Raw genomic sequence first — 57,671 nt, forward strand, 5'->3', positions numbered from 1 at the left:
TTTCTCCGATAACCGGAGGAGAGGGAAACATTGAATTCTTGCTTCATTTACAGCTAAATTCAGAGGGTGACGTAGGAGCCTTATTTTTACCAACGGAACCATTAAAGATTGTTGAACAAGCTCATTCTGAGCTGAAAACAAAACGCACAGAGGAATAGGCACTCAGCCTATTCTTTTTTTTGTGAAGTTTTTCTGAAACCTGAACGTAAACGCTTGAGTCCTTGAAAATGAGTAAGTGTTTGCAAAATAAAATTCATTCAAATGGAATTTCTAAAAAGCCTTTCTATATTAGGATGTTTACTGTGCAAACGAAAGATTGTACATTGTCGAAAAATCGGATAACATAAGAAGTAGTTTACCATTATGCATTGTGTATTCTAGAGGTGATAGGATTGAATAAAGGACAACGACATATAAAAATTCGCGAATTAATAGCGAATGACGAAATTGAAACCCAGGACGATCTTGTAGATCGTCTAAAACAAGATGGTTTTAATGTAACTCAGGCAACAGTATCTAGAGATATTAAAGAATTGCATCTTGTAAAAGTACCCTTAATTGACGGGCGATATAAATATAGTTTGCCTGCCGATCAAAGATTTAACCCGCTTCAAAAGCTAAAACGTTCGCTAATGGATGCATTCGTACGCATAGACCATGCAGGACACTTGCTTGTAATGAAGACAATGCCGGGTAATGCTAATGCGATTGGAGCTCTAATCGATAATCTTGATTGGGAAGAAATTCTAGGAACCATCTGTGGGGATGATACGATATTAATTATTTGTCGAACAGAAAGTGATACTGAAATTATTAAAAATCGTTTCCTAGAAATGTTGTAATTGAGGTGACCTCTTTTGCTTAGTGAATTATCAATAAGAAATTTTGCCATAATCGACTCTATTTCCGTTTCCTTTCAAAAAGGATTAACAGTTCTTACAGGGGAAACTGGTGCAGGTAAATCGATTATCATTGATGCAGTTCATCTGCTTGTAGGAGGGCGTGGATCAGCTGAATTCGTCCGTCATGGAGCAGATAAAGCGGAAATAGAGGGTCTCTTTTTTCTTGATTCACCTCAACATCCTTGTTATCAAAAAGCAAGTGATTTTGGGATTGAGATAGAAGATGGAATGGTTCTGCTCCGCAGGGATATCTCTAAGAGCGGTAAAAGCATTTGTCGTGTCAACGGCAAGTTAGTAACAATTGCTATCCTTCGTGAATTTGGTTCAACACTTATCGATATTCATGGACAACATGAACATCAAGAGTTAATGGATGAATCAAAACATATTCATTTATTAGATCAGTTTGGTTATGATGAGATTCAACCTGCGTTACTTGAATATCAGGAACTTTATAAGTCATATGAACAAACATTAAAACGATTAAAGCAACTCAATGAAAATGAGCAACAAATTGCTCATCGTTTGGACCTTATTCAATTTCAATTTGAGGAGATTCAAACCGCACATTTGACAATAAATGAAGATGAAGAACTCACTGAAGAGAGACGGAAGTTAATGAATTTCGAGAAGATCTTCGAAAGTGTGCAATCAAGCTATGCGGCTCTTAAAGGAGACCAAAGAGGCCTCGACTGGATTAGTATGGTAATGGATCATCTTGAAACAGCAGCTGATATTAATCCATCATATAAAGAACTGCACGAATCTGTCGCAAATAGCTTTTATTTATTAGAGGATGCTGCGAGAGTATTAAGAAATGAATTGGATATACTAGAATTTGATCCACAACGTTTAAATGAAATTGAAGACCGACTGACTGAAATCAATCAGTTAAAACGAAAGTACGGCAAAACAATTCCAGAAATTTTAGAGTATAGTGCTAAAATTGAAGAGGAAATAGAAACACTGCAAAATAAAGAAATGCATATTGACCAAATCGAAAAAGAATTAGCATCACTGAAAAAGGATTTACAACTCGAGGCAACAAATTTGACGAAAGCAAGAAAAAAATGGGCTCAAACACTAACTTCCCTTATCCATCAAGAATTAAAAGAACTCTATATGGAAAAAACCGTATTTGAAGTTAGGGTTGAAAAACTTGAGGCTCCTTTCCAAAAAACAGGTACAGATAAAATTGAGTTTTATATTTCAACCAATCCTGGCGAGCCGTTAAAGCCTTTATCAAAAATCGCCTCAGGGGGCGAATTGTCAAGAATCATGCTTGCCTTAAAGAGCATTTTTTCTAAACATCAGGGTGTAACTTCCATTATTTTTGATGAAGTAGACACTGGGGTAAGTGGAAGGGTTGCTCAGGCAATTGCGGAAAAAATTTATAAAGTTGCAAAAAACTCACAAGTTCTTTGTATTTCTCACTTGCCGCAAGTAGCAGCAATGGCAGATACCCATCTATATATTGCAAAAAAGATACAAGAAGGGCGAACCAGAACAGTTGTAACTCCTTTAGGGGAAGTAGATAAAGTGAGAGAAATTGGTAGAATGATTTCTGGGATCGAGATAACGGAGTTAACGAAACAGCATGCGGAAGAGTTATTACAAATGGCACAGGTCATGAAAACCGCGACTTAAAAAAGCTATCAATTATTGGATAGCTTTTTTATTTTCTTCCGGTTATAAATGCAGGTCGTCAAGGCAAAATTAAAAATGTAGCCATAAGAAGATGTGTGTGAACTAGAAGCGAGGAGAGTGAAAAGATTGAAAACAGAATTTCTCAGAAGAGTTATTGGTGGAATTCTCCTTGTTTCATTAATTGCAATCGGTTTATCTAGTCCGATGCAGAAGTACATCTCAATCCCTAAGGAAATTACTTTGTTTGAAGGACAGGAATATGAAGTTGCTCAATTCCTTCCTGTAACAGCTAATGTGCAATCGAACAAAGAAACCATGGAAACAAATCAGAAGGATGACTCTGTTTCAATCAAGGCAGTTGATCATGGAAAAGACGACTTAGTTCTTGAACTAGCAGGGTTACCGATAAAAAAGGTTGATGTAAACGTTCTAAAGGATTTTAGGGTTATGCCGGGAGGACAATCGATTGGGGTTAAACTTAATACAGTAGGTGTTCTCGTAGTAGGCCATCATCAGGTTCAAACAATCGAAGGAAAAGTTTCACCTGGTGAGGAAGCTGGCATAAAGATTGGTGACATCATTACTGAAATTAATGGGAAACCAATTGAAAAAATGGCGGATGTTGGTCCATTTGTGCAAAAGTCGGGAGAAACAGGGAAACCGATGAATATCGTCATTAAAAGAGAAAGTGAAAAAGTTAAAACCAAATTAGAACCAAAAAAGGATCAACATGAAAATTCCTATAAGCTCGGATTGTATATTCGGGATTCGGCAGCGGGGATAGGAACAATGACCTTCTATCATCCCGAAACACGAAAATATGGGGCTTTAGGGCATGTTATTTCAGATATGGACACAAAAAAACCTATTGTCGTTGAAGACGGGCAAATCGTCAGATCTACTGTTACCTCAATTGAAAAAGGGGCCAACGGTGATCCTGGTGAAAAACTGGCACGCTTTTCGTCTGACCGAAAAGTGATTGGGAATATTACAAGAAACAGTCCCTACGGAATTTTTGGGGAGCTCCATAATAATGATTTGAAAAATGGAATCCTTGATAAACCAATGCCAATTGCTTTGTCACATCAGGTTAAAGAAGGTCCGGCTAAAATCTTAACTGTAGTTGAAAACGATGAGGTTAATTTATTTGACATCGAAATCGTTAGTACCATTCCCCAAAAGTTTCCTGCAACAAAAGGTATGGTCATTAAAGTGACGGATCCCAAGCTTTTAGAAAAGACAGGTGGGATTGTTCAAGGTATGAGCGGAAGCCCTATCATCCAAGACGGGAAGGTTATTGGGGCTGTCACACATGTTTTTGTCAATGATCCTTCAAGTGGCTACGGTGTCCATATAGAATGGATGCTGAACGAAGCTGGAATCAACATCTATGAAGAATCTCGTCAAAAAGCGAGTTAAAAAATAAAACAGCTAGTGACTTACAAGCAATAAACATGTAAAATATTGATGGAACAGCGTCTTGTCCGCTTGGACAAGGCGCTTCATTAAAAATGAAAATAAAGATTTTTCGACAAATATCATTTTTTGTTTTGTCAACTTGCGAAATAAGTCGATTAACAGAGAGAATAAGAGGAAAAAAAAGATTTCGTCACTTTTTTAAGAAAAAATAAAAAATAAGAGGATTTCTTGTTGCATTGTCGAATTACTCATTTAGAATAGGAAATAGAGATGACAGACTGTACTTAATGGACAGAGGAGGAACCGTTGAAGTGAATAAAATTAAAGTAGGCGTCGTGGACGATAATCGGGAACTTGTAGGGCTGCTTGAAGAGTATATATCTTCACAGGAAGACATGGAAGTGGTTGGTGTAGCTCATAATGGTCAAGATTGTCTTGAAATGTTAAATGAGGCGAAACCAGATGTATTGTTATTAGATATCATTATGCCACATCTAGATGGCTTAGCTGTTTTAGAAAAGCTACGTGATATGGGGAAACATGATTTGCATGTTATTATGTTAACTGCTTTTGGGCAAGAAGATGTAACGAAAAATGCCGTAGAGCTTGGAGCTTCTTATTTTATCTTGAAGCCTTTCGATATGGAAAACCTTGGTAGTCATATTCGTCAGGTAAGTGGGAAAGCAAAGACCCTGAGCCGTAAATCAGCCGGATCATCAAGTTATAAGCCGGTTGCAGAACAAAAGCCGAAAAACCTAGATGCTAGCATCACTAGTATTATTCATGAGATTGGTGTTCCTGCCCACATTAAGGGATATTTATATTTACGTGAAGCGATTTCGATGGTATTCAATGATATTGAATTGCTGGGATCTATCACAAAAGTTCTTTATCCTGACATTGCTAAAAAATACAATACAACTGCAAGTCGTGTCGAAAGGGCTATTCGCCATGCGATTGAGGTTGCATGGAGCAGAGGAAATATTGAATCGATTTCATCGCTATTTGGCTATACCGTAAGTATGTCGAAGGCAAAGCCTACTAATTCTGAGTTTATCGCAATGGTTGCCGATAAACTTCGTTTGGAGCATAAGGCATCTTGAAAGGATGAAGAATAAATCAAATCCTTTTTTCGTATGATGAATCAAAAAGACATCCTTCCATACAATAGAAGGATGTTTCTTTATGGTTAGGATGTGGTCTTTTGACGCTTATTTTGGCTCACCGCGGTTTTTCCGCAGCATTTCCGGAAAATACAATGAGAGCTTTTGTGGAAGCAGAGTCTAACGGAGCTGACGGTCTTGAATTAGATGTACAAATGACTAAAGATGGAGAATTAGTTGTGATTCATGACGAAAAAGTGGATCGAACAACAGATGGAAAAGGGTTTGTTAAAGACCTTTCTGCGAAAGATATCCGCAAACTGGATGCCAGTATGCAAAAATTAACAACAAAAGAGTCAATTCCTTTTTTAAAAGAAGTATTTGATTGGTTAGCTGGGAACAAATTGGTGTGCAATGTAGAATTGAAAAACGGAAAAGTTCCTTATCCTGAGTTGGAGGAAAAAGTCATTGCTTTGGTTAAAGATTACGGTTTAGAAGAGCGAATTATCCTGTCATCTTTTAATCATTATAGCATCGTTCATGCTACGACTATCGCTCCAGAAATTGAGACTGCGCCATTACTTGCTGAGGGTCTTTACATGCCTTGGGTGTATGCGAAAGCAATCCGGGCAAAAGGGTATCATCCACATTACCTCTCTGCCCGAGACGAACTGGTAAAACAGGCAATCGCAGAAAATATTAAGGTCCGACCTTACACAGTTAATAAACAGAGTGAAATGGTACGATTAATGAATATCGGCTGTCATGCTATTATTACCGATAAGCCAGATCACGCATTGCAGATTCGAATGGATCTTGGATAAAGTTTCTTTGCTCAAACTCGATGTTTCTTATTGAAAGGCTCTTTTCTCAAACTCTGGTGCTTTTTAGCATGAAAAATAATATTTAGCTATGATTTCATCCAAGGTAAGTGATAAGTGGAGAAAAGAGCTTAAATAATAAGCAATAAAACAGGAAAAAGCTTATTTCAAGTTAAAATCGGCTTTAGGATTTTAACAACAATCTATATGAAAAAACGTAAAAAGATCGTGATGATTATTTATTCATCACGATCTTTTTTTGTTTTTGTGTCTGAAGGCAACCGAAATCTTGCTTGAACTTTATTTCTTTTACTGTCACGACGGAGAATAAAACCGGCAATAAAGCCAACACCTGCAATGAAAAGCAGCAAACCTATTAAGAATTGAAGCCATAGAAGTGTAAATGGTGGTTGTATGATGCCAAAGACCATGTCACGCATAAGTTTGACCCCGTATGCCGCAAATACACCAGGGATGACCATTATTATCAGAGCAATGAATCTAATCATAAGGATACCCTTTCTTTTACATGCTGTCCTACAAATCATAAATCAATGGTGCTATTTGTCAAGAGTTTCGTTTTTATCTGGAATGCACCTGCAAAATCATTCATACTAAAGATATCAAAGCTTGAAAATTTTTTCATGGGGGTCTGGTGCATGCAAAAGATTATGATAGTTGGTGGTGGAAAAGGTGGAAATGCAATTCTGGGGATGCTTAAACAAACAGCAGAAATTATTGTAGTTGTTGATAAGAACCCGAATGCTCCAGCAATCCTTCGTGCTAAAGAATTGGGTGTTCAAACGGGGGAGAATTGGCAAGACTTTCTAACAGAGGAACTTGATTTAGTGATTGAGGTAACTGGGAATCCCGAAGTATATAAAAGAATAAATGAAATGCGAAGGAAAAATACAATTGTTGTGCCAGCTAGTGTCGCTTATATGATTTCTACCCTAATGGAAGAGAGAGAGAACCTAATTAATAGGTTAAGACATGAAACCTACAAACACGACCTTATCTTTAATTCTAGTGGAGATGGGATGATTGTTGTTGATAATGAAACGAAAATTACCCTTTTTAATCGAAGTGCTTCAAAAATAATTGGGATAGCAGCTGAGAATGCTGTGGGTAGGCCTATTAAAGAAATTGTTCCAGAAAGCCGACTTCCGTATATTATGGGTTCTAGGAGAACAGAAACAAACCAGGAGTTTATCTTTCGTAATGGTCAGAAAATCATAACAACAAGGATTCCAATGATTGACGAAAAAGACCGTGTAATTGGTGCCTTCGCAGTGTTTAAAGAGATTACTGAAGTAGTTGAATTGGCTGGTGAAATCACTAATTTGAAGGAAATCCAAACGATGTTGGAGGCAATTATCCAATCTAGTGAAGAAGCAATTTCTGTTGTTGATGAGCAAGGAAAAGGAATTATGATCAATCGTGCTTACACGAGAATTACTGGTTTAACGGAAGAGGAGGTAATTGGGAGGCCCGCGACTGCTGATATTTATGAAGGGGAAAGCATGCATATGAAGGTCCTCGAAACAAGAAGACCTGTTCGAGGTGTTGCGATGAGAGTTGGCCCAAAGAAAAGGGAAGTGTTTGTCAATGTTGCTCCTATTATCGTTGACGGTAAATTAAAAGGGAGTGTAGGTGTCATCCATGATATGTCTGAGATTCAAAGTTTGAATAGAGAGTTAACGAGAGCAAGACAAATCATCAGGACGTTGGAAGCGAAGTACACCTTTCAAGATATCATCGGTGAGTCAGAGGAAATGAAAATTGCTATAGAGCAGGCCCGCTTAGGGGCAAAAACACCGGCAACGGTTCTCTTGCGAGGAGAATCAGGTACGGGAAAAGAATTGTTTGCTCATGCCATACATAATGAAAGTGATCGGAAGTTTAATAAGTTTATTCGGGTAAATTGTGCAGCGATTACAGACTCTTTGCTTGAAAGTGAGTTATTTGGTTATGAGGAAGGTGCGTTCTCTGGGGCTAAACGAGGAGGCAAGCGTGGTTTTTTTGAGGAGGCAAACAATGGCAGTATTTTTCTAGATGAAATTGGTGAGCTTCCAGCCAATACACAAGCAAAATTATTGAGGGTATTGCAGGAAAAAGAAATCGTTCGTGTTGGTGGTACAAAAGCAATCCCAATTAATGTACGTGTGATTGCTGCTACAAATATTAATTTAGAAAAAGCCATTGCGAAGGGGAGTTTTCGTGAAGACCTTTATTACAGGTTAAATAGAATGCCGATACACATTCCACCCTTAAGATTACGAAAAGAGGATATCCCAAGCTTATGCGAACGACTCATTTATAAGATTAATCAAGATTATGGTCGAAATGTCGAGAGGGTTTCGGAGCAAGCTTTCAAAAGATTAATGAGTTACAACTGGCCTGGAAATGTACGTGAATTAGAGAACGTTCTTGGCAGAGCGATTATTTTTATGAACTATTATGAAACTGAAATACAAAAGCATCACCTTCCTGAATTAATAGGAAATCAATTTGTTTTCTCTGCTATTGAAGAAACGCAACCAAAAATAGAGGAAACGTTGGCCGAGCAATTAAAGCAGCATGAATCGAAAATCATAAAAGCGACGCTTGTTAAACTGAAAGGAAACAAAACAGCTACTGCGAATGCTTTAGGCATATCAGTAAGAAGTTTGTATTACAAATTAGAAAAGTTAGGTCTTGAATAAAATAGCATGCAATATTTTTCATAATATGAAAAATATTGCAGGGAGGATATTTAAGACTGTTGTTGAGATAGGGTTTAGTTTTTGGCATGGATATTGCATATTAAAGTATGAAATGGTAAATAGAATCGAAAGGATTGAAAGCCTTTACATGAATTTCAACCAACTAGTAGAAAAGGCAGAAAAACGAAATAAACAAACAATTGCAGTAGCTGCTGCAGAAGATATAGAGGTGTTGGAGGCTGTTTTAACTGCATTAAAAATGGGGTTAGCAAAGTTTTTGTTATTCGGGAATAAAACGGAAATCAATAGGTTGATGGCAAAAAATTATCCTGAGTTAAAACAACATCCTGACTTAGAAATTATTCACAGTGATACGAGTCAGGTTGCCGCCTTGAAGGCTGTGCAGGCAGTTCGAAACAAACAAGCAGATGTGTTAATGAAAGGAAATCTTGCAACAAGCATCATTTTAAAAGCGGTATTAAATAAAGAAACAGGGTTAAGATCGGGTAAAGTGCTATCACATTTAGCTGTATTTGAATTCCAAAATTATAAAAAGTGGATATTATTGACAGATGCAGCAATGAATATTGCACCAACAGTGGAGCAAAAAGCGGAGATTATCATCAACGCGGTTACTGTGGCAAACGCACTAGAAATTCGCAAGCCAAAGGTGGTACCTTTGGCTGCTATCGAGACAGTAAACCCAGCAATGAGTGCCACTATGGATGCAGCGATACTGACTCAAATGAATCAACGAGGTCAGATTGCAAATTGTATTGTCGACGGACCACTTGCTCTTGATGTGGCCATTTCACCATTTGCTGCTGAACATAAAAAAATAAACAGTAAAGTTGCTGGGGATGCCGATATTTTAGTTGTTCCATCCATAGAGGTAGGAAATGTGCTTTATAAATCATTTGTTTACTTCGCTAAAGCTCGAGTTGGGGCTGTTGTAACAGGGGCTACTGCACCTATTGTATTAACGTCTAGGTCCGATTCAGCGGAAAGTAAATTGTTATCACTAATACTTGCCGTCTGTACGACAGAGAATAGAGATTTAGGAGGAAATTAAGATGGAAATTTTTACTTATCTTGAGAAATACGATTATGAGCAACTTATATTCTGCCAAGACAAACAATCAGGTTTAAAAGCGATTATCGCAATTCATGATACGACTCTTGGACCTGCTTTAGGTGGGACTAGAATGTGGACTTATACCTCAGAAGAGGCTGCGATTGAAGATGCCCTTCGTTTAGCAAAGGGGATGACTTATAAAAATGCAGCTGCAGGACTAAATTTGGGTGGCGGAAAAACCGTTATTATTGGAGACCCGCGAAAGGATAAAAATGAAGAGATGTTTCGTGCCTTTGGTCGGTATATCCAAGGTTTAAATGGTCGATATATAACGGCAGAGGATGTTGGAACGACGGTAGCGGATATGGACTTGATTCATGAAGAAACAGATTATGTGACAGGAATTTCACCCGCGTTTGGGTCATCAGGGAATCCTTCCCCAGTAACAGCTTTTGGTGTTTATCGAGGCATGAAAGCAGCTGCAAAAGAAGCCTTTGGTACTGATAACCTTGAAGGGAAAGTGATTGCAGTTCAAGGCGTAGGGAATGTAGCGTATAATCTGTGTCGGCATTTGCATCAGGAAGGAGCAAAGCTAATCGTAACAGATATTAATAAAGAAGCAGTCCGACGAGCGGTTGAGGACTTTGGTGCGAAACCTGTGGACCCTGAGGAAATTTATAGTGTTGAATGTGATATTTATGCACCATGTGCTCTTGGAGCCGTCCTTAATGATGACACCATTCCACAATTAAAAGCCAAAGTCATCGCGGGTGCAGCAAATAATCAGTTGAAGGATACGAAACATGGCGATTTAATTCATGATTTAGGAATCGTTTATGCGCCGGATTATGTCATCAACGCTGGTGGGGTAATTAATGTTGCGGATGAGCTATACGGATATAACCAAGAACGAGCTATGAAAAAGGTTGAGCAGATCTATAACAATATAGAAAAAGTGATTGAAATTGCTAAACGAGATCAAATTCCAACATATATGGCAGCAGACAGAATGGCAGAGGAACGTATTGAAAGAATGAGAAATTCACGAAGTCAATTTTTACAAAATGGTCATCATATTTTAAGTCGTCGTGGGTAGCCTCCTGGTAATTAAAGGATGTTTTCGTAAAGATTGTTTTTTCTCATAAAATGTAGCTGTTTTTTGAGAAATTTAGCTTGTTTAGACGTTTTTTTGTTTTAAAAGCTACAAAGGTTGAGAAAAGAGCCTAATTAAAAGATTTTGATGGGTATAGAGGGCTAAATATGGAGGTTAAGAAATTGCAACAGATGGAATATCGCATCCTTGTAATTAATCCGGGTTCGACATCAACAAAGATAGGTGTTTTCACCAATGATATCCCGCTTTTTGAAAAAACAATTCGCCATGACCTTGAATTGATGCAAACTTTTGAGAATATCACAGAACAATATGAATTTCGTAAAAACATCATATTGGAGACGTTAGATATTCAAGGGATAAATGTATCAAAATTAAATGCAGTTTGTGGTCGAGGTGGGCTCCTACGACCAATCCAAGGGGGAACCTTTTCAGTTAATAATCAAATGCTCGAAGATTTGAAAACGGGATATTTTGGTCAACATGCATCTAATTTAGGTGGCATTCTTGCTTCTGAAATTGCAACCGGCTTAAATATACCGGCTTATATCGTGGATCCAGTTGTTGTTGATGAACTTGATGAGATTGCACGAATTTCAGGTTTTCCACTCATAAAAAGGAAAAGTATATTCCATGCGCTAAATCAAAAAGCGGTTGCACGGCGCGTTGCCAGAGAAAAGAACGCAAAATATGAGGAATTGAATTTAATTGTTGCTCATTTAGGTGGCGGCATCACGGTAGGTGTTCACAAAAAAGGGAAGGTTGTAGATGTTAATAATGGACTAAATGGCGATGGTCCATTTAGTCCTGAAAGAGCAGGTACCGTGCCAGCAGGTGATCTTGTGGCAATATGCTTTTCCGGAGAGTATTACCGGGAAGAAGTGATGCGAAAACTGGTTGGCCAAGGTGGATTAGTTGGGTATTTAGGTACAAATGATGCGCTCAAAATAGAAGAAATGATTGCTAAAGGAGATGAAACCGCTAGAATAATCTTTTCTGCTATGGCCTATCAAGTAGCAAAAGAGATCGGTTCGGCCAGTGCTGTATTATATGGCAAGGTAGATGCAATTATCTTAACAGGTGGTCTTGCCTACAGCACAAGGTTTATTCATGATATATCTGAACGTGTCAATTGGATTGCTGATGTGATTGTGCATCCAGGAGAAAATGAGCTCCAAGCCTTGGCTGAAGGAGCATTAAGGGTTCTTATAGGTGAAGAGGAAAGCAAAAACTATCCTAGTTAAGCACTCAAACAAAGCAAGTTAGGAGGGCATTTAATGGCAGAAGAGTACGATTTAGTCGTATTAGGTGGTGGAACCGGGGGATATGTTGCTGCAATACGCGCTTCTCAGCTGGGATTGAAAACAGCCATTGTAGAGAAAGGAAAACTTGGAGGAACATGTCTGCATAAAGGATGTATCCCAAGTAAAGCTCTATTAAGAAGTGCTGAGGTATTTGCTACAGCAAAGCGAAGTGAAGATTTTGGTATCCATACGGGGGAAGTGATAGTTAATTTTCATAAAGTTCAAGAGCGAAAAGACTCCATTGTTCAGCAACTTCATAAAGGAGTTCAGCATTTAATGAAAAAAGGGAAAATCGATGTATACGAAGGGACCGGAAGAATATTGGGGCCATCAATTTTCTCACCTATGCCAGGAACCATATCAGTTGAAATGAATAACGGTCAGGATAATGAAATGTTAGTACCTAAAAATGTGATTATTGCAACCGGCTCAAGACCGAAATCATTACCGGGACTTACGATAGATGGGGAAAGGGTATTATCCTCTGATGAGGCTCTTGATCTTAAAGAACTTCCTGGGTCCCTTCTCATTATTGGTGGAGGAGTCATAGGCATCGAATGGGCATCAATGATGGCTGACTTTGGTGTAAAAGTTACTGTAGTTGAGTATGCGGATCGCATTTTACCGACTGAGGACATAGAGATTTCTCGGGAAATGCAACGTCTAATAAAGAAGAAAGGGATTAAGGTTGTCACCGGTGCTAAGGTGCTACCCGAAACGCTTTCAATTGAAAAGGATGTCGTCATTTCAGCATCCGTTGGTGGCAATCAACATGAATTTCGTGCCGAAAAGCTTCTGGTCTCAGTAGGTCGCCAAGCGAACATCGAGGGAATCGGATTAGAAAATACTGAAATTAAGATTGAAAATGGGTATATTGACACAAATGAGTTTTATCAGACGAAAGAACCCCATATTTATGCAATTGGGGATTGTATTGGTGGATTGCAATTAGCTCATGTTGCATCACACGAGGGATTGGTCGCAGTTGAACATATAGTTGGTCAAAAACCGGAGGTAATTGATTATTCCCTTGTCCCAAAATGTATTTATAGTTCTCCTGAAGCAGCTAGTGTTGGGTTAACGGAAGAAGAGGCCGAGGCGAAGGGATTTAAAGTGAAAACTGGTAAGTTTCTCTTTAGGGCAATTGGGAAAGCGCTAGTATTCGGTGAATCGGACGGGTTTGTGAAAATAGTGGCAGATCAAGAGAGTAATGATATCCTTGGAATTCATATGATTGGTCCGCACGTAACCAATATGATTTCAGAGGCTGGGCTCGCAATGTTGCTTGATGCAACACCATGGGAAATGGCACAAAACATACATCCTCATCCAACTTTATCTGAGGTCATAGGAGAGGCGGCTTTAGCGGTCGATGGAAAGGCGATTCATTCATAAAGCTCGATATATTGGCAGGATAATGGTCTGTATTCATAGTTAGGAGGTTTTAAAATGAGTAAAAACCGTCATCAGGAACTTGGTTTAAGTAATGACCAAGTGTTGGATATGTATGAAACTATGCTATTGGCGCGGAGAATTGATGAGAGAATGTGGCTATTGAATCGGGCTGGAAAAATTCCGTTTGTCATTTCTTGTCAAGGTCAGGAAGCAGCACAAATAGGAGCTGCCTTTGCATTAGACCGAGAAAAGGATTATGTTTTGCCATACTACCGCGACCTTGGAGTAGTTTTAGCGTTTGGTATGACACCTAGGGAAATTATGTTGTCTGGTTTTGCAAAGGCTGAGGATCCCAACTCAGGAGGAAGGCAGATGCCGGGACATTTCGGCCAAAAGCGGAATCGAATTGTCACAGGATCTTCCCCGGTCACAACCCAAGTACCACATGCAGTTGGAGTAGCTCTTGCAGGTAAAATGGAGGGAACGGATCTTGTTGCATATACGAGCTTTGGAGAAGGCTCTTCGAATCAAGGAGATTTTCATGAAGGAGCTAACTTTGCGGGTGTCCATAAATTACCGGTGATTTTTATGTGTGAGAATAATAAATATGCCATCTCCGTCCCAATCGAAAAACAGTTAGCATGTGAACGTGTATCAGATCGAGCTATTGGCTACGGGATGCCAGGATTTACGGTAGATGGGAACGATCCACTCGAGGTCTATAAAGTGGTAAAGGAAGCAGTTGAACGTGGTCGTAGGGGAGAAGGTCCAACATTAATAGAAACGATTTCTTATCGGTTAACACCACACTCCTCCGATGATGATGACCGCAGCTATCGTGCCCCTGATGAGGTTGCCCAAGCAAAAACAAAAGACCCTATCATTACGTTTGCAGCCTATTTGAAAGAGACAGGGGTTCTTTCGGATGAAAAGGAAGCGATAATTAATGATAAGGTAATGAAGTTGGTAAATGAGGCAACGGATTATGCGGAAAATGCACCTTATGCGGATCCGGAGCATGCTTTAAAATATGTTTACGCTGAAAAGTAAGGGGGAACGAAGATGGCGGTTATTTCTTATATTGATGCGGTTACACAGGCGATGCGGGAAGAAATGGAGCGTGATTCCAGCGTTTTTGTACTAGGTGAGGATGTTGGTAAAAAGGGGGGCGTTTTTAAAGCGACCCAAGGATTATATGAAAAATTTGGTGAGCATCGTGTAATTGATACGCCATTAGCTGAATCAGCTATTGCCGGTGTCGGGGTTGGCGCGGCTATGTATGGGATGAGACCCATTGCCGAAATTCAATTTGCAGACTTTATTATGCCAGCGGTCAACCAAATCATTTCTGAGGCAGCGAGAATACGCTATCGATCGAATAATGATTGGAACTGTCCGATGGTTATTCGTGCTCCTTATGGAGGAGGCATACACGGAGCGTTGTACCACTCTCAATCAGTTGAGGCAATCTTTGCGAATCAGCCAGGTCTAAAAATAGTCATGCCTTCAACGCCTTATGATGTGAAAGGCCTATTGAAGGCAGCCATTCGAGATGACGACCCAGTTTTATTTTTTGAACATAAACGTGCTTACCGGTTAATAAAAGGGGAAGTACCTGATGATGATTATGTTCTCCCACTAGGAAAGGCAGATATAAAACGGAAAGGGGAGGACATTACGGTTATCACTTACGGCTTATGTGTTCATTTTGCTCTTCAGGCAGCTGAAAGGTTGGAGAAAGATGGGATTTCTACACACCTACTTGACCTCCGCACCGTTTATCCGCTTGATAAAGAGGCTATTATCGAAGCCGCTTCAAAAACAGGCAAGGTACTCTTGATAACAGAAGATAATAAAGAAGGAAGTATCATGAGCGAAGTTGCTGCGATTATTGCAGAAAACTGCTTGTTCGAACTAGATGCACCTATTAAAAGATTGGCTGGGCCAGACATTCCGGCTATGCCATACGCACCGACAATGGAGAAGTTCTTTATGGTGAATCCTGATAAAGTCGAAAAAGCGATGAGAGAATTAGCAGAATTTTAATTGAAAGGAGGTCTTTTAGTTGTCAGTTGAACAAATTACTATGCCTCAGCTTGGAGAAAGTGTAACCGAAGGAACGATTAGTAAATGGTTAGTCAAGCCAGGTGACACCGTGAATAAATATGACCCTCTGGCAGAGGTATTGACTGATAAGGTTAATGCTGAAATTCCTTCCTCCTTTTCCGGTACAATTAAGGAATTAGTTGCAAAGGAAGGAGATACATTATCTGTTGGTGAAATCATTTTGCGAATTGAAGTGAAAAATGGTGATAGTAATGAAACCGAGGAAGCTGTTGAAAATCCATCAACGATCACACAGCCGACTTCAAAAGATTCACAAAAAATGGATCAGAAAAAGAGATATTCACCTGCTGTTTTGAGGCTTTCACAAGAACACGGGATTGATTTATCACTTGTTGAGGGAACTGGCGCAGGTGGTCGAGTTACGCGAAAGGATTTAATGAAGATTATCGAATCAGGTTCATCTACAGTGAATGTTCTAAAACAAACAAAAACAGAAACTCAGCCTGAGCGGGAAACTACAGAAGCTCCGACTTCTCCTGTTCAGCCGATAGCTTCATCAAATTTTAGAACCGAACCAATTAATGTCGGAGATATAGAAATTCCGGTAACTGGTGTGCGAAAAGCAATTGCGGCCAACATGAAAAGAAGCAAACAAGAGGTACCACATGCTTGGACGATGGTTGAGGTGGATGTGACCAGTTTAGTTGAATACCGTAACAGTTTAAAAGACTCTTTCAGACAAAAAGAAGGTTTCAATTTAACGTTTTTTGCCTTCTTCGTTAAAGCTGTTGCTCAAGCATTGAAGGAGTTTCCAGAAGTCAATTCGATGTGGGCGGAAGATAAAATTATTCAAAAGAAAGACATCAATTTATCAATCGCGGTTGCAACAGATGATGCTTTATTTGTTCCTGTTATAAAGAATGCAGACGAGAAAACAATCAAAGGGATTGCTCGTGAAATCGCCGAACTCGCAGAAAAAGCACGAACTGGAAAGCTTCGAGCTGATGATATACAAGGAGGTACGTTTACTGTCAATAACACTGGTTCATTTGGGTCTGTACAATCAATGGGGATTATCAATTATCCTCAAGCCGCTATTTTGCAGGTTGAATCAATTGTTAAACGGCCGGTTATTGTCAATAATGGCATGATTGCTCCACGGGATATGGTAAACTTATGTTTGTCTCTTGACCACCGGGTACTTGATGGCTTAGTGTGTGGCCGTTTTCTAAAACGAGTGAAAGAGATTTTAGAAAATATATCGAAGGATACAACACCTATTTATTAATAGAGGGGGATGCATTGCAATAACACGGTGAGTAGCTTACCTGTGACATTTGCAATGCTTTTTATTATGTTGCAGTGAGTCTTTCCTCTATTTATTGCCAGTGCCTCGAAGTTATAATAAAATGAAGGAGAATAGTTTGAATTTTTTATCTAATTAAAAATAGAGAGGAGGCGAATGCTGTCCAAAACAAAAAGGACAGTAACTCTATGAAACTTGACCAGATGAAAACAACGTCCTTTCCAATTCAAACATTGGACAATTGGGCTGAAAAGGCAAAAGAGTCTTTAAAAGGTAGGGAAGTATCAAGCCTTTCCAAAGTTACATATGAAAATATTACATTAAAGCCCCTTTATACAAAAGAAGATATTGATGTTAAGAGTATATCGCAATATCCTGGTGCTTCGAACTATAGCCGCGGGATTGCAGCAGGTGGTTATCAAGCAAAGAGTTGGCATATCGCCAATAAACTAGGCTATGAAACTCTTGAGCAGTTGGAGCAAAAAGCAGAGTTAGCATTTTCAGCGGGACAAACAGCTCTTGCCTTCGAGGTGAAAGAGCAGTTGTTTGCGGAGAAGGAAAAGCTCGCAAATTTCATTAAGAAATATTCTGAACTAGGTCCTCTTAATATTTATACAAAAGAACATTTCTCCTCTTTCATACAGGTAATTGCAGAAATCCAAAAAGAAACAGGTAATGTTACTGGGATTATTGGAACGGATTTAATTGCAGATGCGGCCGTGAAAGGAAGCATTACCACCAACGAAGTTGAAGAGTGGTTCGATATGGTAAAACAAATGGACAAAACTCTTCCTAATGTGAAAACGGTTCCTATTAACACTTCTCCTTATCATAACAGTGGGGCCAATGCAGTACAGGAGTTAGGGATTGCATTAGCAACCGGTGTTTATTATATTCAAAGACTTTTAGATAATGGATGGAAAATAGAGGACGCATTAAAGAAAGTCCTTTTTCATTTCTCAATCGGTTCTAATTTCTTTATGGAAACTGCAAAACTTCGAGCAGCTCGTATCATTTGGGATAAAGCAATGGAAGCCTATGGAGCTGAAAAAGATGCAAGAAAAATGGTCACTTCAGCTGAGACTTCAAACTTTACCAAAACAGTATTTGATCCGTATGTTAATCTGTTGAGGGCTGGAAATGAGGCATTTTCTGCTGTATTGGGTGGAGTACAATTTTTAAGTGTTAGTCCCCTTGACGAAGTAACAGGGAAAACAACTTCGTTTTCAGAACGAATCGCACGAAATACACAATTAATCTTAAAAGCAGAGTCCCACTTGGAAAAAGTGACAGATCCTGCTGGAGGTTCATGGTATATCGAGTCTTTAACGAAAGAATTAGCTGAAAAGGCTTGGGAATTTTTCCTCGAAATTGAGGATCAAGGAGGCATGATTGAAGCGTTAAAAGCAAATTGGCTTCAAAATGTACTTTCAGAAGTAAGAACGAAAAAAAACCATGATGTTTTCACCCGTAAACATAGCATTATTGGAACAAATGTTTATGCAAACTTGGCTGAAAAAGTGGTGGTAGGGAATCCAATGCAACCTCTACCAGCTGGCGATACGTTTGAACCTCTCAGTGTGAAAAGGCTTGCTGAGCCGTATGAACAACTTCGTTTTCGAGCGATAGACATCGAACGAAGAAGCGGGGAAAAACCAAAGGTTGGCTTAATTTGTCTCGGAGAATTAAAACAACATAAAGCTCGTGCTGATTTTATGACTAGTTTCTTAGCTTCAGGTGGTATTGAGGTAGTAAATAGTGGGGCCATGAAGGATGTTGAGTCGGCAAAGGAATTTGTAGAGAAATCATCGTTAACACAGTTTTGTATTTGTGGTGCTAATAGTCAGTATGATGAAAACGGGTTGCAGATTATAAAAGAGATTACCGAGTCCTTCCCTAAAGTAAGGCTTGCTCTTGCAGGCGTACCTGATGAGGACATGAAGACGAAGTATTCACAAGCAGGGATCAAACAGTACTATACAATGAAAAGTAACCAATTTGAAACCTTGTCTCAACTTTTAGAAGAACTGGAGGTGGCCCTAAATGACTAAAAAGCCCGATTTTAAAAAAATGTCTCTCTTTGGAGAGGAACAAGCTGTAACTTCGAAAGAGTGGCAGGATAAAGTTAAGTCCGAGATTGGTCAAAACATTGATAACCTACTGTATGAAACCAATGAAGGGATTCAATTAAAGTCCCTTTATACAAAAGAAGATACAGAGGGCTTGTCACATCTTGAAGATCGCCCGGGGCTGCCACCATACACAAGAGGACCATATCCTACAATGTATGTCAATCGCCCTTGGACGGTCAGACAATATGCAGGCTTTTCAACTGCAGAAGAAAGCAATGCGTTTTATCGTAGAAATCTAGCAATGGGACAAAAAGGGTTATCTGTTGCTTTTGACCTAGCTACTCATCGTGGATACGATTCGGATCATCCACGTGTAGTCGGAGATGTTGGGAAAGCAGGGGTTGCCATTGATTCAATTCTTGATATGAAGATTTTGTTTGATGGGATTCCGCTTGACCAAATGTCGGTCTCGATGACGATGAATGGTGCGGTTTTACCGATTATGGCTTTTTATATCGTAACTGCTGAAGAACAGGGCGTAGCACAGGAAAAATTAGCTGGTACAATTCAAAATGATATTTTAAAAGAATACATGGTAAGAAATACGTATATTTATCCACCTGAAATGTCGATGAAAATCATTGCGGATATTTTTGAATATACATCCAAGTTTATGCCTAAATTCAACAGCATTAGTATTTCAGGGTACCATATGCAGGAAGCTGGGGCACCAGCTGATATTGAGCTTGCCTATACACTTGCAGATGGTCTCGAGTATGTCCGTACAGGTCTAAAAGCTGGAATTGATATTGACTCCTTTGCCCCACGATTGTCATTCTTTTGGGCAATCGGTATGAATTATTTCATGGAAGTGGCCAAAATGCGGGCCGCTAGACAAATCTGGGCAAAAATGATGAAGACATTTGAACCGAAAAATCCTAAGTCAATGGCACTCAGAACGCACTCGCAAACTTCTGGATGGAGCTTAACCGAGCAGGACCCTTATAATAACGTCATTCGTACATTGATTGAGGCTCATGCGGCTGCAATGGGGCATACGCAGTCACTTCATACAAATGCTCTTGATGAGGCAATCGCGCTCCCAACAGATTTCTCTGCACGGATTGCTCGTAATACGCAACTATTTTTACAAGAAGAGTCAGGTATTACCAATGTGATTGATCCATGGGGCGGTAGCTATTATGTTGAGACGTTGACCAAGGAATTAGTAGAACGTGCGTGGACACATATAGAAGAAATTGAAAATCTCGGTGGTATGGCGAAAGCAATTGAAACTGGTCTACCTAAAATGAAAATTGAAGAAGCTGCTGCTCGCCGACAAGCACAGATTGACTCTGGAAAGGAAACCATTATTGGTGTTAATCAATATCGGACAGAAGAGGAAGAAGAACCGTTAGAAATTCTTGATATCGATAATACTGCGGTACGTCTAAAACAGATTGAGAGATTAAAACAGTTAAAGGGTTCTCGTGACCAGGATCGAGTGAACGAGGCTTTGGAAGCTTTGACAACTGCAGCAGAAACAGGAAAAGGAAACCTTTTAGAACTGGCGGTTCAAGCTGCACGAGTTCGGGCGACATTAGGTGAAATTTCTGATGCAATTGAAAAGGCTGCCGGTAGACATAAGGCCGTCATTCGTTCGATTACTGGGGTCTATAGCTCTGCTTATTCAAACGAAGAAGAAATGGCCATTGTGAAAAATATGACGGACGAATTCCTTGAAAATGAGGGAAGAAGGCCAAGGATCTTAATTGCAAAAATGGGGCAAGATGGTCATGATCGTGGGGCAAAAGTGATTTCAACCGCTTTTGCTGACCTAGGGTTTGATGTGGATATCGGCCCATTATTTCAAACCCCTGAAGAAACTGCGATGCAAGCTGTGGAAAATGATGTGCATGTGATTGGTATTAGTTCATTAGCTGCTGGTCATAAAACCTTATTACCACAGCTAGCGGAAGAGTTAAAAAAATTAGGGCGAGAAGATATCATTTTAGTAGTCGGCGGTGTTATCCCTGCTAAGGATTATCAGTATCTGTATGAGCATGGCGCAAGCGCGATATTTGGTCCGGGGACTGTGATACCCGTTGCAGCCCAAAAAGTCATCCATAGTATTTATGAGCGGTTAGGTTATGAGGAAGTGGCACCTTGATGGGGAAATTTGTAAAAAAAACAACTAGTAGAGACATAGATGCCATGGCACTTGCCGATGATATTCTTAAAGGAGACAGGATTTCTTTGGCACGTGGAATCACTCTTGTTGAAAGTAATTCGGAGCAGCATTTTTACGATGCGCAACGAATGCTTGAAAAATTGCTTCCCCACACAGGAAAGGCGATTCGGATCGGAATCACAGGTGTTCCGGGCGCAGGAAAGAGTACGTTTATCGAAGCCTTTGGCTCCTATCTTTGCGAACTTGGATTAAAAGTAGCTGTCCTGGCGGTAGACCCGACTTCGAGTCTAACTGGTGGAAGCATCCTTGGAGATAAAACCAGAATGGAGCGGTTAGCGCGAAACAAACAAGCGTTCATCCGCCCTTCTCCTTCTGGAGGGAAACTTGGTGGTGTCCATCGGAAGACTAGAGAGACAATGTTATTATGTGAAGCCGCTGGGTTTGATGTCATCTTAGTTGAAACGGTTGGGGTCGGTCAAAGTGAAGTCATAGTCAGAGATATGGTCGATTTCTTTATGCTTCTCGTTCTCACTGGAGCAGGGGATGAGCTTCAAGGGATGAAGAAAGGGATTATGGAATTGGCAGATGCTGTGATCATTAACAAAGCCGATGGTCCCAATGCCCAGGTTGCTAAAAAAACAAAAGTAGAATATGAACGAATTCTACATTTTTTACAGCCAGCAACAAAAGGGTGGGACACGAAAGCAAAAACCTGTTCTTCCCTTCAGGAAACCGGTATTTCAGAGATTTGGGAAATGATCTTATCTTTCGAAGAAGTCACAAAGCGATCAGGAGTTTTTGAGGATAGAAGGCGGATTCAAATGAAAGAGTGGATTCATTCAATGATTCTTGATCAACTCCAAATGAGTTTTTTTCATCATGAAGGTGTCAAGGGACTGCTTCCTAAAATTGAAAATGAAGTGATTTCTGGCAATCGACCTGTAGCTGCAGCAGTTGATGAACTGTTTAAGGTCTACCGTCAATAAAGGCAAAAAAAGGACAGCGCATCATAGCGCTGTCTTTCATCTAGGGAGTTTAGGGGTATGGATCTAGCTGTATTGTTACTATTCCCGCTTTTCCAAATAATAAACATCTTTTTAAAAAAATGTTTTAGGTTTGAAATAAATCGGTAACTCTTGGTATCATACTAATATGCAATATGCATGAACTTACGATAAGGAGTGAAGTTTTTATGAGCATGGATTTTAATTTTTTCATGAATGATGTTGTTCGACAGGCGCGTGAAGAGATCTCGGCTTCAGGATATACAGAATTAAAAACACCAGAAGAAGTGGAAGAGGTATTATCGAAAAAAGGGACAACTCTTGTCATGGTAAATTCTGTTTGTGGTTGTGCAGGTGGGATTGCACGTCCTGCGGCTGCCCATTCGCTTCACTATGATAAGCGTCCAGATCAACTTGTTACTGTATTCGCCGGTCAAGATAAAGAGGCAACTGAAAAAGCTCGAAGCTATTTCACAGGTTACCCACCATCCTCACCGTCATTTGCCCTCCTTAAAGATGGTGAAATCGTTACAATGATTGAACGCCATGACATTGAAGGGCATGATCCAATGGCTGTTGTTCAAAAGCTTCAGCAAGCGTTCGAACAACATTGTGAAGAAGTATAAATCAATTTCTGTTATGATAAAAGATGACCTTCATGGTCATCTTTTTTGCTTTTAGGCTTTTTCTCAAACTTTGTGGCTTTTGGACAAAATATACGACGAATTAGCTTGGTTGCACAAAAAACTAGCAATTTTAAGAGAAAAGAGCTTGCAAACTAATTAAACATACAAAATGGCTATTATTATGTTGTTAAACCGGCTTTAGGATTTTATCAACAAAATTTGCGAAAGCAGCCTACTTTTATATCAGGGAGCAATGAATGGTGAAATTTAGAATCGGATACCGCACAGTGAAAACAGCACTCGGAACAGCAATTGCGATTATCCTAGCACAATATTTAGGTTTAGAAAACTTTACATCAGCTGGCATTTTAACAATTCTTTGTATTAAAGTGACAAAGAAAAGATCATTACGTGCTTCATGGGATCGAGTTCTTGCTTGTGCTATTGCTATGGGACTGTCGTCATTATTTTTCGAAATGTTTGGTTACCATCCAGTTGTCATCGGATTCATGTTGATGGTTTTTATCCCAGTAGCAGTAATGGCTAGGGCAGCGGATGGAATTGTGTCTAGCAGTGTCATCATGCTACATATTTATTCGGCTGGACAAGTTACATTTAGCTTATTACTAAATGAATTGGGAATCGTTATCGTTGGTATTGGGGTGGCTTTATTGATGAATCTTTACATGCCAAGTGCTGACCAACAGTTGCATAAATACCAAATTCAAATTGAAGAAAACTTCAAAAAAATCTTTTTGGAGATTGTCTCGTTTTTACGGAATGGTGATAGTCGATGGGACGGAAGAGAATTAACGGAAACTGCTGACTTGTTAGAAAAGGCAAAGGCTCTTGCGTCACAAGATGTTGAGAATAATTTGATGCGGAATGAGAACTTATATTATCAATACTTTAAAATACGCGAAAAACAATTTGATCTTATCGAACGAGTCTTACCTGCGGTCACTTCGATTCCTTCTATAGTGGAGCAAGGTGAACTCATCGCTGACTTTATGGAGGAATTATCTGAGGCAGTTAAGCCAGGAAATACCGTATTAGTTTATTTAGAAAAATTGTATCGCATGAAAACAGAATTTGAAACAATGGAACTTCCTAAAACGAGGGAGGAATTCGAAGCGAGGGCATCGCTTTTGCATTTTGTGAATGAAATGGAGAGTTATTTGCTCCTTAAGAGATCGTTTAAAGGAATAAACCATAAGAACAGCATGAATCAAAATGACTCAGAGGTAGCAAACTAAGGGAAAAACAAGGATGGTGAATCAATTGAAAGGTCTTCTTGTTGCCATTCTCTTAGTTGTTTCACCAATATGGCCATTAGGAACGAATCCGCTTCCAGGGGATCCATTTTTAATCATAAATAAAAGTACAAATCAATTAGCATACATTGATGAAAATCAAGTTCTAAACGTTGTCCCGGTTGCTACTGGACAGACCAAAGATTTAACTCCAGAAGGATTATTTACGATTACAGTAAAAGCGAAAAATCCCTATTATCGTAAAAAAGATATCCCGGGTGGTGACCCGAGAAATCCATTAGGTACAAGGTGGATTGGTTTTGATGCTGAAGATACTGATGGGCGAATCTATGGAATACATGGAACAAATAATCCAGATTCAATCGGAAAATACATCTCCCAAGGCTGCATCCGTTTGCACAATCAAGAAGTTGAAGCATTGTTTGAAGATATACCACTGGGGACTAAACTGCTTGTGACGAATTCTGAAAAAAACTTTTATGAGCTTGGGTTAGAATATCATGCGTTAAACTAAAAAGGACTGTTCGAGTGTGAACAGTCCTTTTTTACATTTTATTATAGAAAAGCTGCTAGTCCCGTAAAGAGTGTAGAGGCAAGCATCGCAAAAAGCATAAGATATATGATGATCTTACGGGTTTTCTTTTTCCCCAAATCTCATTCTCCTTTCGAAATCCTCATTCTTACTTACTATAGTACATCTGAATAAGAGTTTGTTCAACTACATAAATTGGCAGGAATTTTGACGATTTATAGCGAATAGAGTGAGTATTGCAACTAATTAATGTAGTGGAGGGTTAGCATGATTAAAAAAATTGATCATATCGGTATAGCGGTTAAATCGCTTGAACAGGCTCTGCCTTTTTATACGGATGTATTAGGATTACCTCTATTAGGAATTGAAGAAGTAGAGAGTGAAAAACTTCGGGTGGCTTTCTTAAAAATAAGCGAATCAAAAATTGAATTGCTAGAGCCGACATCACCTGAAAGCACAGTTGCTAAGTATATTGAAAAGCGGGGCGAAGGAATTCATCACGTGGCCCTAGGGGTGGACTCTATTCAAGACAGGATTAATGAAATGAAAGAAAAAGGAATTCAGATGATTCAGGATGAACCTAAAACTGGTGCGGGGAATGCATTGGTCGCCTTTATGCACCCTAAATCAGCTGGCGGAGTATTGGTAGAACTATGTGAAAAGAAGGGACTGAACCAGTAACATGACGGACATCTATGAAAAGATAAATGAACTTTACGACAGGAGACGAGAAATTGAACTTGGTGGTGGGGATGAGCGAATAGAAAAGCAACATGAAAAGGGAAAATTAACGGCGAGAGAAAGAATTGATTTACTTGTAGACCCGGGGAGTTTTGTTGAGTTAAATCCATTTATCGAACATCGGTCTGTGGATTTTGGTTTGGAAAACCAAAAAGGACCTGGCGATGGGGTTGTTACTGGATACGGAAAAGTTAATGGCCGTCCAATTTATTTATTCTCACAAGATTTTACCGTTTTTGGCGGTGCTCTTGGGGAAATGCATGCCCATAAAATTGCTTCGGTCATGGATTTGGCAGCTAAAAATGGGGCTCCTTTTGTTGGATTAAATGACTCAGGTGGTGCTCGGATTCAGGAAGGGGTTGTTTCCCTAGACGGCTATGGGCAAATCTTCTATCGAAACTCGATTTATTCAGGTGTCATTCCACAAATCTCAGTCATTATGGGGCCATGTGCTGGGGGTGCTGTTTATTCTCCAGCAATAACTGATTTTGTTTTTATGGTTGAAAAAACAAGTCAGATGTTCATAACAGGTCCAAAAGTTATTGAAACTGTTACAGGAGAAAAAATCTCGGCTGAAGATCTTGGTGGGGCTAAAGTACATAATACAGTTAGTGGAAATGCTCATTTTCGAGGGGATTCCGAAGAGGAGACTTTGGAAATGGTTCGCACGCTACTAAGCTACCTACCTCAAAGTTTTGAGGAAAAGCCTCCGAAAATGGATGCAGTTGATGAAGACGATTATCGTCCTGATTTAACCGATTTAATTCCTTTTGATGCAGTTCGACCTTACGATGTGCGTGTCGTTATTGAACAAGTGGTCGATAAAGGTTCTTTTATGGAAATACAAAAGGACTTTGCTCGGAATATTGTCATTGGTCTTGCACGTATTAAAGGAGAAGTCGTTGGTCTCGTCTGTAACCAGCCAAAATTCATGGCAGGAGGCCTCGATATTGATTCGTCGGATAAGGCTTCAAGGTTTATTCGATTCTGTGATTCATTTAATATCCCAATTATTACGTTCGAAGATGTTACCGGTTTCTTTCCTGGAATTAAACAGGAACATGGAGGAATTATTCGCCATGGAGCTAAAATCTTATATGCTTATTCCGAAGCAACTGTTCCGAAACTGACAGTTATTTTGAGGAAAGCTTATGGTGGAGCCTATGTGGCATTAAACAGTAAGTCTATTGGTGCTGATCTCGTGTTTGCTTGGCCAAATGCTGAAATTGCAGTTATGGGCCCTCAAGGTGCGGCAAACATTATCTTCTCTAAAGAAATTCAGAATAGTGCAGATCCTGAAGCGACAAGAGAACAAAAAATCAACGAATATCGTGAAAAATTTGCCAACCCATATGTTGCAGCTAGCAGAGGAATGGTGGACGATGTTATTGATCCGCGGGAAACAAGGATTAAAATTATTCAATCACTAGAAATGTTGAGATCAAAGAAAGAGAACCGACCAAAGAAAAAGCACGGAAATATTCCGTTGTAGTGTATTGGGATAGAAAGTTTGCGAAGGATAAAGTTAGAAATGTATACTGATATAGTATATATAAACTTGGAGGTCCTCTTAAATGATTAACCATGAACGTATGTTGAACGAGTTTTTAGAATTGGTTCAAATCGATTCTGAGACAAAGTATGAAACTGAAATTGCGAAAGTATTAAAACAAAAATTTACCGATTTAGGTGTCGAAGTTTTTGAAGATGACACAACGAAGCAGACAGGACATGGAGCAGGGAATTTAATTTGTACATTGAAAGGGACAAAAGAAGGAGTTGACCCTATCTATTTCACTTCTCATATGGATACGGTCGTTCCGGCCCGGGGAGTTAAACCTTCTATTAAAGACGGGTATGTTGTAACGGATGGTACGACCATCCTTGGGGCAGATGATAAAACCGGACTTGCGGTCATGCTTGAAACTGTCCGCGTTCTAAAAGAGCAAAACATTCCTCATGGAACAATTCAATTTATTATTACGGTTGGAGAGGAATCAGGTTTAGTAGGAGCAAAAGTTCTTGACCCATCTCGCTTGATAGCTAAGTATGGCTATGCTTTAGATAGTGATGGAAAGGTTGGAAATATTGTTGTTGCAGCACCTACCCAAGCGAAAGTTTTCGCGAAAATTTATGGGAAAACGGCTCATGCTGGAGTGGCTCCAGAAAAGGGCGTTTCCGCAATTACGATTGCAGCGAAGGCAGTTGCGAAAATGCCACTTGGCCGTATTGATGAGGAAACAACAGCAAATATCGGTCGTTTCCAAGGTGGAACTCAAACGAATATTGTTTGTGATTATGTTGAGATCCTTGCAGAAGCACGTTCTTTAGTGCCTGAGAAAATGGAAGCACAAGTCGCTAAAATGAAGGAAGCCTTTGAATCCGTGGCTGAACAAATGGGTGGGAAGGCAGAAGTCGAAGTAGATGTCATGTATCCAGGATTTAAATTTGGTGAAGGTGACTTAGTCGTTGAAATCGCTCGAAAAGCAGCTAAGAAAATCGAACGTAGTTGTGAACTTTTAAAAAGTGGTGGCGGTAGTGATGCTAATGTCATCGCTGGTTTCGATATTCCAACCGTTAACCTAGCTGTTGGCTATGAGGATATTCATACCACAAACGAAAAAATGCCAATTGAAGAATTAAACAAGCTTGGTGAAATGGTTATTGCGATTATTCAAGAAGTTGCAGCACAATAAGAACGATTGAAACAGAGCATTCGGTGAATGCTCTGTTTTTTTGTTTATTATATTTTTCATCAGAAAAGGTATATGGTCATAAAATAGGCTTCTGATTTCAAACGTATCGTCCTTCTATTTACAAAAAGACACGATTTATTCTCGTAATGGGTTCCGTTTCCGAAATCACTAACATTAAAAATATAAGTCAAAATGAGTACCAATTTACATAATAAAATTGACAATCATTTTTATATGAAAATTTGTGATGCACCGTAATTTGTAGGGTACAATGGCTGTTTTGCCCCCGCAATTTCATAGATAATTTATCTATCTTAGCGGAGATTTTCCGGTTAACTGCAAAATATAGCTCTTTTCTGGGTATATAACCGGAGATTTTCCGATTAATCAATCCCAAAAGTACACATTTTCACGTTTTTAGAGTCAATAGTAGGAATTCTTTCGTCTATTTCAGCTGTTATCAGCGTTATTTCCTAATTAAGAGGAGTTTCTCCGCTTATTGCTAATTGATCAAATCTAGCTGACTCCCTCATCTTTGTCCGCCGCTCTTTTATAGTTAGCTAGGGACAGAATATTAAGAGGCGTTAATGCAATGAGCAACCAATAATGGTTCAGCATCGTGAACTGAGCATCTATTTTCAATAAAATAGTTCAATTTACACAAAAAACAATCTATTAACACCAAAATCTTACATCTCACATACTTTCCTCAATTAAGTCTGAGCTAATGTCACAAATTGTTCATGATTTTCACTCTTTGTTCAAGCTTACATAAGGAATTTTTCAGTACTATTAAGAGTAAGGTTTCGATTTCATCAATGGAAAGGGATGCTTAAATGTCAAAACTATTATATATTACAGCTAATCCTAAAAAAGAACCTCGTCTCTCTAAGGGCGCTCAAATTGGTGAGGTGTTTCTTGAGACTTTTCAAACAGAACAGCCTGATGTAGAAATTGAGCGTATGCATTTATATGATATGGAAATACCGCGAATCGATATGGACCTTTTATACGCCCGAGCTAAGTTGTCGTTTATGGGATATACATTCGATCAGTTGTCAGATGGAGAAAGAGAAAAATATACAAACATGCATGCTTTAGCAGACTGGTTTATTGCTGCAGATTATTATGTGTTTGTGACTCCAATCTGGAATTTAGGAGCTCCCGGAATTTTAAAAGAATTCATGGATAATATGTTTTTAGTGAATAAAACATTCATTTCAACCGAACAAGGACCGAGAGGATTGTTAACGAACAGAAAGGCCATCCATATTCAAACTCGTGGAGGAATTTATTCAACAGGACCAATGGCAGACTTTGAAATGGGTGACCAATATGTAAGAAAGGCACTTACTTTCTTAGGCATGGATGTCATGGACACCATTGTTGCTGAAGGAATGGATCATTTTCCAAAACAGACTCCTGAAATTATGGCCAAAGCAAAGGAACAAGCTATCGAGGCTGCTAAAGCTATGGCCAAAAGGACCATTACTACTTAAAGAAGGAGAAATGGCTCGCAAACTGCGGGTCTTTTTTTCATTTTTGTGACAGGATGAAAATACGGAATAGTTTAACTAGTCCAAGAAATAATTCAATAATCAAGTCCTTAAGAGCCCCTTCTAATTTAGGATAATCTATGCGAGTCATTTATGCCTGCTACCTTCTGGGCAGAGCGTTTCAGCTTTGGTGGTTGTTAGTGGTAAACTAAAAGGGAACATTATGGAACGTGCGGTGAGTATAAATGTATCCGAAAAACGGAAAAGTTATTTTTCACGTTGATATGAATAGTTTTTATGCTTCGGTTGAGATGGCCCATGACCCAACATTGAAGGGAAAACCTTTGGCGATTGCTGGGAATCCAGAAGAGCGAAGAGGAATTATTGTAACTTGTAGTTATGAAGCGCGGAAATTTGGTGTGAAAACCACGATGCCGCTATGGGAAGCGAAGAAATTATGTCCAACTCTAATTGTCATGACTCCTAATTTTGATCGTTATCGAGCTGCTTCGACTGCCATGTTTGAGCTCTTAAGACAATTCTCAGACCTAGTTGAGCCGGTCTCTATTGATGAAGGCTATATGGACATTACCGAAAGCAAGGAGCTTGGTTCGCCACCAGCGATTGCTGAGCTAATCCAAAAGCGGATTTTCGATGAGCTTAATCTACCATGTAGTATCGGGATTGCTCCTAATAAATTTCTTGCCAAAACAGCCTCCGATATGAAAAAGCCTATGGGAATTACGATTCTAAGGAAACGGGATGTTCCAACTGTTCTTTGGCCACTAGATGTCGAAGAGATGCATGGAGTAGGGAAAAAAACGGCAGAAAAGCTTAAAAGTCTTGGGTTACAAACGATCGGTGACTTAGCTGCTGCTAATGAAATTCAATTAAAAGCACTGTTAGGCATTAATGGAGTTCGCCTAAAAGAAAGAGCAAATGGCATCGATAAACGCCAAGTTAATCCTGATTCTGTGTATGATTTTAAAAGCATTGGCAATTCCACAACACTACCGAAAGACACAACCAATCAAAGAGAATTGATTACTGTTTTTGACAGGTTATCAGAGCAGGTAACATCTCGAATGAGTCGCAAACAAGTGGTTGCGACTGTATTGGGAATTACAATTCGATATAAAAGTCGGCAAACCATCACTAGGAGTCAAAAGCTTGAAAATCCGATCGCGCGTAAATCCGAAATATTTGAGGTAGCAAAGCAGTTGTTTAACAGGAATTGGGATGGAAATCCAGTCAGGCTTCTTGGGATTACGGCAACAGGTTTACAAGAAGTAGAGGAAGCCGTCAAACAGTTGGATTTATTCACTTATGAGAAAGAAGCGGAGAAGGAGCCACTGCTAAATACAATGTCCAAATTGAAAGATAAATATGGTAAAAATATTATCGGAACAGCAAGTAGTCGGGTCAATCAAAAACGGCCTTTGAATATAGACGGTGGGACGGATACCAGTTTTAATAAAGATTTTCTACAAGGAGATAAACCAAATTCAACTGATAGTTAATATGCCTTGAGTCATTGTAGAACTTATTTTGTCTTTGAAAACCAAACGACTATAGAAGTGAGTATTATTTACAAAAAAAATCAAAATAATATAGCAAGAGTAGATATTTGCAAACTTAGGTTTTTACTGATAAATTAGAGTTTATTAATTACACAACAAGAGTTAGAAGGGACGTAGGAAAATGTCAAAACAGCAAATTGGTGTTGTAGGTCTAGCAGTAATGGGGAAAAACCTTGCTTGGAACATGGAAAGTAAAGGATATTCCGTTTCTGTTTATAATCGTTCACGTCAAAAGACGGATGAAATGTTAGAAGAATCAAAGGGGAAAAAGATTTTTGGTACTTTTTCCATTGAGGAGTTTGTAAACTCTTTAGAAAAACCTCGTAAAATTATGTTGATGGTGAAAGCCGGTGCCGCAACTGACGCTACTATTGATGAGCTTAAACCTTATCTTGATAAAGGAGATATCCTTATTGATGGCGGAAACACATTGTTTACCGATACGCAACGCCGCAACAAGGAGTTAAGCGAATTGGGGCTTCATTTTATCGGAACTGGTGTTTCTGGCGGTGAAGAAGGGGCCTTAAAAGGACCATCGATTATGCCTGGTGGACAGAAAGAAGCTTATGAACTAGTGGCGCCGATCTTTAAAGATATCTCTGCTAAAGTAAATGGTGAACCTTGTACAACTTATATTGGTCCTGACGGCGCTGGACATTTCGTCAAAATGGTACATAACGGAATTGAATATGGAGATATGCAACTAATCTCTGAAGCCTATTTTCTCCTAAAAAATGTTCTTGGATTAAATGCTCAAGAACTACACGAAGTATTCTCTGAGTGGAATAAGGGTGAACTAGATAGTTATTTAATTGAAATTACTGCTGACATCTTTACGAAAAATGATGAGGAAACAGGAAAACCTCTTGTTGACCTTATTCTTGATACAGCAGGGCAAAAAGGAACAGGTAAATGGACAAGCCAGAATGCTTTAGACCTTGGTGTTCCACTGCCGTTGATTACAGAGTCTGTATTTGCTCGTTTCATCTCAGCGTTGAAAGATGAGCGTGTGACAGCAAGTAAAATGTTACGTGGACCAGAGGCACCGGCCTATACAGGCGATCGTGAAGCACTTATTGAGGCAATCCGTAAAGCGTTGTACATGAGTAAAATTTGTTCTTATGCTCAAGGTTTTGCGCAAATGAGAGCCGCTTCTGATGAATTTGGTTGGGATTTACGCTATGGGGATATTGCGATGATCTTCCGCGGTGGTTGCATTATTCGTGCTCAATTCCTTCAGAAAATTAAGGATGCGTATGATCGTGAACCAGGATTGAAAAACCTTTTACTTGACCCATATTTCAAAGAAATTGTTGAAAGCTATCAAGGTGCATTGCGTGAGGTTGTAGCGTTAGCTGCTCAGCAAGGGATCCCAGTTCCATGTACAGCATCAGCTTTAGCTTATTATGACAGCTATCGTACTGAAACGCTTCCTGCTAATCTTCTCCAAGCACAGCGTGATTATTTCGGTGCTCATACTTATCAGCGTATTGATAAAGAAGGAGTCTTCCACACTGAGTGGTTAAAATAATTCATAAAAAAACAGCGGACGTGTTCAACGTTCGCTGTTTTTTATCTTTTTCAGGAAACAATCAGAGCTTCTCCCCCTACGATAAGTCAAGGGTCAGTAGTTTCACAACTGCCCGTAAGAGCCCTTAGAAATATCTTATCTCAGTTGGAGAGCACCACAAGGAAGGCTGCGAAGCTTTTTGAGAGACCATACGTTGCTGACCAGGGCACTTCTGCTTTTCGATTGTCTACCTCCTAGGGTCATAAGCTAGCTTGTCTAGTTTGCGGCTCCCTAGTAGGGACTCGAGACATAAATTACACCCTGCTAGAAGGTAAAGAACACCTTCTTACAGGGTGCGTCTTTTGCTTGTCGTCCCTTTACAGTCGCCTACACTTTTTTGACACCCGAAATTGAAGGCAAAAAGCGCCTTCTATTCCGGTTTGTCTTATGCCTGTCGGAGTTGAACGAGCCGCTTCCGCTTTTCGCTTGTCCGGCTCCAGTGCCCTAGCAGCTAGTGTCCTTCCCTCTCCGCCGCAACGATTGCGTCAACATCGAATCGCTCCGCTCTTCGTGTTTCCTTTATCTCAGTTGGAGAGCTCCAGGCCATACGCTGCTGACCAGGGCACTTCCGCTTTTCGCTCTAACACTTTTCTACGTCTAAGTTGGTTACTGGCCACCAGAAGTGTCCTTCTTTTTCTAGAAGATCATCTGCTGCTTTTGGTCCCATTGACCCTGATTCATAATTTGGGAAGTTTTGTTCTTTTTCGTTTTCCCATACCTCGGAAATATTATCTACAAAACTCCATGATAAGGCCACTTCATCCCAATGTGTGAAATTCGTTGCGTCGCCTCTCAGGCAGTCATACAATAACTTCTCGTATGCTTCTGGAGTATTAAGACCGTCGATTCCTTTGTTGGCATAGCTTAATTTTACAGGAGTCGAGTTCATGTATTGCCCTGTTTTTTTAGCATTTAAATAGAGGGTAATTCCTTCTTCAGGCTGAATGTGAATGACTAGTAAATTTGGGTTGACAGAACCTTCTTGTCGATTGTATAAATCCATTGGAATATCCTTAAATTCAACAACGATTTTTGTTGTTTTAGCTTCCATGCGTTTTCCAGTACGGATGTAAAATGGCACGCCCGCCCAGCGGAAGTTGTCAATCATTAATTTACCTGCAACAAATGTCTCTGTATTCGACTCTGGATTCACCATGTCTTCTTCTCGGTAAGCTGGAACTTCTTTTTCGTTCATCAAGCCTTTATCGTACTGCCCACGAACAAAATAATCCTTTACCTCTGATCCTTTAATCGGTCTTAATGCACGGAATACCCTTACTTTTTCTGAACGGATTTCATCTGTAGTTAAGCTAATTGGAGGTTCCATAGCCAACAGGGAAACCATTTGTAGCATATGGTTTTGCACCATATCTCTAAGTGCTCCGCTTTTTTCGTAATAACGTCCTCTTTCTTCAACCCCTAAAGTCTCGCTAGAAGTGACCTGAATATTGGAGATAAACCGATTATTCCATAGCGGTTCAAACAAAGCATTAGCAAAACGGATAACTTCAATGTTTTGAACCATTTCTTTGCCTAGATAATGGTCGATTCGATAGATTTCATCCTCAGAAAAGGCAGTCCGAATTTGCTTATTTAGCTTTTTAGCGGACTCAAGGTCATGGCCGAATGGTTTCTCGATGACCAGTCTTTTAAATCCATTTGTATCTGTTAATCCATCAATTTTCAAATGCTCGGCAATTGTTCCAAAAAATTCTGGAGCCATTGCTAAATAAAAAATACGGTTGCCGTTTAATTGATAGTGATTATCTAATTCTTCGGCGATTTTATTTAATGAAGCATAGGAGTCTGAATCGGTTACATCATGGGAATGATAATAAAATTTTGAGCTAAATTCTTTTATTTTCTCTTGATCGGATGTCTCATTATGAATCGATTGACTCACACTTGCATGAAATTCTTCATTTGATAATGATCGTCTTGCAACACCGATAACCGCAAAGTCACCAAGCTTATTTTTCTCATACAAGCGGAACAGAGATGGGAATAGCTTACGTTTAGCTAAATCCCCAGTTGCTCCAAAAATCATTATTAGTGCTGTTGGTTTTTCGTTTTGTGCCAAATTCAAGAACCTCTCTTTATAATAAATTGAATTTTTATGTAACGTCGCTTCAAGTATTAGATTTTAGCCTTTTTGTGACAAATTAGCAACTGATAGGTTTAGAAATAGTTTTATCTTGTCGCTCCAATTTATCCTGATTATTGTGTTATAGTTAAACCATTATTATTAGTTGCAGGTTGTTGCAATACATAAGGAGTTAGAAGGATGGACGTATTTTTTTTAGGGACGGGAGCTGGAGTCCCGGCAAAGCTTAGAAATGTAACTTCAATTGCTCTTAAGCTACTTGAAGAGCGCGGGAGCATTTGGCTTTTTGATTGTGGAGAAGCTACGCAACATCAAATATTACATACAAGTATTAAACCTAGACGAATTGAAAAAGTATTTATTACCCATCTTCATGGGGATCACATATATGGTTTGCCGGGCCTTTTATCTAGTCGTTCTTTTCAAGGTGGCAATACGAAAGTGACCGTTTATGGTCCTAGTGGAATTAAGGACTATCTTGATATTAGTTTAAGAGTAAGCAAAACGTACCTGAAATATCCACTTGAAATTATTGAAGTGGAGGAAGGGACGGTTTTTGAGGATCATCAATTTCACGTGGAAGCGAAACTCTTAGACCATGGTCTGCCTTCTTTCGGTTACCGAGTGGTCGAAAAAGATCTCCCTGGTCAATTGTTAGCTGATAAATTACAAGCAATTGGTGTGAAGCCTGGTCCAATTTATAAAAAGATTAAAGAAGGACATACGGTCGAGTTTAATGGGCAAAAGCTGAATCCATCTGATTTTCTTGGGAAACCACAGAAAGGGCGGATTGTAACGATTTTAGGTGACACAAGACCTTGCGATGCTATTCATAGTCTTGCAAAAGATGCAGATTTCCTAATTCATGAAGCAACATTTGCTGGGGACGATGGGGAACTTGCACATGAGTATTATCATTCAACAACGATTCAAGCGGCAGAAGCAGCACAAATAGCCAACGTAAAAAAATTATGTCTGACACATATTAGTTCCCGTTATGATCGCGAGGCATGGCTACAGCTTGTTCAAGAGGCTAGAACGGTATTTGCTGAGACAATGATTGCGGAAGACTTTTTAGAAGTGGGTATTCCGCTTAGAAAAGATTAATAGATATAGGTTCTTTATTAAACTTTGGTCCTTGGATACGATTAAGGTTGTTATTGAAAAATATAAGAAATAAGTAATTTATTAATTTATCTAGAGATGGAAATCGGCAGGACTGTATAGTAAGGGGGAAAGATGCGTTGAATAAAAATGCGTTAGAGAAGATTACATTTGCTAACATAGAAAAAAAGATGCATGCAGAAGAGTTTGATTTCAAATTTATTAATGAACTTATTAGTATTTTTCAAATGTGTAATTCCGATAAAAAACAAAAAGAATTTCAAACACGAATGTATAATTTACATTATAAACTCCCAGAAGAGTTCCAAGACCAGGAGACCTGCCTCAAGATTTATAAAGTGTCACAACAATGGATTGAAAACGAAGTCACCAGACTTGAAAATGAAACAAAATTACCATGGGAAGTCCAAACAGAAGATATTCAGAAATTAGACGAGAAGATTAGAAAGACACAATTAGTAATAAGACATAGGCTCTCAGAAGTTGTTTATGACTTAATTAATTAAGTCTTTAAAAAGCTCAGAGGTACCTGAGCTTTTTAAAGACTTGTGAATTACATTGTTATTTAGCCTGTTATTATAGGTTGCTCCACAATAACTGATCTACTATGCATTCCATCCACGGATATACTGTTTTGGTGATTCAATCTCGGTACCGAGCTCTTTCGCAGCAGTTCGAGGCCAGTAAGGGTCACGGAGAAGTTCCCGTGCAATAAAAATGAGATCTGCTCGGTTGTTTTGGAGAATTTCCTCAGCTTGTATCCCTGTTGTAATTAAGCCAACTGCACCTGTTGGAACCTCGGATTCATGTTTGATTTTTTCTGCGAATTTAACTTGATAGCCAGGATAAACATTGATTCTTGCTGGTACAACGGCACCCGAACTAACATCAATCAAATCAACACCTTGTTCCTTCATCGACTTGGCTATTGTTATGTAGTCGTCTATAGTTAAGCCTTCTTCATTGTAATCACAAGCTGACACCCTTACAAATAGTGGACCTTCCCACACGGTTTTCACTGCATCAATGACTTCACGGAGAAATCTATAGCGGTTCTCTTGGGTGCCGCCGTATTCATCCTCACGCTTGTTTGTGAGTGGTGATAAAAATTGATTGATTAAATAACCGTGCGCAGCATGAATCTCAATGACTTCAAAACCTGCTTTCTTTGCCCTTTCCGCAGCTAACCTGAATGCTTCAATGGTATTTTTGATGTCCTCTTTTGTCATCTCTTTTGGTTGCTTATACCGTTCGTTAAAGGCTAGAGCAGAAGGTGCAATAATTTCCTCAGGTAGTTCTGCTTTTCTTCCTGCGTGAGCAATCTGAATTCCTGCTTTTGCCCCATGTCTGTTAATTCGCTTTACTAGCTCTTGTAGACCCTCGATATGCTCATCGCTCCAGATTCCAAGGTCATTAGGGGAGATACGACCTTGGGAAGTGACTGCTGTCGCTTCTAAAATTACGAGACCGACTTGTCCAATTGCTCTACTTTCGTAGTGAGTATGATGCCAGTCTGTGACCTTTCCATCTTCTTTCTCAACGGAGTACATGCACATCGGAGCCATGACAATTCGATTCTTTAATGTTAGATTTTTTACTTGATAGGGAGTAAATAATTTTCGGTCCAATATAAACCCTCCTGTTTTTTATTTTCGGTATAAGTATAACAGGAGAGATGTTATTTTTCTCTTTGTTCGTTTTGTAGGGAACAATGTTTGAGAAAAGAGTCTTCAAAATATAAAAGACAAGTAGAAAATGGTAAACTGGCAAAGTGGAGATGAGGTTTCACAATCCCGCTCACAGTTTAATCCGCATTTTGATAGCTGGAGAATCCTCTTTTTGTTTTATCCAAAAAGAACGAACTAGTTATTGGTTGAATGGATTTTACCCTGAGGACTAGAGAAAAAAGCAAAACTACTTTACGAAGCCATATGAGGTGAGGCTTATGAACAATCGTATAAAAGAAAAAAATATTGTCATTACGGGGGCGTCCGGAGGAATTGGGGCGGAAATGGCTCGACTTTCAGCGCAATCAGGTGCTAACTTGGTTCTCCTAGCTCGTAGTGTTGATAAACTTGAACAGTTAAAAAAAGAGCTTGAAAATGAATTCGGTGTACATGTTGTGGTAAAAAGCTTGGATGTTGCTGATACGGAGGCCGTCCAACGTGTTTTCAAGGAAGTTTTGTCTGAAATAACACATGTTGATATTCTTGTGAACAATGCCGGATTTGGTGTTTTTCGTCATGCTCATGAAGCTGATTTAGCCGAGGTAAAATCGATGTTTGAGGTAAATGTAATTGGATTAGTGGCCTGTACATCGATGGTACTCCCTAGCATGAAAGGGAGGAAGAGTGGACATATCATTAACATTGCATCACAAGCTGGCAAGATAGCGACGCCGAAATCGAGCGTTTACTCGGCGACCAAACATGCTGTGCTCGGGTATACCAATAGTTTGCGCATGGAAGTAAGTGATGAGGGAATTTATGTTACTTCTGTAAACCCAGGGCCCATTGAAACGAATTTCTTTGAGATTGCAGATAAACAAGGGACATATGTTAACAATGTGAAAAAATTTATGCTTCAACCCGAGTATGTTGCGAAAAAAGTGGTAGAACGAATGATGACAAGCACTAGAGAAATTAATCTGCCAAGATGGATGAATGCAGGTAGTACTATTTATGCTCTGTTTCCACGGGCATTTGAGCGAATTGGCAAACGAGCATTTAATAAAAAATAGAAAAACCGGCTGTTTAAAAACAGCCGGTTTTTCTATTTTAAGCGGGCTTATTAATCATCACTTATACAGTTTAACTGGTTAAAAATTCATATACGGTATCATTAACGGCCTCGTATAGGTCGATGCTTGGGTCTGCTGCCTTTAGTGTGACTATTTTTTCGCACATTTTCTCGGTATCCTCTATTGAAATGAACTCTTCCCCTGTACTGTATTGTAACAAGCAGTTCTGAATCATTTTTCGAATGAGTTTTTTCTCCATTCGTTGCACCTCAAATTAATTATAGGCCTTTTCAAAGTGAGAATCATGCAGTCTTACAAAAATCTATTGGTTGGAATAAAAGCTATTTAGAACGTTGATGGGAAAAATTCCTATTGCAACCGAACACATATTCGCTTATGATGAGGAATATAATAATTAGGGAACGGACGTTCTTGATATAAGTGTTGATCATCAAAGAGGAGGGGCAGGGCATTGTTCGATTATACCAACATGCCGCAAAATCAGATTTTATGTATCGATATGAAGAGTTTTTATGCAAGTTGCTCTGCTGTGATGTTGGGGCTTGATCCGCTTGATTGTTATCTTGCTGTTGTCGGAAATACGGATCGAACGGGCAGCGTTGTTCTTGCCGCTTCTCCTCGTTTAAAAAAAGAATTTGGAATTAAAACGGGTTCAAGATTGTTTGAAGTTCCAGATGACCCACGCATTCATATTGTTGATCCTAAGATGTCAACATATTTGAGGATTTCCACCGAAATTTCAAAGGTATTCAATCGATATGCCCCTAAAGAAGCAATCCACACTTATAGTGTAGACGAAAGTTTTATAAAGGTTGATGGTACATCTAAGCTTTTTGGTGGGGCAAGGAGCATTGCTGAGAAAATTAGAGATGACATTGAACGGGAGTTTCAGCTGCCTTCTGCAGTTGGGATTGGACCTAATATGCTCATGGCTAAACTTTGCCTAGATTTAGAGGCAAAAACGAAAGGTGTTGCTGAATGGACGTACCAAGATGTTCAAGCAAAATTATGGAAAGTGTCGCCACTAAGAGAAATGTGGGGAATTGGTCGTCGTGTAGAAAAAACATTAAACGGCATGGGGATTTTTACGGTAGGCCAACTGGCACGCTATGATCTTGAAAAGTTAGAGAAAAAGTTTGGAATTATGGGCAATCAGTTGTATCACCACGCTTGGGGGATCGATTTTTCTGAAATTGGTGCCCCGATTGTCGAAGGGCAGATTAGCTTTGGAAAAAGCCAAATCCTTCTCCGTGATTACAAGGATAAAGAAGAAATTAAACATGTAATTTTAGAAATATGTGAGGAAGTAGCACGTCGAGCAAGAAGTCATGGAAAAGCTGGGCGGACGATCAGCTTCGGAATTGGCTACAGTCAGGATGAATTTGGAGGAGGGTTTCATCGCTCACGAACAATTGAAATTCCAACAAATATTACAATGGAACTTTATCGCGTATGCCTTGAGTTGTTTTCGGAAAATTACACAGGGAAAACCGTGCGTAGCATTGCCGTTTCGCTTGGGAATCTGACTCCAGATACTCAATTTCAGCTCGACCTCTTTGACCCGGATGGTTGGAGACGACATAAGTTAGGCTATACAATGGATAAAATTCGTGCTCGTCATGGTTCAACCGCATTACTACGGGCGGTGTCTTATACGCCGGGAGGAACGGCCCTTCATCGAGCAAAACTAGTAGGCGGGCATAAAGGTTAAATGAATCAAGAGGAAGTGAGGATAAATAATGATTCGTGATCGTGGAAGGATAAAATGGACATCAATGATGCTTCCTGAACATGTTAAAATGCTGAGAGAGTGGGTACAAGAGGATGAGTATGAACAAGAGAAGGTTTTGGATGAGCAACAGCTTGAACAAATGAATGAAACCATTCTTGGGGCAATGGAATTCAATTACCAAGTAGCAATTACCCATTATCGACAGCATAAATATGAGATTGTCGTCGGAAGAATTTGCTATTGGGACGCACTAGTTAACAAACTGCATATCATGGATAGATTTGAGTCTCTTCATCGAATTGCTCTTTCTGATGTGGTCGATGTTTGCAAAGTGGAAGAATAAAGCAAAGAGCAATGGCACGCCATTGCCCAGTTTTTACTTAGAGGTCTTTCTCAACGCGAACAGCTGACTCGAATTTTCCTTTATGGCTACCGTCACAGAAAGGTTTGTTATTGCTCATGCCACAGCGACAAAGTGAAAAAGTTGGCTTTGTATCATATACATTTCCTTCTCCATCAAGCAGTTCTACGTCTCCAGAGATGCGTAGGGAGCCATTGTCGTTAACTTTAATCTGAATCTTTGACATCGAAAACCCCTCCTAATATTTCCAATTCTTATTTATAATCGTAAGTGGGAACAAGTGAAAATGCAAGTCATACGACAGATAAGAAATCGCATGATACACTATATACAATACAAGACGAAAATAAAGGGATGAAAACAGTGAAGATTATGATTACCGAAGCTGCTGAGAAACAGCTTATTGAACGAACTGCAGGAAAACAAGGCGTTTTTAAAATAGAGTATGATACAGAAGACTGTTGTGCCGTCAATGGAATTGCCATGCTTTGGTTTGTTTCGACTCCAAATGAGGAGGATGGTGCAGCTGAAACAAACGGTTTACCTGTTTTTGTTGAAAAAGCAAAAGAAATCTTTTTTGATGAAAACATGATTATTGATTTTGTTCCAGCAAAAGGATGTTTTCAATTGAAAAGTCCTAATCAATATTTCAACCCATGTATGAGCTTCATCGATAAAACAAAAACAGCATAAAAAGTGGGCCACACAAAGTAGGCTCACTTTTTTTATTTGTTGGCATAAACATATTTTGTTAAAAAATCATCTAAAACTTGTTGATATTCTTGCCGGTTTTCCGTCAAAGAGCGAGCGTGAACACCGTTTTCGGCGAGGAATAGTTGCTTAGGTCCTGACTTGTGCGCATAAAGCTTTTCTGTCATGTCTGGTAGTATATAGTCATCTTTTTTGCTATGAATAAACAACATCGGTTTTGCAATCTTTTCAATCGCAGTAAGCGGTGAGACATCTTTTAATGGATAGCGGTCGCGAATCTTCAGAAACAACGTCGCAATAGGTAACATCATTTTCGGAGGTATTTTTACTTCCGTTTTCACCACATGAGCTAATTGCTCACGGAAATCTGAATAGGGGCAATCTGCAACATAAAAATTTGCTCCATCTTCAAGCATTCCAGCATATTGAATCATCGTTGATGCTCCCATCGATTCCCCATGGATACCGAGTAGAAGGTTCTCACCTTTTTCTGCTTTCAACCAATCAACAACTGCTTTCAAATCAAACTTTTCATAAAATCCATAGCTAGTTGTTTTTCCTCCAGATTCCCCATGGCGGCGCTGGTCATAAATAATCGCGTTAAAGCCGCGTTCGATAAAAAGGTTCATATATTTCACCGAGGAAAGTTTATTCTCAGTCACACCATGACAAAAAATCATGTACCGGTTTGTATCCCAAGGTTCAATAAGAATCGCTTTTAAAGGATAACCAAAAGGAGATTGGATGGATAGATCTCTTTTCGGGAGTGCTTGATAATCTGTGGGCTTTAATAACCCAGCAACTTCATCACGTTTTACGATCTCTTCATCTCGTTTCTTTTTGATATACATAATTCGGTTTGTAAAATAAATACCAAACATTGTAATGATGGACAATATAGCGATTATAAAACGGATAAACCTTTTCATCATGCTCCTCCGATTCATGTAATTGTCTTTATTTTATCATTTTATTCATAGCAAAACAGAAAAGCCGCCCCAGTGGAACGGCTTAGTGAAATATTTGAAATTTATCCTTCACTTCGACTTTGACGATTTGTTGGATGGATTGCTCGATCAAGGTCTTCAACAGCTATTTTTTGTTTAACATTATTAGCATTTGGCTTACCCTGTTGACTGTATCCTTTATCGCGTTTTCTGCTCATTCTAGTGTCTCCCTTCTGAAAAAAGTGACTACATTAATAAGATGGCTTTAGGTTCGCTAGCTATGCAGGTAAATAAAGATTAAGGGGTAACTGAATCTCACCAGAACAATAGTTGGAACTTTCAAATAAATAGAAGGAAAAGCGAGTGATGTACTCGAAATAGATAGGAGGAAAAAGAAAGAGAGGATGAAAAGAATGGGGCAAAATGATGTTGTCATTGTGAGCGCAATAAGAACAGCAATAGGAAATTTTAATGGTAGTTTAAAGAACGTTTCAGCACCTGAGTTAGGAGCAACCGTTATAAAAGGGGCTTTGGAAAAAGCGGGGTTACAACCAGACCAAGTTGATGAAGTGATTCTCGGGAATGTCCTGCAGGCTGGTTTGGGGCAGAATCCAGCGAGACAAGCAGCCTTAAAGGCGGGTCTCCCGGAATCAGTGTCTGCTTTGACAATTAATAAAGTTTGTGGTTCAGGTTTAAAAGCAGTCCATCTTGCTGTTCAAGCGATAATTACAGGTGATGCCGACGTTATTGTAGCAGGTGGAATGGAGAATATGAGTCAAGCGCCTTATTTGTTAAATAGCGCTCGTGAAGGTTTCAGAATGGGCGATCAAAAGCTTGTTGATAGCATGATAAAAGATGGATTATGGTGTGCGTTTAACGATTACCATATGGGAATAACAGCAGAAAACCTATGTGATAAATATGAAATCAAACGAGAAGAACAGGATGAATTCTCTGCTTTGAGTCAGCAAAAAGCGGTACAAGCAATTGAGGCAGGGAAATTTAAGGATGAGATAGTGCCGGTAATTATTCCTCAACGAAAAAAAGATCCGATTGTATTTGATACAGATGAGTATCCAAAAAGTGGAACAACTTCCGAAAAGCTAGCTAATCTGCGCCCAGCTTTTAAAAAGGATGGGAGCGTAACAGCAGGGAATGCATCAGGAATTAATGATGGCGCAGCAGCATTAGTCGTCATGAGTAAAAAGAAGGCAGAAGAATTAGGGTTAAAACCACTAGTGACAATAAAAGCTAATGCGAGCGCCGGAGTGGACCCAAGTATAATGGGGATTGGCCCGGTGGCGGCAGTAAAGAAAGCGCTGTCCAAAGCGGGAATGACCTTGGAGGAAATTGAACTAATCGAAGCTAACGAAGCGTTTGCTGCACAATCTTTAGCGGTCGATCGGGAATTAAATTTAAATAAAGAAATATTAAATGTAAACGGTGGAGCCATTGCACTTGGTCATCCAATTGGAGCTAGTGGGGCAAGAATTCTGGTTACATTGATTCATGAAATGCAACGTCGAAAAGCGAAGACTGGATTAGCTACATTATGTATTGGTGGTGGTCAAGGCGTCGCAACAGTAGTTGAACTAGCTTAAATAAAGCTCTTTTCTCAAACTTTGACTTTTAGATATGAAGAGAAAAGAATTAGCGCAGAAACGTCCACTCAGGGCGTTTCTGTTTTTTATAGGCTAAAGTCAACATACAGCGCGCTTGCGATTTAGCACTATGTTGCTATAATTTTGCTATAGGCTATATACGTAAAAGTTGTTTAATTAGTAAACTTGCAGGTTTTTTTCTCATAGAAAAAAGCGTATAAAAACCAATAGAAATTGAGGGAGAGTCATGAAAAAGAGAAAACAAACAAAATCACAAGCAAAGAAAGAAGACAAACCGGTTACACTAGGAGATCGGTTGAACAACGATTTGATGTCACAATTAAAAGCAAAACAAAAAGAGCTAAAAGAGCAAGAGGAAAAGAAGCAACAAGAGCAAAAAGAAATAGCAGCGAAAAAAAGGCGTGAAGAGCAAAAACGTCGTGAGAAGAATATGTCGTTTGAAGAACTCCTCGCTCAAAGTGATATGGATTGGGAAAAATTTAAATGAGTAAACGGAAGGTTGAAGTAGTTCCTTATCATCCGAAGTGGCTGGTTTTATTTAAAGAAGAAGAAGCTTTATTAGGGAAATGGTTTCATGAAGACGAGGTTTTGATTCATCATATTGGCAGCACGTCAGTGCCCGGATTAAGTGCAAAACCGATTATCGATGTTTTACTTGAAACTGTCAGTATAGAGTTGATTGACGAGGCTACGCCTATGTTTGAGGAAGCAGGCTATGAGTCAAAGGGAGAAAACGGAATACCAGGTCGCCGTTATTTTCAGAAAGTAGACAAACAAGGAAACCATTTGTATCACGTTCATGCATTTGTAAAAGGAAATGCTGAAGTTCAACGTCATTTAGTGTTTCGAGATTATTTACGAGCTCATTCAGAGCAGGCGAAGAAATATGGAGAAATAAAGGAAAACGCAGCTGCTAAACATCCAGATAATATAGAGGCCTACATGGATGAGAAAGATCCATATATTAAGCTGATTGAACAACAAGCGTATGTTTGGAAAGCAACTGACTAAAAAAGCGGCAATGGCCGCTTTTTTAGTTTGAATGCTTCAATGAATACCACTTTTCTCTTTAACGATGGGCATTGTATCTATTTGCTTTCGTTACTTTTTGAATAAAGTCGATTTCTTTAGAGGAAAGCGGTTGTGAGCGAACGGCTTGGGCATTGGCACGTACTTGCTGAACAGAGCTTGCACCGGTTACAACGGAAGCTACAGCCGGATGGGCGAGATTATACTGTAAAGCGACTTCCTCCAGTGGTCGCGAGGATGCCAAATTCTCTTTCAGAAGAGGGAGCAAATTTTGCAATTCTTCTTTGTGATAATCAAGGAAACCATTGTCTGATATTTTTTCAGCGAACTTATTGCTTAGTAGTCCTTTAGCAACAGAGCCTCTAGTTACAACACTAATATTGTGGTTATTGAGTAAGGATAATGATTCTTCCTCAGGCCGGCGGTCTAGCATACTATACTGCATCATAACAGAGATGATATTGGATTTTTGAATATATTCCCTTATTACATTTGGTCGAATAGAGGATATACCATAATAACGAATGTATCCCTCTGCTTTTAGCTCCTCAAACGCTTCAATGGTTTCATCAATTGGATCATCGATTGTACCTCCATGAAGTTGGTAAAGATCGATATAATCTGTTTGAAGACGTTTTAAGCTTTGTTTAACAGCTTCTTTAATATAGTGTTTTGATGGATCCCAACTCCATCCGTCTTTGCGATCATTCCACCGATTACCAGCTTTTGTTGCAATAATGACATCTTCACGTACGTTTTTTAAAGACTGTCCGATGATTTTTTCGTTTTCACCGAAATCATACAAGTCTGCTGTATCGAAATAATTAATTCCTTCCTCGAGAGCTACCTCAATAATTTCTTGTGCTTTTCGTTCGTCAGTTCCGAGAGACATGCATCCAAGCCCAATGGCGCTAACTTGTAAATCTGATTTACCTATTTGAGTTTTTTTCATTTTACCACCCAGTTTCTAGTTTTCTTTATTTTAACGAAGAAAACAGGGTGACTACAACTATTGTGAACGGGGAAGGCTCTTAGAGACTGAGTTTACCCATTCTTTTACAGAGTGATAATCTTTTTGATATTCTTTTAGCTTTTGCCGTATTTCCCAAGCCTTACCGGACATTATGAATCCATGCTCATAAACATAAACCTTCATCCTTATCCCACCTTATATGCAGTATGGTAAAATGTATGAGCATTTGATATCGGATTAGAACAGGAGTGAAAGCATGAGCTCGCTTGAAGAAAAGACATTAAGTACAGAAAAGATTTTCACAGGAAAAATTATTAGTCTACAGGTGGATGAAGTAGAGCTGCCAAATGGTAAAACATCAAAAAGGGAAATCATCAAACATCCCGGTGCGGTGGCAATTATTGCGCTAACAGACGATGGTCGAATCGTAATGGTTGAGCAATATCGAAAGGCGTTAGAACGTGCAATCGTAGAAATTCCCGCGGGTAAGCTTGAACAAGGGGAGAAGCCAGAGGTTTGTGCGTTGCGGGAACTAGAGGAAGAAACAGGTTATGAGTGTCAGAAAATTGAACCTTTAATCTCGTTTTATACATCACCGGGTTTTGCGGACGAATTGGTCCATTTATTTATTGCAACCGGACTTAAGAAGAAAGTAGATGCTGCCGATTTGGATGAAGATGAATTTGTGAATTTAATTGAAGTTTCATTAGAAGAGGCCGTTGACTTCATGAAACAACAAAAAATTTATGATGCCAAAACGGCTTTTGCTGTCCAATATTTACAGTTGCAGAAAGCGATGGGGAAATAAATGAAGGAATACTTTGCCGATTTACATATCCATATTGGTAGAACAAAATCAGGCAGGGCAGTAAAAATTACCGGTTCAAAAACGTTAACTTTGACAAATATTATCGGACATGCGAGAGATATAAAAGGATTAGATATTGTTGGAATAATTGATTGCCATTCACCAGAAGTGTTAGAAGAACTGGAAGATTTGATGGCTGCTGGTGAAGTAATCGAGCATCCTGACGGTGGCTTATTGTATGGAGGAATGGGGATATTTTTAGGAACAGAATTGGAAATCAACAGTGAGGAAACTTCTGGCCCAATTCATGTACTATGCTTTTTCCCAACAATGGAAACAATGCGCCTTTTTTCTGAGTGGTTATCAAATCACTTAAAGAATATTCATTTAAGTTCTCAACGTGTATATGTGACTGGAAAAGAGTTGCAACATAAAACCAAAGAGTTGAATGGTCTATTTATACCGGCGCACGTTTTTACCCCTTTTAAGAGTTTGTATGGAAAAGGGGTACGGCGTTCACTTACAGAAGTATTCGATCCTACCCTTATTGATGGTGTTGAATTAGGATTAAGTGCAAACACAAAAATGGCAGAACAGCTAGCAGAATTAAGTGCTTATCCGTTTTTAACAAATTCAGATGCCCACTCTTTGAAAAAAATCGCTAGAGAGTATCAAAAGCTTTATATGAACGAAGTGTCTTTTACTGAGTTCGGTAAGGTACTGAGAGGCGAAGAGGGAAGGGGTGTAGCGGCCAATTATGGGCTAGATCCGTTGCTAGGGAAGTACCATCGTACGGTATGTGCAAACTGTCTACTCCCAATTTCAGAAGGGAATCCATGTTCAGTATGTGGAAAAAGTAAAATTGTAAAAGGGGTTGCTGACCGGATTGCGGAGTTAAAATCAGAGGAGGAGAACCTCCCATATCGCCCACCGTATATTCATCAAATTCCACTTGATTTTATTCCTGGACTAGGGCCGAAATTACTAGAAAAGTTAATGAACCATTTTGGTACAGAAATGGCGGTTTTACATGAGGTTCCCGAATCAGCATTGAAGGAAGTTGTTCCAAGTAAGGTTGCAGAGTTGATTGTTCAAGCTCGGAGTGGAGACCTTAAGGTACATGCTGGAGGCGGAGGAAAATACGGAAAAATTATTGAAACCTAATATAACAATTTCGAATCACTAGTTTTTTTCTAGTAAAATGAATCTGCAAAATGCTAGTCATAGAACGAAATCTCCTGCATAAAATTTAATATCCAATGGTGCAGGAGGAAAGTCTATGAAGAAAAGAAAATACCATAACGTCGCAGCTAATCATTTCCGTGAGTATTCCTCTATTTATTTGTTTGTGATTGTACTATTTCTGATGGGAGTTATTTTTGGAGCCGTAATTGTTAATAGTCTCAGCTTTACACAAAAGGAGGATTTATTTTACTATCTTTCGCAATTTTTTGGACAAGCTGCTGATGGAGAATTCAATGCTCCGAAGGATTTATTTATCCAAAGCTTCTTTCATAATAGTAAATTTATCGGTTTAATTTGGATTTTAGGAATATCAATTATTGGTCTTCCAATCATCTTAATTATGTTGTTTATTAAGGGTGTGACTGTCGGCTTTACAGTCGGATTTCTGGTCAATCAAATGGGGTGGAATGGCTTTTTACTTTCATTTGTTTCAATTCTGCCACAAAATTTGATTATCATCCCTGTTTTCATCATAATGGCAGCATTAAGTGTCATGTTTTCATTAAGAATGATTCGGAATCAATTTATGAAAAAAATTAGTCAACCAGTATTTCCACTATTTTTTAGGTATCTTTTTTGTTTCTTAGGGGCGTTAGTCGTGATTGCAGGAGCTGCAGGTGTCGAATCATTAATTTCACCTGCTTTGCTCAAAGCAGTTATTCTATCTAACAGTTAGAATGACTATAAGAAAAGAATAGTTATCTTTTCTTATTTGTAATAATTTTATTATGAATCTCCTTTTCATTCTGCTATAATATAGGTGACAGTGGGCGGGGGAGTGAAGACTATCTGTATGGAAACTAGAATTGAAAGAATAAAGAAACAGCTGCATTCGTCCAGTTATAAATTAACACCACAACGTGAAGCAACTGTTCGTGTCTTATTAGAAAACGAGGAAGACCATTTAAGTGCAGAAGATGTTTATCTTCTTGTGAAAGAAAAATCTCCTGAGATTGGTCTTGCGACAGTGTACCGGACGCTTGAACTTTTAACAGAACTGAAAATAGTCGATAAAATTAATTTTGGGGACGGTGTTTCCCGTTACGATCTCCGCCAAGAAGGTGCAGCCCATTTTCACCATCATCTAGTCTGTATTGAATGTGGTGCAGTAGATGAAATCCAAGAAGATTTGTTAGATGATGTGGAGGAAATTGTTGAACGGGATTGGAAGTTTAAAATAAAAGACCACCGTTTAACCTTTCATGGTATTTGTTATCGGTGTCAGGAAAAAGACGAAGAGTCTGAATCATTAAATGAAAATGAAAAAGCAGAACAGGCATAAGAAAAACTCTTTCTCATCATGAGAAAGAGTTTTTTTTACTCTTTTATCAAGTTTTGTCGCTTATGAACAAAAATCCAACTGCTTGAGCTAGGTTAAACTGAAAAATTGCTTCATTTATGAAAAAAGAGCGTATAAACTTATTTTCAACGTAAAAAATGGCTTTATCTACCTAAATCGGTTTTGGATTTTTACGAAAACAGGTTTTACAAAAGACCTACTTTTAATGATTAAAGGGCAAACCCCCTTTGTATCAACAGGATTTAACACTTTCATGTATATTCTTTGTTCCCCTTGGCATATCTTGTACTATAAAGCTATTCGGGGGCATTTAAATGAAATATATAACGATGTTTTTACACTCATTAAAGATTTTCGTCTTTTTTACAGGATGCACGATTCTGTTTTATTATGGTATTATGTGGGTAAATGAAGAGTATCAGAATTATCATCGGTACGACGAGCCAGAGGGCGCTGCGATTAAGGTTTCAGGAGGGGATTCCGCTGAGAAAGGCAGAATGTTGGACCGGCTGATTTTGTTTTATTTGAATGGGGAGTAATCAGAATGAATGAGCATCTTAAAGATTTCATCCACTTTTTAGTGGTAGAAAAAGGGCTGTCAAAGAATACGGTAGTATCATACGAACGTGATTTAAAGAGCTATATCGCTTATTTAAAGACAACTGAAAGTGTCAGCGATTTCGAACTAGCTCAACGAACTCACATCATTCGTTTCCTTGCACATCTAAAAGATGACGGAAAATCATCGAAAACGATTGCTAGGCATATCGCTTCAATCAGAGCGTTTCACCAATTCCTGTTAAGGGAAAGAGTAGTTGGACATGATCCAACCGTCCATATTGAAAGTCCACAACATGAACGTACGTTACCGAAAGTTTTAAGCCTCCAAGAAGTGGAAGTCTTGCTTGATGCTCCAAAACTTGTAGACCACTATGGATACAGAGACAAAGCTATGCTTGAGCTTTTATACGCAACAGGGATAAGAGTTAGTGAACTAATTGGTTTAAATATGGCAGATGTTCATTTAACAATGGGGTTTGTTCGTTGCATAGGGAAAGGGAATAAGGAAAGAATTATTCCAATTGGAAAAACTGCTTCAACTGCTCTAGAGGAATACTTACAACAGGGAAGACCCAAATTTGTATCCAAGAACCATAAAGATGATGCATTATTTTTAAATTTTCATGGGAAAAGGTTAACAAGACAAGGTTTTTGGAAAATCCTGAAGCGATTAGCAAACGAAGCGAATATTAAGAAAGAGCTTACCCCTCACACGTTAAGACACTCATTTGCAACGCATTTACTTGAAAACGGGGCAGATTTACGAGCCGTACAGGAAATGTTAGGACATGCTGATATTTCAACTACGCAAATCTACACCCATGTAACCAAAACAAGATTGAAGGATGTATATAGCAAATTCCATCCGAGAGCTTAAGTTTTTTACAGTTTCATAGAAGGTTCATGAAGAGTTCAAAAAGTTGCCTAAATTAGAGGCAGCTTTTTCTTGTTTTTTCGATAGAAGATTAGTAAGATTAGGTTGTCAGACTTCTGACGTTTAAGAGAATCTTAAGGATATTTAAGAGGATTTTAAGGTTAGTAATGGATAAATAGGGCAAAATAATTCGGAAATCTGACTGTTATTCTTTGTAGATAAAGATCAGTGAGTTAAGACTTTTTGGTATTCCAATTACGGAACTAAAATGGAATCGCATTCATCTTAATTAAGGAGGAGATAAAATGTCTTATACATATAAAAGGGTCTTTTTAGTTGTAATGGACTCTGTAGGAATTGGCGAAGCACCAGATGCTGAACAATTTGGCGATAAGGGTGCGGATACATTTGGGCATATTGCTGAGAAAATGAACGGGCTTAAAATGCCAAATATGGCAAAGCTCGGTTTGAGTAATATTCGAGAAATAAAAGGCGTAGAAAAAGCGGAAAAGCCACTAGCATATTATACAAAAATGCAAGAAGCGTCAGTCGGTAAAGATACGATGACTGGGCATTGGGAAATCATGGGGCTCAACATAAAAACTCCATTTCAGGTTTTTCCTGATGGTTTCCCGGATGAACTAATCTCTGAGTTAGAGTCAAAAACAGGGCGAAAAGTGATCGGAAATAAGCCTGCAAGTGGGACTGCAATTTTAGATGAATTAGGCGAAGAGCATATGAAAACAGGCGCGCTGATTGTCTATACATCGGCCGATTCTGTTTTACAAATTGCGGCTCATGAAGAGATTGTACCAATTGATGAACTTTATAAGATTTGTAAGATTGCACGTGAATTGACTCTTGATGAGAAATACATGGTTGGGCGCGTAATTGCCCGTCCATTTGTTGGGACGCCAGGGGACTTCAAACGCACAGCGAACCGCCATGATTATGCTCTTAAGCCTTTTGGGCGTACAGTCATGAATGAACTTCAAGACGGTGGCCTAGATGTGATTGCAATCGGGAAAATTTCTGATATTTACGATGGCGAGGGTGTGACTAAGTCACTTCGTACTGTATCCAATATGGATGGAATGGATAAATTGCTTGAAACCTTAGAAATGGATTTTACAGGATTAAGCTTTTTGAATTTAGTTGATTTTGATGCACTCTACGGCCATCGAAGAGATCCAATCGGTTATGGGAAAGCGCTTGAAGAGTATGATGCAAGACTTACGGAGGTTTTTGAAAAGCTTAAAGAAGATGATCTCCTCATCATTACTGCTGACCATGGAAATGACCCAGTCCATCATGGAACAGATCATACTCGTGAATATGTACCATTACTTGTTTATTCAAAAGGAATGGAAGCTGGGAAAGAATTACCACTACGTGATACATTTGCGGATATCGGCGCTTCAGTTGCCGAGAACTTTAAAGTGAAAATGCCGGAATATGGGAAGAGTTTCCTGAACGAATTGAAGTAGAGGTGGATATGAATGATAACGAAAATTAAAAACGCAGCAGAATTTTTGAAACAAAAATTTACCGATCAACCACAAATAGGGCTAATTTTAGGCTCAGGGCTCGGAATTTTAGCGGATGAAATTGAAAATCCTGTAAAGATTCCTTATAGCGAAATTCCTGATTTTCCTGTCTCAACCGTAGAAGGGCATGCAGGTCAACTGGTGTTAGGAAAACTTAGTGGATTCACCGTTGCAGCAATGCAGGGACGCTTTCATTTTTATGAAGGATACAGCATGGATAAAGTTACTTTCCCAGTAAGGGTTATGAAGGAGTTGGGAATTGAAACATTAATAGTGACAAATGCTGCAGGAGGAGTAAATGAAAGCTTCTCACCAGGGGACTTAATGTTAATTTCCGACCATATTAATAATATGGGGACAAATCCTTTAATTGGACCTAATGATGCTGAGTTGGGACCTCGTTTCCCTGATTTAAGTGAAGCTTATTCAAGAAATTTACGTGCTTTGGCTAAAAGAACAGCCGAAACTTTGGATATTAAGGTACAAGAAGGAGTTTATGTGGGGAACTCTGGGCCAGTATATGAAACCCCTGCGGAAGTTCGCATGCTAAGAACCCTTGGGGGAGATGCAGTGGGCATGTCTACAGTGCCTGAGGTAATTGTTGCAAGACATTCAGGTATGCAAGTACTAGGGATTTCTTGTATCTCAAATATGGCTGCTGGAATTCTTGATCAGCCATTATCCCATGATGAGGTTATTGAAACAACAGAAAAGGTAAAAGCGACTTTCTTGCTTTATGTAAAAGAACTTGTCAAAGAAATCGGAAAAGCCTAATCAAAAATAATCGGTAAGTGGTGATCGAAATGAGAATGGTTGATTTAATAGAAAAAAAACGCGATGGTCTAGAACTAACATCTGAAGAAATTGAGTTCATTATAAAAGGATATACGGACGGAACAATCCCTGATTATCAATTGAGTGCCTTGACAATGGCGATTTATTTTAAAGGTATGACTGAAAGCGAACGTGCAGATTTAACGATGGCAATGGTAGGTTCAGGAGACCAGATTGATCTTTCAAAAATTGAAGGGATTAAGGTTGATAAGCACTCAACTGGTGGAGTGGGTGATACAACTACCTTAGTTCTTGGCCCCCTAGTAGCAGCAGTAGGCGTCCCAGTGGCAAAAATGTCTGGGAGAGGTTTAGGGCATACAGGTGGAACAATCGATAAGCTCGAGGCTGTTGAAGGTTTCCATGTTGAAATAGATAACGAGGAGTTTATCTCTCTTGTAAATAAAAATAAAATTGCGGTTATTGGTCAAAGTGGCAATCTAACACCAGCCGATAAAAAGTTATATGCGCTACGTGATGTGACAGCAACAGTGGATAGTATACCGTTGATTGCAAGTTCAATTATGAGTAAAAAAATTGCCGCTGGTGCAGATGCTATTGTTCTCGACGTAAAAACGGGTGCAGGTGCGTTTATGAAAACCCTAGAAGATTCTCGTGAACTTGCGAAAGCGATGGTACAAATCGGGAATAATGTTGGCCGAAACACAATGGCAGTGATTTCTGATATGAGTCAACCATTAGGATATGCCATTGGAAACGCTCTTGAGGTTAAAGAGGCAATTGAAACGCTCAAAGGTGAAGGGCCGGAAGATTTAACGGAACTTTGCTTAACGTTAGGGAGCCATATGGTTTATTTAGCCAAGAAAGCAGGTTCATTGGTTGAAGCACGTGGAATGCTTGAAAAGGCTATCGAGGATGGCTCGGCACTTGAATCGTTTAAAGTCTTTTTAAGCTCGCAGGGTGGCGATGCATCAGTAGTGGATGATGTAACAAAATTACCACAAGCTAAGTTTAAAATTGAACTTGAAGCGAAAGAGGAAGGCTATATATCTGAGATTGTTGCTGATGAAATTGGAACGGCAGCCATGTTATTAGGAGCTGGGAGAGCGACCAAGGAATCAGAAATCGATTTAGCGGTTGGTCTAGTGCTTCATAAAAAAATTGGCGACCAGGTAGCGAAAGGTGAATCTTTGCTTACCATCTATAGTAATTTTGAAGACGTTAATGAAGTCAAAGAAATTTTATATAACAATATTCTTCTTACTAAGGATGAGGTTAAGGCTCCAACACTTATCCATGAGGAGATAACAGTATAAGAAAGACAGAAAGAAGCGGAAATTGATCCGCTTCTTTTTTTATTTATTTGGCTGTATAAAAAAGGATTTACTGGAAAAAATAGTGCTTATAAAGATAGGAGGTTTATGGCCATGAGACGTAAAGGTATTTTCAGTCTAATGATCGTTTCCGTTATGATTACATCTTTGTTCGCTCCAACAGCATTTGCAAATGAAAACGGCGGTGGGGTTCAACTTGCAGATGATTCACTATCGGCAGTGCTAATCGAACGGGACACAGGCAAAGTTCTCTATGACAAAAACAGCAAAGAACAATTACCACCAGCAAGTATGACTAAAATTATGACAATGCTTTTAATCATGGAGGCCTTAGATGAAGGTAGACTAAAGTGGGATGAAAAAATCCGTACTAGCGAGTATGCTGCATCTATGGGTGGGTCGCAAATCTTCTTGGAGCCAGGGGAAGAGATGACGGTCGAAGAGATGTTAAGAGGAATTGCGATTGGCTCGGCAAATGATGCTTCGGTGGCAATGGCTGAAAGGTTAGCTGGTTCTGAAGAAGAGTTTGTCAAATTAATGAATGAAAAAGTAAAAGAACTTGGACTTAAGGATACGGCTTTTAAAAACTCAACCGGACTACCGACAGACAACCATTATAGTACAGCACATGATATGGCCGTAATGGCAAAGGAACTTTTAAAATATGAGACAATTACAAAGTTTACAGGGAAGTACGAAGATTATCTTCGGGAAGGCTCTGATAAAAAGTTTTGGCTGGTAAACACGAATCGATTGGTTCGGTTTTATCCTGGTGTTGACGGATTAAAAACAGGGTTTACGAGTGAGGCTAAATATTGCTTAACAGCTACTGCAGAAAAAGAGGGCATGAGGGTCATAGCTGTTGTTTTTGGTGCGCCTACGTCTAAATCGAGAAATGCACAGGTAACAAAAATGCTTGATTATGCATTTAGTCAATATGAATCACATCCGATGTATGAAAAAGGTCGTGTCCTTGGAAAAGCTGGTATTAGTAAGGGAAGCGAAAAGAATGTGGAAGCGGTAACTTCTGAGCGGATTTCTTTGCTAACAAAAAAAGGTGAGGATATTAAAAAAATCGAGGAAAAAATCTCTATTAAGAAAGATTTAAAAGCACCGATTGAAAAAGGCGACCAGGTTGGAACCTTAAAGCTAATCCAAGATGGAAAGACATTAGTTGAAACAAAGTTAGTAGCTAGTGAAGCAGTTAAAAAGGCAAGTTGGTGGCAGCTTTATAAGCGCTCATTTGGCATGTTTACTAGAACAGAGTAGTTGCTTTAAAAGGAAGTAGTTGTCGAATGTACACACCTTAAAACTAGTTTTAGCGAATGGCCACTAGTTTTGTCCATAAAGAAGGATTTGCTATGTATATGGCGAATTTGACTCCTTATACCAGATAAGGAGGCAATGAATCCGTGAGTCTTAACATTGAAATGGAAGTTAAAAATGACATCTTATGTATTCGTCTGGACGGTGAGTTGGATCACCATGCAGCTGATGAATTGCGCCAGAGGGCAACAAGTGCAATTGAGGAGCAGAATATCCGTAATATTGTTCTGAATCTTGAACACTTAACCTTCATGGACAGTTCAGGTCTTGGTGTTGTTTTGGGAAGATATAAGCATATAAAACAGTTGCATGGAGAAATGATCGTGTGCGCCGTTACCCCTCCAATCAAACGGTTATTTGATATGTCAGGCTTGTTTAAAATTGTACGGCTTGAGCAGTCAGAGGAAAACGCATTAGAAAGATTGGGGGTTGCGTGACGAATGAAAAATGAGATGAATCTTCAATTCAGCGCTTTAAGTCAGAATGAATCGTTTGCGCGAGTAACAGTGGCAGCTTTTATTGCTCAATTAGATCCAACTGTGGATGAATTAACAGAAATTAAAACGGTCGTTTCTGAGGCTGTCACAAACTCAATTATACATGGATATGAAAATAGCCACGATGGAAAAGTGTATATTTCTGTTGTATTAGAAGATAATTTTGTCGAGTTAGTGATTAGAGACAAAGGCGTCGGCATACAGGATATTGATGAAGCTAGACAGCCACTATATACGTCGAAGCCGGAGCTTGAGCGATCTGGCATGGGTTTTACGATCATGGAGAATTTTATGGATGAAGTAGAAGTTCGATCAGAGCCTGGCTTCGGCACTGAAATTCGTATGAAAAAACACTTGCTGAAAAGTAAAGCACTGTGCAATTAAGGAGTCCTGCTTATGGATGTTGAGGTAAAGAAGGATAGTAGTCAAGCCTATTTAAAGGACCATGAAGTAAAGGAATTGATCAAGCGAAGCCATGAGGGAGACCAAGAGGCAAGAGATTTGATTGTACAAAAAAATATGCGACTTGTCTGGTCTGTGGTCCAACGTTTTTTAAATCGGGGCTACGAGCCGGATGACTTATTTCAAATAGGAAGCATCGGTCTCCTTAAATCAGTGGATAAATTTGATTTATCCTATGACGTTAAATTTTCAACCTATGCTGTGCCGATGATCATTGGAGAAATTCAACGGTTTATCCGTGACGACGGTACAGTAAAAGTAAGTCGCTCCTTAAAAGAAATGGCTAATAAAATTCGCAAAGCAAAGGATGAACTCTCTAAAACATATGGGAGAATTCCGACAGTCAATGAACTTGCAGAATTTCTTGAACTGACTCCTGAGGATATCATTCTTGCCCAGGAAGCGAGTCGAATTCCATCGTCTATTCATGAAACAGTATATGAAAACGATGGTGACCCGATTACGTTACTTGATCAAATTGATAATGGTGAAGAAGGGCGTTGGTTCGACAAAATTGCTTTGAAAGAAGCCATTATGGAGTTAGATGAGAGGGAGAAACTGATTGTTTATCTTCGCTATTATAAGGATCAAACGCAGTCGGAAGTTGCATCGAGATTAGGGATCTCTCAAGTACAGGTATCGAGGCTAGAAAAGAAAATATTACAACAAATGAAGACCCGTATGGACCAATAAATCCATGCGGTTTTTTTATGTCCTCCTGTCCTTCCATTTTTAGTTTTCTCTACTTTCCCCTATTTTTATTCTTTCGTTCCGAATCTTTTAAGCAATAGTCTATCCAATTTTTGGACTTCATGAAAATACACAACCAACCAATACTAGGGATACAAGGAATTTGATGTGTTGGAAGTGAATGGGATGGAAAATACAGTCTACATTCGGATGAGAAACCGTGTGCAGGT

Annotated in this window: 59 protein-coding genes (2 of these 59 only partly in view); 49 read left to right on the plus strand and 10 right to left on the minus strand. The window is 39.2% G+C overall.

Going from position 1 to position 57,671, the window contains the following annotated elements; translation table 11 throughout:
• The 6 genes from M3182_RS11665 to M3182_RS11690 all read left to right on the plus strand — a co-directional run.
• Nucleotides 1-158, plus strand: the 3' portion of a protein-coding gene (locus tag M3182_RS11665; RefSeq protein WP_251430325.1) for a TlyA family RNA methyltransferase. Its footprint begins 682 nt before the window's first position; 158 of the gene's 840 nt are visible here — the last part of the coding sequence; its start codon lies off the left edge, out of view; it ends in the stop codon at nt 156-158.
• 234 nt (nt 159-392) lie between these two features.
• A complete protein-coding gene (gene ahrC / locus M3182_RS11670) occupies nt 393-842 on the plus strand; it encodes a transcriptional regulator AhrC/ArgR (protein ID WP_251430322.1) in 450 nt (149 codons plus the stop codon).
• A gap of 15 nt (nt 843-857) precedes the next feature.
• The gene (gene recN, locus M3182_RS11675) at nt 858-2,549 is read left to right on the plus strand and encodes a DNA repair protein RecN (RefSeq protein ID WP_251430319.1); all 1,692 of its coding nucleotides are present in this window, start codon (nt 858-860) and stop codon (nt 2,547-2,549) included.
• Between the two features lie 117 nt (nt 2,550-2,666).
• Entirely contained in the window at nt 2,667-3,968 is a 1,302-nt protein-coding gene (gene spoIVB, locus M3182_RS11680; protein ID WP_432806602.1) for a SpoIVB peptidase, read from the plus strand.
• 311 nt (nt 3,969-4,279) lie between these two features.
• Entirely contained in the window at nt 4,280-5,071 is a 792-nt protein-coding gene (gene spo0A / locus M3182_RS11685; protein WP_251430313.1) for a sporulation transcription factor Spo0A, read from the plus strand.
• 101 nt (nt 5,072-5,172) lie between these two features.
• A complete protein-coding gene (locus M3182_RS11690) occupies nt 5,173-5,895 on the plus strand; it encodes a glycerophosphodiester phosphodiesterase (protein WP_251430310.1) in 723 nt (240 codons plus the stop codon).
• A 236-nt stretch (nt 5,896-6,131) separates the two neighbouring features.
• On the opposite strand, the gene M3182_RS11695 is transcribed toward M3182_RS11690, so the two are convergent.
• Nucleotides 6,132-6,401 carry a DUF2627 domain-containing protein gene (locus tag M3182_RS11695; RefSeq protein WP_251430307.1) on the minus strand — a complete coding sequence of 90 codons (270 nt, stop codon included), beginning with the start codon at nt 6,399-6,401 and terminating at the stop codon, nt 6,132-6,134.
• A 150-nt stretch (nt 6,402-6,551) separates the two neighbouring features.
• Here M3182_RS11695 and M3182_RS11700 point away from each other — a divergent pair, with 150 nt between their 5' ends.
• From M3182_RS11700 to M3182_RS11765, 14 genes are all read left to right on the plus strand, one after another.
• Nucleotides 6,552-8,597, plus strand: coding sequence for a sigma 54-interacting transcriptional regulator (locus M3182_RS11700; protein WP_251430304.1), 2,046 nt, complete (start codon nt 6,552-6,554; stop codon nt 8,595-8,597).
• A 148-nt stretch (nt 8,598-8,745) separates the two neighbouring features.
• Nucleotides 8,746-9,669 (plus strand): phosphate butyryltransferase, encoded by a 924-nt coding sequence (gene yqiS, locus M3182_RS11705; protein WP_251430301.1) that lies wholly within the window; start codon nt 8,746-8,748, stop codon nt 9,667-9,669.
• Between the two features lies 1 nt (nt 9,670).
• Nucleotides 9,671-10,768, plus strand: coding sequence for a branched-chain amino acid dehydrogenase (bcd, locus tag M3182_RS11710; RefSeq protein WP_251430298.1), 1,098 nt, complete (start codon nt 9,671-9,673; stop codon nt 10,766-10,768).
• Nucleotides 10,769-10,932: 164 nt separating this feature from the next.
• Entirely contained in the window at nt 10,933-12,030 is a 1,098-nt protein-coding gene (gene buk / locus M3182_RS11715) for a butyrate kinase (protein WP_432806704.1), read from the plus strand.
• A gap of 33 nt (nt 12,031-12,063) precedes the next feature.
• Nucleotides 12,064-13,485: a dihydrolipoyl dehydrogenase gene (gene lpdA, locus M3182_RS11720; RefSeq protein WP_251558181.1), complete on the plus strand. Its 1,422-nt coding sequence runs from the start codon at nt 12,064-12,066 to the stop codon at nt 13,483-13,485.
• Between the two features lie 54 nt (nt 13,486-13,539).
• A complete protein-coding gene (locus M3182_RS11725) occupies nt 13,540-14,535 on the plus strand; it encodes a thiamine pyrophosphate-dependent dehydrogenase E1 component subunit alpha (RefSeq protein WP_251430289.1) in 996 nt (331 codons plus the stop codon).
• A 12-nt stretch (nt 14,536-14,547) separates the two neighbouring features.
• The gene (locus tag M3182_RS11730) at nt 14,548-15,531 is read left to right on the plus strand and encodes an alpha-ketoacid dehydrogenase subunit beta (RefSeq protein ID WP_251430286.1); all 984 of its coding nucleotides are present in this window, start codon (nt 14,548-14,550) and stop codon (nt 15,529-15,531) included.
• Nucleotides 15,532-15,550: 19 nt separating this feature from the next.
• Nucleotides 15,551-16,840, plus strand: coding sequence for a dihydrolipoamide acetyltransferase family protein (locus M3182_RS11735; protein WP_251430283.1), 1,290 nt, complete (start codon nt 15,551-15,553; stop codon nt 16,838-16,840).
• 206 nt (nt 16,841-17,046) lie between these two features.
• Nucleotides 17,047-18,909, plus strand: coding sequence for a methylmalonyl-CoA mutase family protein (locus M3182_RS11740; protein ID WP_251558183.1), 1,863 nt, complete (start codon nt 17,047-17,049; stop codon nt 18,907-18,909).
• Nucleotides 18,902-21,100, plus strand: coding sequence for a methylmalonyl-CoA mutase (gene scpA / locus M3182_RS11745; RefSeq protein ID WP_251430277.1), 2,199 nt, complete (start codon nt 18,902-18,904; stop codon nt 21,098-21,100). The genes M3182_RS11740 and scpA overlap by 8 nt, the downstream gene beginning before the upstream one ends.
• Nucleotides 21,100-22,107 carry a methylmalonyl Co-A mutase-associated GTPase MeaB gene (meaB, locus tag M3182_RS11750; RefSeq protein WP_285867864.1) on the plus strand — a complete coding sequence of 336 codons (1,008 nt, stop codon included), beginning with the start codon at nt 21,100-21,102 and terminating at the stop codon, nt 22,105-22,107. The genes scpA and meaB overlap by 1 nt, the downstream gene beginning before the upstream one ends.
• A 206-nt stretch (nt 22,108-22,313) precedes the next feature.
• Nucleotides 22,314-22,751 carry a BrxA/BrxB family bacilliredoxin gene (locus M3182_RS11755; protein WP_251430274.1) on the plus strand — a complete coding sequence of 146 codons (438 nt, stop codon included), beginning with the start codon at nt 22,314-22,316 and terminating at the stop codon, nt 22,749-22,751.
• Between the two features lie 260 nt (nt 22,752-23,011).
• On the plus strand, nt 23,012-24,007 hold the full coding sequence (locus M3182_RS11760; protein ID WP_251558239.1) for an aromatic acid exporter family protein: 996 nt from the start codon (nt 23,012-23,014) through the stop codon (nt 24,005-24,007).
• Between the two features lie 13 nt (nt 24,008-24,020).
• On the plus strand, nt 24,021-24,539 hold the full coding sequence (locus tag M3182_RS11765; RefSeq protein WP_251558185.1) for a L,D-transpeptidase: 519 nt from the start codon (nt 24,021-24,023) through the stop codon (nt 24,537-24,539).
• Between the two features lie 41 nt (nt 24,540-24,580).
• On the opposite strand, the gene prli42 is transcribed toward M3182_RS11765, so the two are convergent.
• Complete coding sequence (gene prli42 / locus M3182_RS11770; RefSeq protein ID WP_251430268.1) at nt 24,581-24,676, minus strand: stressosome-associated protein Prli42; 96 nt, start codon at nt 24,674-24,676, stop codon at nt 24,581-24,583.
• A 148-nt stretch (nt 24,677-24,824) separates the two neighbouring features.
• On the opposite strand from prli42, the gene mce reads away from it, so the two are divergent.
• The 6 genes from mce to gnd all read left to right on the plus strand — a co-directional run bounded on the left by mce (nt 24,825) and on the right by gnd (nt 32,601).
• Nucleotides 24,825-25,238 (plus strand): methylmalonyl-CoA epimerase, encoded by a 414-nt coding sequence (gene mce, locus M3182_RS11775; RefSeq protein WP_251430265.1) that lies wholly within the window; start codon nt 24,825-24,827, stop codon nt 25,236-25,238.
• A gap of 1 nt (nt 25,239) precedes the next feature.
• Nucleotides 25,240-26,790: an acyl-CoA carboxylase subunit beta gene (locus M3182_RS11780; RefSeq protein WP_251430262.1), complete on the plus strand. Its 1,551-nt coding sequence runs from the start codon at nt 25,240-25,242 to the stop codon at nt 26,788-26,790.
• An 82-nt stretch (nt 26,791-26,872) separates the two neighbouring features.
• Complete coding sequence (locus M3182_RS11785; RefSeq protein ID WP_251430259.1) at nt 26,873-27,994, plus strand: tripeptidase T; 1,122 nt, start codon at nt 26,873-26,875, stop codon at nt 27,992-27,994.
• Between the two features lie 836 nt (nt 27,995-28,830).
• Nucleotides 28,831-29,493 (plus strand): FMN-dependent NADH-azoreductase, encoded by a 663-nt coding sequence (locus tag M3182_RS11790; protein WP_251558187.1) that lies wholly within the window; start codon nt 28,831-28,833, stop codon nt 29,491-29,493.
• A 242-nt stretch (nt 29,494-29,735) separates the two neighbouring features.
• The gene (locus tag M3182_RS11795; RefSeq protein WP_251558189.1) at nt 29,736-31,010 is read left to right on the plus strand and encodes a DNA polymerase IV; all 1,275 of its coding nucleotides are present in this window, start codon (nt 29,736-29,738) and stop codon (nt 31,008-31,010) included.
• Between the two features lie 181 nt (nt 31,011-31,191).
• Nucleotides 31,192-32,601 (plus strand): NADP-dependent phosphogluconate dehydrogenase, encoded by a 1,410-nt coding sequence (gene gnd, locus M3182_RS11800; protein ID WP_251430248.1) that lies wholly within the window; start codon nt 31,192-31,194, stop codon nt 32,599-32,601.
• Between the two features lie 619 nt (nt 32,602-33,220).
• On the opposite strand, the gene zwf is transcribed toward gnd, so the two are convergent.
• The gene (gene zwf, locus M3182_RS11805) at nt 33,221-34,687 is read right to left on the minus strand and encodes a glucose-6-phosphate dehydrogenase (RefSeq protein WP_432806603.1); all 1,467 of its coding nucleotides are present in this window, start codon (nt 34,685-34,687) and stop codon (nt 33,221-33,223) included.
• Nucleotides 34,688-34,924: 237 nt separating this feature from the next.
• Here zwf and rnz point away from each other — a divergent pair, with 237 nt between their 5' ends.
• Entirely contained in the window at nt 34,925-35,851 is a 927-nt protein-coding gene (gene rnz, locus M3182_RS11810; RefSeq protein WP_251430241.1) for a ribonuclease Z, read from the plus strand.
• Nucleotides 35,852-35,988: 137 nt separating this feature from the next.
• Nucleotides 35,989-36,375 carry a hypothetical protein gene (locus M3182_RS11815; RefSeq protein WP_251430237.1) on the plus strand — a complete coding sequence of 129 codons (387 nt, stop codon included), beginning with the start codon at nt 35,989-35,991 and terminating at the stop codon, nt 36,373-36,375.
• A 99-nt stretch (nt 36,376-36,474) separates the two neighbouring features.
• On the opposite strand, the gene namA is transcribed toward M3182_RS11815, so the two are convergent.
• Nucleotides 36,475-37,497, minus strand: coding sequence for an NADPH dehydrogenase NamA (gene namA, locus M3182_RS11820; RefSeq protein WP_251430233.1), 1,023 nt, complete (start codon nt 37,495-37,497; stop codon nt 36,475-36,477).
• 317 nt (nt 37,498-37,814) lie between these two features.
• Between namA and M3182_RS11825 the strand changes: the two genes are divergently transcribed.
• Complete coding sequence (locus M3182_RS11825; protein WP_251430230.1) at nt 37,815-38,609, plus strand: SDR family NAD(P)-dependent oxidoreductase; 795 nt, start codon at nt 37,815-37,817, stop codon at nt 38,607-38,609.
• Between the two features lie 70 nt (nt 38,610-38,679).
• Here M3182_RS11825 and M3182_RS11830 read toward each other — a convergent pair whose 3' ends face one another.
• A complete protein-coding gene (locus M3182_RS11830; RefSeq protein WP_251430226.1) occupies nt 38,680-38,868 on the minus strand; it encodes a YqzH family protein in 189 nt (62 codons plus the stop codon).
• 213 nt (nt 38,869-39,081) lie between these two features.
• Here M3182_RS11830 and M3182_RS11835 point away from each other — a divergent pair, with 213 nt between their 5' ends.
• Both M3182_RS11835 and M3182_RS11840 read left to right on the plus strand, forming a co-directional pair.
• Nucleotides 39,082-40,341, plus strand: a complete 1,260-nt coding sequence (locus M3182_RS11835) for a Y-family DNA polymerase (RefSeq protein WP_251430224.1) — start codon at nt 39,082-39,084, stop codon at nt 40,339-40,341.
• 28 nt (nt 40,342-40,369) lie between these two features.
• A complete protein-coding gene (locus M3182_RS11840; protein ID WP_251430222.1) occupies nt 40,370-40,705 on the plus strand; it encodes a YolD-like family protein in 336 nt (111 codons plus the stop codon).
• 37 nt (nt 40,706-40,742) lie between these two features.
• Here the strand turns inward: M3182_RS11840 and M3182_RS11845 are convergent, their stop codons facing one another.
• Nucleotides 40,743-40,949 carry a CDGSH iron-sulfur domain-containing protein gene (locus tag M3182_RS11845; RefSeq protein WP_251430220.1) on the minus strand — a complete coding sequence of 69 codons (207 nt, stop codon included), beginning with the start codon at nt 40,947-40,949 and terminating at the stop codon, nt 40,743-40,745.
• A gap of 146 nt (nt 40,950-41,095) precedes the next feature.
• Between M3182_RS11845 and M3182_RS11850 the strand changes: the two genes are divergently transcribed.
• Complete coding sequence (locus M3182_RS11850; protein ID WP_251430529.1) at nt 41,096-41,416, plus strand: iron-sulfur cluster biosynthesis family protein; 321 nt, start codon at nt 41,096-41,098, stop codon at nt 41,414-41,416.
• A 32-nt stretch (nt 41,417-41,448) separates the two neighbouring features.
• Here M3182_RS11850 and M3182_RS11855 read toward each other — a convergent pair whose 3' ends face one another.
• Both M3182_RS11855 and M3182_RS26155 read right to left on the minus strand, forming a co-directional pair.
• Nucleotides 41,449-42,363, minus strand: a complete 915-nt coding sequence (locus tag M3182_RS11855; protein ID WP_251430218.1) for an alpha/beta hydrolase — start codon at nt 42,361-42,363, stop codon at nt 41,449-41,451.
• Between the two features lie 101 nt (nt 42,364-42,464).
• Complete coding sequence (locus M3182_RS26155) at nt 42,465-42,599, minus strand: hypothetical protein (RefSeq protein WP_285867877.1); 135 nt, start codon at nt 42,597-42,599, stop codon at nt 42,465-42,467.
• A 195-nt stretch (nt 42,600-42,794) separates the two neighbouring features.
• Here M3182_RS26155 and M3182_RS11860 point away from each other — a divergent pair, with 195 nt between their 5' ends.
• The 3 genes from M3182_RS11860 (at nt 42,795) to M3182_RS11870 (ending at nt 45,014) form a co-directional block, all read left to right on the plus strand.
• A complete protein-coding gene (locus M3182_RS11860) occupies nt 42,795-43,982 on the plus strand; it encodes an acetyl-CoA C-acetyltransferase (RefSeq protein WP_251430216.1) in 1,188 nt (395 codons plus the stop codon).
• A gap of 247 nt (nt 43,983-44,229) precedes the next feature.
• Nucleotides 44,230-44,490 (plus strand): YqkE family protein, encoded by a 261-nt coding sequence (locus M3182_RS11865; protein ID WP_251430214.1) that lies wholly within the window; start codon nt 44,230-44,232, stop codon nt 44,488-44,490.
• Nucleotides 44,487-45,014, plus strand: a complete 528-nt coding sequence (locus M3182_RS11870; RefSeq protein WP_251430212.1) for a GrpB family protein — start codon at nt 44,487-44,489, stop codon at nt 45,012-45,014. Before M3182_RS11865 ends, M3182_RS11870 begins: the two co-directional genes overlap by 4 nt.
• Before the next feature lie 58 nt (nt 45,015-45,072).
• Here M3182_RS11870 and M3182_RS11875 read toward each other — a convergent pair whose 3' ends face one another.
• Nucleotides 45,073-45,984, minus strand: coding sequence for an aldo/keto reductase (locus tag M3182_RS11875; protein ID WP_251430210.1), 912 nt, complete (start codon nt 45,982-45,984; stop codon nt 45,073-45,075).
• 57 nt (nt 45,985-46,041) lie between these two features.
• Nucleotides 46,042-46,188, minus strand: coding sequence for a Z-ring formation inhibitor MciZ (gene mciZ / locus M3182_RS11880; RefSeq protein WP_251430207.1), 147 nt, complete (start codon nt 46,186-46,188; stop codon nt 46,042-46,044).
• A 73-nt stretch (nt 46,189-46,261) separates the two neighbouring features.
• Between mciZ and M3182_RS11885 the strand changes: the two genes are divergently transcribed.
• The 14 genes from M3182_RS11885 to M3182_RS11950 all read left to right on the plus strand — a co-directional run.
• The gene (locus M3182_RS11885) at nt 46,262-46,813 is read left to right on the plus strand and encodes an NUDIX hydrolase (protein ID WP_251430204.1); all 552 of its coding nucleotides are present in this window, start codon (nt 46,262-46,264) and stop codon (nt 46,811-46,813) included.
• Nucleotides 46,814-47,977, plus strand: coding sequence for a TIGR00375 family protein (locus M3182_RS11890; protein ID WP_251430201.1), 1,164 nt, complete (start codon nt 46,814-46,816; stop codon nt 47,975-47,977).
• Nucleotides 47,978-48,092: 115 nt separating this feature from the next.
• Nucleotides 48,093-48,734 (plus strand): stage II sporulation protein M, encoded by a 642-nt coding sequence (spoIIM, locus tag M3182_RS11895; RefSeq protein ID WP_251430198.1) that lies wholly within the window; start codon nt 48,093-48,095, stop codon nt 48,732-48,734.
• A 117-nt stretch (nt 48,735-48,851) separates the two neighbouring features.
• Complete coding sequence (gene fur / locus M3182_RS11900) at nt 48,852-49,340, plus strand: ferric iron uptake transcriptional regulator (RefSeq protein WP_251430195.1); 489 nt, start codon at nt 48,852-48,854, stop codon at nt 49,338-49,340.
• A gap of 332 nt (nt 49,341-49,672) precedes the next feature.
• Nucleotides 49,673-49,897, plus strand: a complete 225-nt coding sequence (locus M3182_RS11905; protein WP_251430192.1) for a YqzK family protein — start codon at nt 49,673-49,675, stop codon at nt 49,895-49,897.
• Nucleotides 49,898-49,902: 5 nt separating this feature from the next.
• On the plus strand, nt 49,903-50,796 hold the full coding sequence (gene xerD / locus M3182_RS11910; RefSeq protein ID WP_251430189.1) for a site-specific tyrosine recombinase XerD: 894 nt from the start codon (nt 49,903-49,905) through the stop codon (nt 50,794-50,796).
• Between the two features lie 302 nt (nt 50,797-51,098).
• Nucleotides 51,099-52,280, plus strand: a complete 1,182-nt coding sequence (gene deoB, locus M3182_RS11915) for a phosphopentomutase (RefSeq protein ID WP_251430186.1) — start codon at nt 51,099-51,101, stop codon at nt 52,278-52,280.
• Between the two features lie 12 nt (nt 52,281-52,292).
• Nucleotides 52,293-53,114, plus strand: coding sequence for a purine-nucleoside phosphorylase (locus tag M3182_RS11920; RefSeq protein WP_251430183.1), 822 nt, complete (start codon nt 52,293-52,295; stop codon nt 53,112-53,114).
• A 29-nt stretch (nt 53,115-53,143) separates the two neighbouring features.
• A complete protein-coding gene (locus M3182_RS11925; RefSeq protein ID WP_251430180.1) occupies nt 53,144-54,448 on the plus strand; it encodes a pyrimidine-nucleoside phosphorylase in 1,305 nt (434 codons plus the stop codon).
• Nucleotides 54,449-54,559: 111 nt separating this feature from the next.
• On the plus strand, nt 54,560-55,735 hold the full coding sequence (locus tag M3182_RS11930) for a D-alanyl-D-alanine carboxypeptidase family protein (protein ID WP_285867885.1): 1,176 nt from the start codon (nt 54,560-54,562) through the stop codon (nt 55,733-55,735).
• Between the two features lie 143 nt (nt 55,736-55,878).
• Nucleotides 55,879-56,229, plus strand: a complete 351-nt coding sequence (gene spoIIAA, locus M3182_RS11935; RefSeq protein WP_251430177.1) for an anti-sigma F factor antagonist — start codon at nt 55,879-55,881, stop codon at nt 56,227-56,229.
• A gap of 3 nt (nt 56,230-56,232) precedes the next feature.
• Nucleotides 56,233-56,673 (plus strand): anti-sigma F factor, encoded by a 441-nt coding sequence (gene spoIIAB, locus M3182_RS11940; protein ID WP_251430174.1) that lies wholly within the window; start codon nt 56,233-56,235, stop codon nt 56,671-56,673.
• Nucleotides 56,674-56,685: 12 nt separating this feature from the next.
• Nucleotides 56,686-57,444, plus strand: a complete 759-nt coding sequence (gene sigF / locus M3182_RS11945) for an RNA polymerase sporulation sigma factor SigF (protein WP_251430171.1) — start codon at nt 56,686-56,688, stop codon at nt 57,442-57,444.
• Between the two features lie 183 nt (nt 57,445-57,627).
• Nucleotides 57,628-57,671, plus strand: the beginning of a protein-coding gene (locus M3182_RS11950; protein WP_251430168.1) for a stage V sporulation protein AA. The gene runs 577 nt beyond the window's last position; the window shows 44 of its 621 coding nt (coding positions 1-44); its start codon is at nt 57,628-57,630; its stop codon lies beyond the right edge, outside the window.

The sequence above is a fragment of the Mesobacillus maritimus genome, assembly GCF_023715205.1.
In the GTDB taxonomy this organism is placed as follows: Bacteria; Bacillota; Bacilli; order Bacillales; family Cytobacillaceae; genus Mesobacillus_B; species Mesobacillus_B maritimus_C.

Coding starts and splice junctions, on each gene's coding strand:
- M3182_RS11695 (WP_251430307.1), bottom strand. CDS start 6,401: ATGATTAGATTCATTGCTCTGATAATAATGGTCATCCCTGGTGTATTT.
- M3182_RS11700 (WP_251430304.1), top strand. CDS start 6,552: ATGCAAAAGATTATGATAGTTGGTGGTGGAAAAGGTGGAAATGCAATT.
- yqiS (WP_251430301.1), top strand. CDS start 8,746: ATGAATTTCAACCAACTAGTAGAAAAGGCAGAAAAACGAAATAAACAA.
- bcd (WP_251430298.1), top strand. CDS start 9,671: ATGGAAATTTTTACTTATCTTGAGAAATACGATTATGAGCAACTTATA.
- buk (WP_432806704.1), top strand. CDS start 10,933: ATGGAGGTTAAGAAATTGCAACAGATGGAATATCGCATCCTTGTAATT.
- lpdA (WP_251558181.1), top strand. CDS start 12,064: ATGGCAGAAGAGTACGATTTAGTCGTATTAGGTGGTGGAACCGGGGGA.
- M3182_RS11725 (WP_251430289.1), top strand. CDS start 13,540: ATGAGTAAAAACCGTCATCAGGAACTTGGTTTAAGTAATGACCAAGTG.
- M3182_RS11730 (WP_251430286.1), top strand. CDS start 14,548: ATGGCGGTTATTTCTTATATTGATGCGGTTACACAGGCGATGCGGGAA.
- M3182_RS11740 (WP_251558183.1), top strand. CDS start 17,047: ATGAAACTTGACCAGATGAAAACAACGTCCTTTCCAATTCAAACATTG.
- scpA (WP_251430277.1), top strand. CDS start 18,902: ATGACTAAAAAGCCCGATTTTAAAAAAATGTCTCTCTTTGGAGAGGAA.
- meaB (WP_285867864.1), top strand. CDS start 21,100: ATGGGGAAATTTGTAAAAAAAACAACTAGTAGAGACATAGATGCCATG.
- M3182_RS11755 (WP_251430274.1), top strand. CDS start 22,314: ATGAGCATGGATTTTAATTTTTTCATGAATGATGTTGTTCGACAGGCG.
- M3182_RS11765 (WP_251558185.1), top strand. CDS start 24,021: ATGGTGAATCAATTGAAAGGTCTTCTTGTTGCCATTCTCTTAGTTGTT.
- mce (WP_251430265.1), top strand. CDS start 24,825: ATGATTAAAAAAATTGATCATATCGGTATAGCGGTTAAATCGCTTGAA.
- M3182_RS11780 (WP_251430262.1), top strand. CDS start 25,240: ATGACGGACATCTATGAAAAGATAAATGAACTTTACGACAGGAGACGA.
- M3182_RS11785 (WP_251430259.1), top strand. CDS start 26,873: ATGATTAACCATGAACGTATGTTGAACGAGTTTTTAGAATTGGTTCAA.
- M3182_RS11790 (WP_251558187.1), top strand. CDS start 28,831: ATGTCAAAACTATTATATATTACAGCTAATCCTAAAAAAGAACCTCGT.
- M3182_RS11795 (WP_251558189.1), top strand. CDS start 29,736: ATGTATCCGAAAAACGGAAAAGTTATTTTTCACGTTGATATGAATAGT.
- gnd (WP_251430248.1), top strand. CDS start 31,192: ATGTCAAAACAGCAAATTGGTGTTGTAGGTCTAGCAGTAATGGGGAAA.
- zwf (WP_432806603.1), bottom strand. CDS start 34,687: ATGATTTTTGGAGCAACTGGGGATTTAGCTAAACGTAAGCTATTCCCA.
- rnz (WP_251430241.1), top strand. CDS start 34,925: ATGGACGTATTTTTTTTAGGGACGGGAGCTGGAGTCCCGGCAAAGCTT.
- M3182_RS11825 (WP_251430230.1), top strand. CDS start 37,815: ATGAACAATCGTATAAAAGAAAAAAATATTGTCATTACGGGGGCGTCC.
- M3182_RS11830 (WP_251430226.1), bottom strand. CDS start 38,868: ATGGAGAAAAAACTCATTCGAAAAATGATTCAGAACTGCTTGTTACAA.
- M3182_RS11840 (WP_251430222.1), top strand. CDS start 40,370: ATGATTCGTGATCGTGGAAGGATAAAATGGACATCAATGATGCTTCCT.
- M3182_RS11845 (WP_251430220.1), bottom strand. CDS start 40,949: ATGTCAAAGATTCAGATTAAAGTTAACGACAATGGCTCCCTACGCATC.
- M3182_RS11850 (WP_251430529.1), top strand. CDS start 41,096: ATGATTACCGAAGCTGCTGAGAAACAGCTTATTGAACGAACTGCAGGA.
- M3182_RS11855 (WP_251430218.1), bottom strand. CDS start 42,363: ATGAAAAGGTTTATCCGTTTTATAATCGCTATATTGTCCATCATTACA.
- M3182_RS26155 (WP_285867877.1), bottom strand. CDS start 42,599: ATGAGCAGAAAACGCGATAAAGGATACAGTCAACAGGGTAAGCCAAAT.
- M3182_RS11860 (WP_251430216.1), top strand. CDS start 42,795: ATGGGGCAAAATGATGTTGTCATTGTGAGCGCAATAAGAACAGCAATA.
- M3182_RS11865 (WP_251430214.1), top strand. CDS start 44,230: ATGAAAAAGAGAAAACAAACAAAATCACAAGCAAAGAAAGAAGACAAA.
- M3182_RS11870 (WP_251430212.1), top strand. CDS start 44,487: ATGAGTAAACGGAAGGTTGAAGTAGTTCCTTATCATCCGAAGTGGCTG.
- M3182_RS11875 (WP_251430210.1), bottom strand. CDS start 45,984: ATGAAAAAAACTCAAATAGGTAAATCAGATTTACAAGTTAGCGCCATT.
- mciZ (WP_251430207.1), bottom strand. CDS start 46,188: ATGAAGGTTTATGTTTATGAGCATGGATTCATAATGTCCGGTAAGGCT.
- M3182_RS11885 (WP_251430204.1), top strand. CDS start 46,262: ATGAGCTCGCTTGAAGAAAAGACATTAAGTACAGAAAAGATTTTCACA.
- M3182_RS11890 (WP_251430201.1), top strand. CDS start 46,814: ATGAAGGAATACTTTGCCGATTTACATATCCATATTGGTAGAACAAAA.
- spoIIM (WP_251430198.1), top strand. CDS start 48,093: ATGAAGAAAAGAAAATACCATAACGTCGCAGCTAATCATTTCCGTGAG.
- fur (WP_251430195.1), top strand. CDS start 48,852: ATGGAAACTAGAATTGAAAGAATAAAGAAACAGCTGCATTCGTCCAGT.
- M3182_RS11905 (WP_251430192.1), top strand. CDS start 49,673: ATGAAATATATAACGATGTTTTTACACTCATTAAAGATTTTCGTCTTT.
- xerD (WP_251430189.1), top strand. CDS start 49,903: ATGAATGAGCATCTTAAAGATTTCATCCACTTTTTAGTGGTAGAAAAA.
- deoB (WP_251430186.1), top strand. CDS start 51,099: ATGTCTTATACATATAAAAGGGTCTTTTTAGTTGTAATGGACTCTGTA.
- M3182_RS11920 (WP_251430183.1), top strand. CDS start 52,293: ATGATAACGAAAATTAAAAACGCAGCAGAATTTTTGAAACAAAAATTT.
- M3182_RS11925 (WP_251430180.1), top strand. CDS start 53,144: ATGAGAATGGTTGATTTAATAGAAAAAAAACGCGATGGTCTAGAACTA.
- M3182_RS11930 (WP_285867885.1), top strand. CDS start 54,560: ATGAGACGTAAAGGTATTTTCAGTCTAATGATCGTTTCCGTTATGATT.
- spoIIAB (WP_251430174.1), top strand. CDS start 56,233: ATGAAAAATGAGATGAATCTTCAATTCAGCGCTTTAAGTCAGAATGAA.
- sigF (WP_251430171.1), top strand. CDS start 56,686: ATGGATGTTGAGGTAAAGAAGGATAGTAGTCAAGCCTATTTAAAGGAC.